Below are 54,803 nucleotides of genomic sequence, written 5' to 3'. Positions count from 1 at the left end.
TCGACAAAGCCCGCGGACTGAACTGGCCGAGGCCAAAAGAAAAGCCCCCGGCTCGCCGCGAGCCGGGGGCTGGGGTCGGGTCGCTCGTGCGACCCCGGGGCGTGGATCAACTCTTCAGATTCGCCACCGCCAGCTTCCCGCCGCCCTGCAGGTAGCCATTGGTCGTGAACGAGCAGCCTTCGGTGCAGGTCAGCGAGAAGAAACCCTTGTTCTCGCCGTTGTCGGTCACCTGGATGCGGAACTTCGCCGGCTGGTCGTTGAAGGTGCCGACGCCATCGATCTGCACCGAGTTCCTGGTCGCCGTGACCTGCGCGCCATCCGCGTCGATCGCCGAGCCGAGGCGTGTGACCGAAGTCAGCTGCACCTTGTTGCCCAGTCCGTCGATGCTCAGGCTGGCGGTCGGCCCGTCGGTGGTGCGGCCGGCCTTCAGGGCGACGGTGATGTCGCCTTGCGCCGTGGCCACCTTGCCGTTGACGTTCGCGGTGCGGCTCATGCAGGCGTTGTACTGCGGGTTGGTCAGCTCGATCGAGACCAGTCCGCCCTGGTTCCAGCCCGTGTAGTACAGGCAGTTCTCGGCGTCGTAGCGCGGATCGGGCCGCGAGAAGTCCATCTTGCTCGGCGTGTTGCGCCGGGCGATGTAGTAGGCGATTTCCTTGGGGCTCGTCGGATCGGTCCAGTCGGCAAAACGGATGCCGCCCGAGGCCGCCGCGTACACCGCCACGCGCATGTTGTTGCGGTCGTCGAAGTTCAGGTAGTGAACCATCGGGACATTGCCGCCTTCCGCCACCAGCGTCGGGCACACGCTGGCCTTGTTGGCGTCCTGCTCGAAGGTACCGACGATCTTGGGGTGCTTCTCGTCCGAGATGTCGATCATGCGGCCGAAGCTCTGCTGCTTGCACTGGTTCGGCAGGCCGTTGGTGTCGCTCGTGGTCAGGGCGTACGACTCGTCGGTCGAGACGATGTACTCCTTGCCGTTGACGTGACGCACCCATTCGGTCGCGTGGGTCGCGGCGGTAGAGGTCATCCGGGTGTAGCCACCCTGCTCGAACTCGGGGTTGGGCTGCTGGTCGCACCACGAGAGGAAGCTCACGTACTTCAGCTTCGGATCGGCCACCCGCTTGACGATGTCGCTCGAGTCCATGACCAGGAGGCCGTTGGCGCAGGTCTGGTCCCTCCAGAACGTCGTGGTGGGGGTCGGCAGGTTGCCGGCCACCTGGCCGCCGCCGCCGTACACCGCGAGATAGATGCGCGTGCCGTCCGGGTTGGTGCTGACGTCGTGCACGTTGGTCGCCGCCATGATCCGCCAGTTCTTGTTGCTCTTCACCTCGTCGGGCAGCATCGACCGGTTCCAGCTCAGGAGCAGCTTCGGGTTCTTCGGATCGTCCAGGCTGGTGATGTGCAGGTCGACGCGCTTCGTGTCGATGGTGTAGTTGGCGAAGTTCTCGTCCGTGGGGGAGGTGCCGCCCGTGATGAGCGTCGTACCACCGTCCTTGGCGGTGGTGCCGAACGGCACGCCATACCAGGTCTTGCCGTCCGGTGAGAGCCAGCCGTCGTGGTGGCCGCCGGAAGACTGGTAGCTCGCGTTCAGCGGAACGGGGTGCAGGCAATCGCTGACGTCATAGACGTCCACCATCTTGTTGTCCTTGTAGCCGGCCACCAGCAGGTCGCCGGAGAGCTCCAGACCCGAATAGGCTTCGAGCGCCGCCGGCGTGCGCAGGATCTTCCCGTTCGGGTTGACGGGCGTGGTGGCGGTGGTTTCCTCGCCCCATTTGTTGGTGCTCGTCACCTTGACGCTGGCCGAGGGCGCAGTGCCGACGACCGTGGTGTCGCCGCTCGCGGGCGCAACCTGCATCTTCGACGGCGTCTTCATGTCGAACACGATGATGCCGGTGGTGAGCGCCGCATCGCCGCCGGCCGCGCCATCGCGATTGGAGGCATAGGCGCAGCGCGTCGACCCCTTGGCCTTGATCTGCAGGTCGCCGAAGGCGCCGCGGCCGAACAGCGTGTGCTGCGCGACCTTTCTCGCGCCGCACCAGTAGCCCTGGAAGCCATCGGGGTTGGTGGTGGCGTCGTACATCGCCGATTTGGGGATGTGGCCATTGACCCCCGGTTCCCCCTGGTCGCCGGGGCCGGGCTCGCAGATGCGAGGTGGTGTCACGTAGTCCTGCGCCACCGGCCCGGTGTCGGCGGGTGGTTGCTCTGTGCCTGCGGGTGGCTGGCCAGGCGGAATGATGAGGGGCGGCGCGCCGCTGTCGTTGCTGCCGCCGCACGCGGCGAGCAGCAACGCGCTGGTCAGCGAAGCAATCAACAACAGGTTGGCTTTTGGGGGTTGTCTTCTTTTCATGGTTCTTCTTTCTTTCTCTGTCAAAAAAACACGGGACCTGGGGAGAGCGGGGGAGGGTGTTCGCGTCAATGCCCGAAGGGGGCGGGGTCCCCCGCCCAGGCCGGCTCCACGTCCGGGGCACGAGGGGGATTGACTGCGGGAGCGGGCGCGGGCGACACGGTGGTTCTGTCGGCTTCGATCACGAGGGCCTGTCCTGCGCCGGCCAGCACGACGCTGTCGGACTGGATCGCGCTGACGGTCAGGCCTTCGACGTGGGCGCCGACGCGCAACTGCATGAGCTGCGAGTCCGCCGTGCGACGCATCAACGCGAAGCTGTCGTTGCCGTCGGCCGCCACGACCGTGCCGACGAGCTTGAACGCCGAGGCGGACCGTGCGGCATCGACCGGCTTTGGGGAGGCCGGTGGCATCGGTGCCGGGGCGGCTGGCGCAGACGTGACGGGTGCAGCCGACCCGACTGACGCAATCGGCGCCGGCACTACCGCGTCATCGGACGAGGGCCACCACCACCGTGCTGCCAGGCCCACAACGAGCACCGTTGCGAGCCACAGGAGCCAGCGGGTGCGAGTCGTCACGGAAGCCGGCATGTCGGGTGAATGTGGTGTGAAGTGGCCGGAGAGATTAGTTGTGAATCCGATGCGCCAGAAGATGACCAACGGTTGACTCGTTCATCGCAGGTGAGCACGTGGATCGACGCATCGCGCCCGTCACAAGGCCCCGCGGACACTCGCGTTGCGGCACGAAAGTCGCGCGCTTTCTTCGCGCGCGAACGCTGATTGCAATGCGTTGCCGTCCCTTGCACGCGAGCGCCGCGTCGATAACATCGCCGACTTTCAATTCAGGCAAGGGACAGTGATGTTGCTCACGACATGGGTGCTGGCCGGCGCGCGCGCTTCGCTGCTGGCCGCGGTCTTGCTGACCACGCTTCACGCCGCGGCCGAGCCGATGCGGTTCGACGGGATGCAGGTCGCCGGCCACGATGCGGTCGACCCCGCGGTGCGGCGTTTCACCGCGAAGGTGACCCGCGTGGGCCAGGCCGGCAAGGCGGGCCGCATCTCCACGCTGCGCTTCGAGCCGATTGGCCCGGGCATGGTGGCGCCCAAGCGCAACGAGATGCGCGGCTGGCGGCTGACCTTCATCCGAGGAAAGATGTTCGGCAGGACCTTGTGGCTCAAGAGCAATACGCCCGACGAACTCACGGTGCGCAGCACAGATCCTTCGATGGAAGGCGTGGCCGAGGGGGACATCGTCGTCATCGAATTGATCGACCCCAAGCTGGTCGACGCCAATGCGTAACGCACCGCGCGCAGAGACGGCGATGTGCCACGGTGCGTGGGTGAAAAGGGCGCACGCGTTGCTCGCCGCCGCGAGCCTGGCCCTGGCCGGCGCGGCAGGGGCGCAGACCGTGAAGCTGCCGGCCGATGCGGTCGATGGCTTCCACGCGGCGCTCAAGCGCAAGGACACGGGCGGTGCACTGTCTTACCTGGACCGTTCGCTGGTGGTGTTCGAGTTCGGCGTGACCGACCCGACGGTCGAGGCCTATGCGTTGAGCCATCTGCCGGGCGACATCGACATGGCCGCCGTCTCCGACTGGACCTTGCAGGCACGTCGTGTCGGCGGCAGCGGCAACGAGCGCTGGGTGCTCAGCACCTACCACGTCACCGGCAAGCTGCCCGATGGCAAGCCGATCGATCAGGTGATGCAGGAGACGGCGATCGTGCGCCGCGCCGGCGACAGCTTTCGCATCGTCCACTTCCACTGGTCGAGCGACAAGGCCTGGGCCCAACCGCCGCGGGCCGCTGCGCCCTGATGCCTCTCATTCGCCGAAGGGTGGGCCGCGGCTTGCGCGCCCCGCATGCACACCGGCGGTTAACTCGTTCACCGCAGGTGGACACCCCATGGTCGCAGTGCCGCACCTCCAGCATTCGCGCGGCGTGGCAGCGTTGCGCTGCGCCCTGAGAGCGCCTGCGATTGCGCTGCGCCGAATGGGTCCTTGCCGGATAATCGTTTAGTTCAAAACGAAAATTACATACGAGACATTGTGCGAGAGGCCCATCTAAGAGATTTGATAGCAGTCATCGAAACTGGCAGTGTTCGATCCGCCGCGCGCAAGCTTGGCCTCGCGCAGGCCGCCGTCAGCAAGAACCTCACTGCGCTCGAAAAGTCGTTGGGCGTGCCACTCCTGGTGCGTTCCGCGCGCGGTGTCGAACCCACCGAGTTCGGTCGCATCGTGCTGCGCCGCGCACGCATCGTCGATGCGGAGCTGCGGCACATGCAGGAGGAAATCGAGAGCCTCAACGGCGACGCCCACAAGCTCATTACCGTGGGCCTGTCGGCCACGGCCGAAGCCATGCTGCTGCCGGTGGCCGTAGCGCGGTTTCGGGAGCACACGCCCAACGCGCTGGTCAGCGTGCTCGGCGGTCGTTCGTCGTCGACCATCGCGGCGCTGCGCGAAGCCAGGATCGATTTCGCGGTCGGCCCGCTGCCGACCGACCAGAGCGTCTCCGACCTGCACACCGAGCAGTTGTGCAGTTCCGACCTGGGCATCGTCGTGCGTGCGGACCACCCGGCCGCCGATGCACGCGACCTTGCGAGCCTGGCGCCCTATGGCTGGCTCTACAGCGTGCAGCAGACCGGCGGGCCGGCCATCGTTTCGTTGATGCGCAAGCACGGCCTGCCCGATCCGACGCTGGTGGCGCATTGCGATTCGTCGAGCGCGCTGATTTCCATGCTGCTGCAGAGCGACTACGTCACGCTGAACAGCCTGGCCGCGCTGGAGCCGCTGCGGGCGAAGGGGCTGCTGAAGGTGCTGCCCATCGAAGTCGATCTGCCGCCGGCCGTGCAGTACCTCATGACCCCGACGATGCGGCCGCTGACCGCATCGGCCGCGGCGCTCGCGGCCGAGTTCCGGCGCGCGTCGCGCAGGCTGCGGCGGTGAGCGGCGCCACGTCAGCCACGCGGCGCGCAATGCTCGCCGCCATGGCGAGCGCCGCCCTGTGCGGCCGCGATGCGCTGGCCGCCAACGGCACGACACGGGCGCTGCGCATGATCGTGCCGCAGGCGCCCGGCGGTGCGGCCGACTTCATGGCGCGCCTGCTCGCCAAGGACCTTGCGGGGGCGCTCGAGCGGCCGGTGGTGGTCGACAACCGGCCGGGCGGCGGCATGATCATCGGCACGCAGGCGGTGGCCATGGCCGCGCCCGATGGCAACACCTTCGGCATCGTGTTCTCGCCGCACGCCGTCAACCAGGCGATGCGCCAGCACATGCCGTACAACGCGCTCACCGACTTCAAGCCCGTCTGCCTGGGCGGTCATTCGATCGTCGTGCTGGTCGCGCAGGCCGGCTTCGCTGCCCACAGCGTGGCCGAGGTGATCGAGCTGGCGCGGCGCACCGATCCGCCGCTGCAGTACGCGTCGCTGGGCATCGGCTCGGTGTCGCACCTGGCGGGCGAGCTGCTTGCCATCGAAGCCGATGTCCCGCTCGCGCATGTGCCCTACAACGGCAGCTCGCAGGTCTACCGCGCGCTCATCGGCGGCGACCTGCCGCTGGCGTTCGTGACGCTGGAGTCCGCACTGCCGCACCTGCGCGCACGGCGCATCCGGGCGCTGGGCATCACGAGTGGGCGGCGGGCCACGGCGTATCCGCAGTTGCCCGCCATTGCGGAGTCGCTGCCCGGCTTCGAGCTGGTCGGCTTCTACGGCTTCGTTGCACCCGCTCGCACGCCGGACCGGTTCGTCGACACGCTGAGCACCCAGATCGCGCGCACCTTGCAGACCCCGCGCATCCGCGACCGGCTGGCCAGCGATGGGGTCGTCGTCTCGGTCGAGCCGCCCGAGGTCTTCGCCGAGTTCCTGCGCCAGCAGATCGACAAGTACGCGGCGCTGGCCAAGCGCACCGGGATCCGGCTGGACTGAGAAAGGCTTCTACTTCCTCGCGAATTTCAGATGCACCACATCCGGTGCCGCGACCGTCTTCACCATGGCCAGGCCCCGCAGGGCATCGGCGTCCTCGAACAAGCGTTCACCGCTGCCGAGCAGCGTGGGGGCCAGATGAAGCTGCACTTCATCGACCAGGCCCGCCTTCAAATACTGCCGCGCAACATGGGCACCGCCCGCGAGCGCCACGTCATTTCCACCCGCAGCACGCCGGGCCTGCTCCAGCGCACTTTCGATCCCGTCGGTGACGAACGTGAAGGTCGTGCCGCCTTCCATCACGAGCGGTTCGCGCGCGTGATGCGTCAGCACGAACACCGGATGGCGAAACGGTGGATTGCTGCCCCACCATCCGTTCCACGGATCTGCCGTGTTCCACGGACCCGGCCCGCCGCCGAACATGTTGCGGCCCATGAGGGTCGCGCCGATGTTGGCGAGTTCTTCCTCCATCACCGGCGTGCTCTCGTTCACCACGCCGCCCTCCAGGCCATGCGGGCGCCGCCAGGCCTCCAGATTGAACACCCACTCGTGCAATTGCTCGCCGCCAGTGCCCAGCGGTTCTTTCAAGCTCTGGTTCGGACCGGCGACGAAACCGTCCAGCGACATCGAGATCCTCAATCGAAGCTTTGACATGCTGCTCACTCCTTACGGGGGGGCGTTGCCGAAAAAAATGGGGAGGCCTCCTGACATGCTCAGGGCGCGCATCGAGCGGCGAGTCTAGGAGTTGCGGATGGCTGCGGCAATGACAAAGAAGCTTCGGTTTCTGCCAGCCAGCATCAGCCCATGAAACCGATGTTCAAGGCCGAACTTCGAGGGCAGGATCACGGCGCTTTCGTCTGCTCGTTCAATGGCCGGCAAACCTCGAGCACCACGCCGCGCAGCCACCGGTGCGCAGGGTCGCGGTCCAGGCGCGGATGCCACATCTGCGAGACGGTGATCTGCGCCGTCGGCATCGGCAGTGGAAACGCGCGCAGCGTGCCACGCACCCTCAGGTGTTCGAAGTACGAGGACGGGATCAGTGCCACCAGATCGGTCGCGGCCGCGATCGCCAGGGCGGTGCCGAAGCTGGGCACGACGACCGCCGCATTGCGCACCAGGCCCATCGCCGCGAGCGCAACGTCCACCGGCCCCTCGGTCCGGCCGTGGCGCGACGTGACCACGTGGTCGCAGGCTGCATAGCGCTCTGCAGTGATCGCGGGTGCGGCGAGCAGGGGATGGCCCTCGTGCACCACGGCGACGAAGTGGTCGCGAAACAGCGCCTGCACCCGCACCTCCGGGCCCGACTCGCCGAGCACGCCGATGTCCAGGTCGATCAATCCCTCGCGCAGGGGGCGAACGTCCTTGTCGGGCTTGGGTGCGAAGCGCAGGCGAACGCCGGGCGCCTCGTGCGCGGCGCGCGCCACCAGCTGGTGCGCGAAACCCTCGATGAAGCCGTCGTTGGCCCGAATGGTGAAGAGCTGCTGGAGCGCGCTAGGGTCCATGTCGGCGCCGGCGGGGTGAAGCACCGCGCGTGATTCCTGCACCAGCTCCCTCACGCGATCGCGCAGTGCCAGCGCGTGCGGCGTGAGCACCATCGCGCGGCCCGCGCGCACCAGGAGCTCGTCTCCTGTGGATTCCCGCAATCGCGCGAGCGCGCGGCTCATGGCCGACTCGCTCAGGCCCAGGCGCTCGGCGGCTTTCGCGACGCTGCCCTCGGAAAGAAGCGCGTTCAACGCAAACAGCAGATTCAGGTCGGTGTCTGTTGGCATGGCCCGCAACCTATCACGGCTGCGGCGGTTTCGACAGGCGTCGCATGCAGGAACAAGCTGCGCACCACGCGCTGGGCAAGCCGGGTGCGCGGTCCTAAGCTGACTTGACGCAATAGAGCGTGCCTTTTCCAGTTGCCCATCATGTTGTCATCTACGCTCAGACCGAACGCTTCTTCCAACCCGGCCCGCGCCGTCCAGACCCCAGAGGCGAACGCGGTGCAAGACGCCGATGGCCTGCCGCTGCCGCGACGCTTCGCAGCCGTCGCCGCGATTCTGGGCGCGGGTGTGCTGGTGGTGCTCGACGGCGCCATCGCCAACATCGCGCTGCCGAGCATCGCGCAGCAATTGCAGGCGACGCCCGCCGATGCCGTCTGGATCGTCACCGCCTACCAGCTGGCCGTGGTGATGTTTCTGTTGCCCGCTTCTGCCATCGGGGAGCGGTTCGGGTATCGGCGCGTGTTCGCCGGTGGCGTGGCGCTCTTCACCGTGGCGTCGGTGTTGTGCGCGTTGGCTCCTTCGCTGCCGTGGCTCGTGGCCGCGCGGTGCCTCCAGGGCCTGGGCAGCGCGGCCGTGATGCCGCTTGGGCTGGCGTTGCTGCGTTTCACCTATCCGCGTCGATTGCTGGCGCGCTCCATCGCCTGGAACGCGCTCGCCGTCGCGGCCGCTTCGGCGGCGGGGCCTGCCCTTGGCGCTTTCATGCTTTCGGTGGCAGGCTGGCCGTGGCTCTTTGCGGTGAACCTGCCGATCGGCCTCGTCGTGCTGGTCGCCTGCGCGGGGTTGCCGAGCCCGCCGCGCTCGGCGCGCCAGATCGACGTGTGGAGCATCGCGCTCAACGCGGTCATGTTTGCCGCCTTCGTCATGGGATGCGACCGGCTCGTGGCGCATCCGCTGCAAGGCGGCGCGTTGCTCGCGCTGTCGGCCATCTGCATGGTCTTGCTGGTGCGGCGCGAAATGCCCAAGGCGGCGCCGCTGATTCCGCTCGACCTGCTGCGCGTGCATTCCTTTCGGGTCTCGGTGATTGCCTCCGTGTGCTGCTTCACCGGCCAGATGGCGGCCCTTGTGGCTCTGCCGTTCTACATCCAGCACGAACTCGGCCAGAGCGCGGTGACCGCCGGCCTCCTGATGACCCCCTGGCCCTTGGCGGTGATGCTGGCCGCGCCGCTGTCGGCACGCCTGGCCCAGCGTGTGCCGACCGCATGGCTGTGCGCCGCGGGGAGTGCGTGTTTCGCGCTGGGCCTCGCCCTGTGCGCGCTGTGGCCGCTGCACGGCAGCTCGATGTTGCCGATCGCGGTGTTCACGAGCCTCGCCGGCCTGGGCTTCGGCTTCTTCCAGACGCCCAACAACCAGAACATGCTGCTCTCGGCACCCAAGGCGCGCAGCGGGGCCGCCGGTGGCGCCCAAGGCACGGCGCGGCTCACGGGGCTGACGCTCGGCAGCCTGTGGATGAGCCTGGCGTTTGCGCTGCTATCGGCGCACAGCGCGGTGCATTGGGGGTTGGGCATGGCGGCCCTGGCCGCGTTGGCCGGGAGCGTGGTGAGCTTGCTGCGGAGCCCCGTGCGAGCCGTGGCCGCCTGAGCGATGCAGGCAGGCGAGGTGCCGTCGCGCATGGCGTGGCGGGGTGATGCGCACGCGTTGGTCGGATAGCATTCCGTCGACTCACCTGCCACCACCTCACACCTCACAACTCAACGACTCGATGGACATGCGTACTGTCATTTACTACTCGCTGATGCTTTTGCTCGGATTTGCCTGGTACAAGTTCGGGCAAAACCTGCTTCGGAAGGGGCGGTGGAGCGAGAGCGGCGAACGCACCGAGGGAATCCTGGGGCCAGTGGGATTCCTGGTGACCGCTGGCTTGGGGTGCTACCTCTTGTTCGCCTTGTTGCGCGCACTGGTTCGAGCTGAGGTGCCATGCATCGGCAAGGCCTGCAAGATGCAGGTCTACACCCTTGCGACGCAAGCCGGGGAGTACTGGGCCAACGTGTTCTTCCTGACGTGGATCGTGCTTGCCCTTGGCTATGCGATGTATGTGACGCTCAGGATCTGGTTTCGGGCGTAGCGGCTTGCCGGACACCGAGAGAGCAATCAAGAGGCGATTCAACGCAACCGATCGACGGATGGAAATACCGATTTCTGCACGAAGACTCCGCGCTGCCGAGTCGCTCAATGCGGCGCTGCTCCAATCCTCGATGAGAAAGATCTTCCCGAAGAAGAACGACTATGGCGAGGCTTCGTTCGAAGAGCTCTTGCCTGAGCTCGCGAGATTCGGCATCAAGACCCGAGGTCGGTTTGCGGCACTCATGACTCATTATCGAAAGCGACTCATGCGAATCGACAGTGAGCCGCTTGATGCATGGCATGAACGCTACTACCGCGCAGAACTGGGTGACCAGTTTGTGAGTGATGCCCTTCGTCGGCAGTATTGGTTTGCCTATCCTGCGCTTGTTCGCATCGCGCTTGAGTTGGAGTTTGGTGACGAGGCTGTCACGTGCGACCGCTTCGAGCTATTGCTGAAGGGGACTTAGGGCCCTTCGCGGCGGAAGCCCGACCGGCTACATTCGGCTATAACCGGCCGTTGACCACAGCTGCTCGGTGGTGAGCATGCTTAACGTGGGCGAAGGAGAATAAGAGTGAATGAATACATGCTACTCATGCATGAGGACGCCCCCAATGCGGAAGCCGCCAATGATGCGAAACGCTGGGAGCAATACCTCGCTCAGCTTCGAAGCACCGGGCAATTTGATGGCGGGAGCTCGATGGGGCGTGGGGAGCGCCACTGTAAGAATCACACGAGCCAACCGACGGGCAAAGACCTCGGTGGCTTCATTCGAGTGCGCGCAGTCAGCCTCGAAAGCGCGAAGCAATTTCTTGCAGATAATCCAGTTTACGAGGCCGGCGGCACGGTGGAGATTCGGGAGTTGCCTCGAACCTAGCTGTCCGGGCAAACATTCATCAGGGACTGCTTTAGGTGCAAGGGTCTCCGAGGACGCGACCGGCTACAGTCGGCCAGAAGCTGTCAGTCGACGCCGAGGCCCAATTCGCCTTACTTAGAGCGGACGTTCAAGCAGCACCACAAGCCATTCCACCCATATGACCGAACGACTTCCTTGCAAGACCTGCGGCGAGTCCATTCACCCAGATACAGCTGAGTTAAATGGCGGTCTGTGCATGCCATGCAAGCGTGGGTACAGGCAGCAGGTTGATGACGGAAAGAGACGGCGCGAGCTTGAGCGTGAAGGTCGCTTGGAGGAAAAGCCGTTCAGTTGTCCCGAATGTGGGGGACATCGAGTCGCAGGTGACATCATGGTCGGGGTCAAATACTCGGGCGAAAATCCATGGAGCTATGTGGCCGCTCGCGAGACCTGCGGTGACTGCGGAACTGAGATTCCGCGTAGCTTGTCGCGCCGATGGAATTTGGAGACAGCAGAGGAAGCTCGCGCAATATGGATCGACAAGTTTCGGGGCGTCCTGGGTACGACCGGTTCGGCTTGAATCGGCCATTCATCATGTCCGTCCAATTCCGAATCAGTGCGTCCGAAGTCATGCCGCTGCGCGGAGGCCGTTCCTCTTTGTCGGCGATGTTGGACTCGCCGTACTTCGTCTTGGCAAACGCGGTCTCATCGTTGCCAATGCCTAGGCTGAAACCCCATTTTGAGGTGGCTCGCTTGCGCGTCGAACTGACGTTGCCGGACGGCTCAATTACCCCGCACTTCGCGTCCGTGGCCCTTGTCAGCCCAATACACGCGCCGGGCGTGATTGCATTTGCCGGACTGTCAGACACCGACGTGCCGGTGGGTACAAGGATCAAACTGTTGCGTTTCGAGGCCCAACCTCGATAGCGGCAGATTGACAGATTTCGGCCAGAACCGGCCGTTCGCCAACTCCGGGCGATTTGCTCTCAAGCGGACATTCGCAATCGGTAGCCGCCTTGAATATGAAGATGAACAGCTCTTTGTCACTGCCACGCACCTTACTGGAACGAATTCTTCCCGGTGCAACCCTTCAGCCCGAATCGATTCTTGAAGCCGCGGAGCGCAAAGGCCTTACATGCAAGTTCCTCACCATCGCAGATTGGGAGGAGACAGGAGCGCAGTATGGAAAAACCGACTTGTTCGATTTGATATTCGCCGGAAAGCCTCTCCCGCCGGGTGAGGTCATCGTGATCACCGATGAGAGTTTCATCAGCGGCGAACTGCTTTGCTGCCCGGCTCAAGAACTACGTCAAAGGGTGGACCTTTCGTCTCAGTTCATGTTCGATGGAGACGTGGTATTTATGTGGCCTCAGATTTCCGGCCTCACCGTCTTTCATCATGAGGGTGGCTTCGCCCACATTGGTTGGTGACCCCGAACCGGACGGGACCACTGGGAGGCAGAATGCGGCCAAGACCTGCCGTTCGGGGCCGACGCAGAATTCGCCCGCAACCGGACGCTCAATAGACGAGGATGTTGATGGAGACCAGGAAATCGGTGCTTGACGTGAGCGGCGCCACATCACCGCTATACGTGCGACAGGCCGTGGCGCGCTTTCTCGGCCTGTCGCTTGACCGCGAGCTCACGTGGGAATTCCTGCGTGAGAGCTTGGTGGCTGGTTCAGAACCTTCGCTTCCGGCCAAGTTCACGGTCATTGGTCTTCCTCGTTTGGCCACGCTCTATCGCGATGAGAGCTCCGAGCTGTCTGCGTGGTTACGTGGACTCGAAAAGCGGCATCCCGGCATCAGCATCCAGGTCAGCCTTCACGACTGAAGGCGCGGCCGGCAGAATCCGGCCAGGATCGGACATTCGTCACGGCCTCCCAGTTTTGTCCCTTGTAGGAAGCCCTTTTGGCTGGCTGCAATCTGGCAGCGTCCCATGCCCACCGACAGTTCCAGAATTCTCATGACCATGCGCCCCCTTCGCTTCTTGAGTCCCGTCACCGCTGAAGGCTGCTTCATCCGACAAGCAGGTGGCATGCACCGGTTTGGCCGTGTAGTTTTGAGGATAGAGCCGTCTGAGGAGCCGGGCATGGCTTACGCCTGGGAGGTCTCTGAAGCGCAGATTCCATCCATGTACCGCCAGGCCACTCTGGAAGGCATCGAGCGATGGTTCAGCCACGGCAGCGCGCTTGATGGGTATGAGCTTCAGCAGACGATGGTCCGGGTGGTCGATGGCGCACACCATGAGACAGATTCCAACGACCTCAGCTACACCTTTGCCGCCGCAGAAGCGTTCGCCCTGGCGGTGAACGCCGCTGAGCTGATCGACCGACCACTTGCCTTCAACAAAGCAGAATTGAGGTCGCATAGCGGCCAGAAGCGGACCTTCAACTCGACCTCCCAATCATGAAATTTGAGGGCCAGAACTTTGCTGCGGCGAGTGCGCCATCCGACCACGTCCTCGAAAGCAGACTTCTTGCGCTCAAGAGTTATGGTCGGCATTCGTACGCATCGCTGACCGACGCTCAAGGAAACTATCTTCAGGTGGCCGGCGGCGGCGTCACCTGCATGGTTGAAAGCTTCAACGTCTCTACCTCAAAGAGATTGCGAGCTTTTCACGACAAGCCGAGCCCAGTGTTCCCTGACGGCACCGTCCTTGCCTTCGGAGCCGGCGAACTGCGCCTCAAATCGGACGAATGGTTTCACGCGAGCGCCGTCGTGGAAATCTTCCTGTGCTTCAGGCATGGACGCGCCTATCCAGACACCGTGCATTGGCGCCCCGCGCCCAAGATTTGATGCCGTGCCGTCGCTACGGTTGCGACAGGCAGAATGCGGCCAACAGCGGACGTTTTGCTGTCCTGCCAACTGCAGTCAATTAGCTCCGTAGGGAACGATATCGTCCAGCTTGGCACCGGATGGTACATAGCCCGGATTCACGTTGCGATAAGTAAGCTTGCTGCCCGGCGCCATCGGCATGGTCTGAGCCATTCCCGTCAGCTTCCCATTCACTTCTCCAAGCGGCGATGCATTGAGCTGATAGATGCGTCCCGCTTCGGCCCTGAGTAAGAGCTTCCCATTGCCCGCCGTTCCGTATGAATCGTAACGCCATCCAAGAACATGGGAACCAGGCAAAACGTAGATCACATTCGCGCAACCACCCATCGGTCTCACTGGCTGTTCATCTACTGAACAGATCACAGTATTCCCATAGCGTCCACCCATCGTTGAAAACACAGTAGCCACTTCCTCGGGGGGCAACTGCTTGCCGGCATAACTTTGAACTCGCGACCCCGGCGAAGTGCATCCGGCCAAAGCAAGAGTGGCAATCAAGAAAGCAAGACGTCCATCCATGAAAATTTCCTTACTTAGATTTTCCATTTCACCGCCAGGATAAGCGTAGAAGACTGACCTACTTCATCGCGCATCGCCCCAGGACTTGATAGGCCCTGTAGTGCACGCTAAGGCTAAGTGTTGGACCAGCGCGCATCTTGTTCAAAGTCTGCTTTGGGTTTCAGCGAATGTCGCAAAAGGGCCAAAGCGGAAGTCGGGCTTGCTCCAGAGCAGCCAGTCGTCCCGGTCGTTTGAGTAGCCCAACCTGCTGAAGTGAGTTAGCTCTCGACCTGTCGAACCGGGATTCCTTGCCTCAACGCTTCGGCTGCCACTGCTCTACCTTCAACCTCATCTTCAATGAGCAGTGCCAACTTCGAAACTTCGTTGAACGGCAGGTAACCACTGCGGTCCAGCGCCTGCTCTTCCACACGTAGGCCGCAGTCCCAAAGCGTCTCAATCAGCCTTCGGGCTTCCCGGGACTCCATTTCGCCGAGGTCGATGCGCCGACGTCCGCGAAGCTGCAGGACAGCTTGCTGTGCAGGCAGTGCAGTGAATTCGGGCACCACACGGCGTAGTGCCTGGATTTCTAGAGGAGTCGCTCCGGGCTCATCAAACAGCACCGCGATCGTCGATGTCTGGCGATGGACCTGCAAAAGTACCCAGCCTGGCTCGGTGCCGTCCCATAAGTGACTGTAGTTCGACATCATGCAGGGCTCGAAGGACTGGTTCTGGCCGACAGTCGCCTCTACTTCGGATTGACCGACGTCGACTTTATTGAGCCGTCAGCGCCGACGACGATAGAGATCTGGCCTCCCAATTGGGACTGCCTATCACCAACATACCATTCACCAGATTTGCGGCCGATAGAAAAAGCCGGGCCCCATCGGAGGCCCTCGCGCAGGGCGTGGCTTCTTGCCGCGCGAAAGGCTGCCACTGCATCCAAACCATCGGTATCGTCAATCAGCTGGCCATCGCTCTGACGAAATCGGAACGTCACTTCAGAATCAAATGTCACATTCCATTCCCCGCCTTCAAGATTCCACCAAAGGGTCGGTAGTGTGTCGCCCCAACGGGAACGGCCTATCTCGATGGCTTTTAATAGTGCATCTACCTCATCCATTGTGACTGTCCGCTCCTTGTCCACATTGTGCCGTCGCAAATGACCGGTGTTGGCCGACAACCGTCTGTCACGCAGCTTGCGCCGCGAGCATGACAGCAGTGGTTTTGGCCAAAAACGTTGGGCTTCGTTCGTTGATGCGCTCGCACAACCACAACGAAGCTTGCTTCGTCGGCGAATCGGTCTCGCGAAGCTTTCGAACAAGCGCAGCTCGGGCAGACGCACTGTTCAGAACACGCATCAGCACTATCGAAGCCCACTTGGGAGCTCTCGCTCTCATGTCAGACAGGACCTGAAGAAGCCCTGCGACGTATTCATCGTCGGTGAACGCCTCTGCCACATGGATGAGCGAGAACATGGCTTCGTCATAGTCGGCCTCGTCATCCAGTAATAGAAGAAGCGGCCCAATATAGGCAGCAGTGGGACGGGCAACGAGGTCTGCCAGCGCTCGGTCAAGCGCTTGAACCGCGCTGGCACCGCGCATTGCAGCAGCACACCGAACCTCGCGAATCGTGGCGTCAACTTCAGCAGCGCCAGTCATTTTCATTGCGCTCGATCATGGATATGAGCCCTCGATTTTGGATGGATCCGCTGAAACCAAATGGTCGCGGTGGGGCGAATTCTGCCTCGCCGTCGACTGGCCGGTCTCGGCCGACTGTAGTCAAGGCGGAAGCGCAAGCGAGGTGCCGCTGGAGGACAACTGGAGAGGTGTGACGAACTTCCGGTATTGGCCGACTGTAGCCGGTCGCGGCGCCGTCGCGAAAGTGCCAACACCCGTCATCGTCGAGAGCGTACAGCGTTCACTCGAATCCTTGGATGACGGTCTGACCTTAGGATAGTTATCCGACTAGCGCAGCCGGAATTCGTATGCATCAGCCATTGCGTATGCGAAGCTAGATGCGTTCATCCCTTTGAGTGCGTAATGGTCAAAAAAACAACCGAACAGAAAAATGCAGAGGAGCGTCGCTACATTGCTGCCAGTGCTGCAGCTAATGCAGTTGAGCTCGAGCCTTTTTTGGCTGACCCCAATCAAGCTATACGCGCCACGGCGGCAATGAACCCGGATGCAGACGCAGAGATCTTGGATCGTTTCGCGAATGACAAATTCTGGGGCGTACGAATGGAAGTGGTGCGCAATGCCAACGTCAGCCAAGCCACCCTACGCAGGCTGCTGGAGTCTGACACGCGCAAACGCGGAGTGGTGCACCACGCAGCGCGCGCGAAGTTGGAAGAGCGCGGTGTGGAATTTGGTGTTGATGGCATGCCGGAAGATGCGGCGTAGAAAATAACGCCCCGTTTCCCGCGCTCTCTTGGTGTGAATGCGCCGCGAACGTCGGCTTCACGAATTTGGCCACCTCGGCGAATGTCTGGTTGCGCCGATAGTACCCATTCGCGCGAAGCCGAGGGATGTCAGCAATCGCTGCACAGCAGACCTAGGAGTCGGCGCGTCGTCTCAAGAAGTCGAACACCGTCTGGTTGAACTCCAGCGGCTTCTCGAAGTACGCAGAATGCGCGGCCTCCTCGACGACGACGACCTCGCTCCCTGGCAGGCGCTGGCCGAGTTCGCGCATGACCGCCGGCGGAACAATGGGGTCTTCGGCGCCAACGAGAAACATCGTCGGGCAAGCCAGCTGGTCGATCTCTGCGACGGCGAGCAGGTTCTCGGGCTGGTTCAGGCGCAGTACGGCCTCGCGCCAGGCTTCGGGCGCAATACTGTGAGCGCTCGGGTTGAAGTGGTTGATCTGCGCGTAAAGCGCTGCAAGCGCGGGCTGCGCCTTCAAGAACCAGGCGCCCAGCGAGCGCTGCTCGATGCTTACCGCGGAAACTGTCTTGAAGCGCCGCTCGATGCTGTCGACCAGCGTCGGGTGATCGATGGCCAGCGACGTGTCGCACGCGACGAACGCGGCGACGCGCTCGGGATGGCGCAGCGCGAGCCGCAACCCGATCATCCCGCCGAGCGATTGGCCGACGACCGTCGCGCGCTCGATGCCTTCGCGCGCCAGTACCGCCAAGGCATCGCCGACGAAGAGCTCCAGCGAGAACTCCTCCGGCGGCGCCACCGAACGACCGAAGCAGCGGATGTCCATCGTGAGACAGGTGTACTGCGGCGTGAAGGCCGGCAATTGCTGCCACCAGGTGGCGGCGTTCGAGCCGGCACCGTGCAGGAACAGGATCGCCGGGCCGGCGCCGTGGCGCTCGTAGTAGATGTCGCGTTTGTTCGATGTGACAAAAGGCATGAGGGATGGGCTCGGGTTTCAGTTGGCCTTGAGTTGCAGGCTGCGTGTCAGTGCACCCCAGCGCTCGGTGTCGCTCTTGACGACGCGCGTGAACTCGTCGGGCGTCATCGTCATCGGCGTGATGCCTTCGGCGTCGAGCTTCTTTTGCAGCTCCGGCCTCATCATCGCTTCGCGCACTGCTTCGTTGACCTTGCGCACGACTTCGGGCCGCGTCTTCTTCGGTGCCGACAGGCCCACCCAGGAGATCACCGTCAGCTGCTTGTAGCCCAGCTCCTCGAAGGTCGGAACCTGAGGGAGCTCGGGGGTGCGCTTCGGGCTGGACACGGCCAGCACCCTGAGCTTGCCGCTCTGGATGTACTGCATCGACCCGCTCGGCGGAATCACGGTGACAGCGACCTGGCCTCCCAGCACATCCATCAGCGCCGGCGCGCCGCCCTTGTAGGGGATGTGCACGAACGAGGTTTGTGTCGCCTTCTGCAGCAGTTCCATCAACAGATGGCCGGTGCTGCCGGCGCCCGAGCTCGCGTAGTTGATCGCGCCTGGCTCGCGTCTGGCGCGGGCGATCAGATCGGCGAAAGACTCGATGCCGGACTGGCTGTTGACCACCAGCCATTGCGCGCCGCCGCCGATCATGGCGACGTGGGTGAAGTCATTGACGATGTTGAAGGGCACGTTGTCGTACATGCCTTGGGCGATCGTGTTCACCATGCCCGTCATCGTGAGCGTGTAGCCGTCGGGTGGGGCCGCGGCGCCCGCCTGGGCGCCGATGATGTTGCCAGCACCAGGCTTGTTGTCGATCACCACCGGTTGTTTGAGCAACGACGCCAACTCCTGCGCAAGCGGTCGCATGGTGCGGTCGTAGGCGCCGCCGGGCGGGGTCGGCACGATCACCCGGATCGGCTTGGATGGCCAGACCTCGTCCTGCGCATGGGCCGGAAAGGCGCCGAGCAGGCAACAGACAACCGCGAGCAGCGGCCATGGTTTTTTCACGTTTTGTCTCCTGTGCGTGGCTTGCTGCCCGCTGTTTGTGGAGTTGCCATCATCCCTAAGCAAGCTATCGGCGACAAATTAAAAACAGCGATCTCCCATTAGACTTGCCGATACCTTGAGCCATGACGCATCCGTCCTCTTCAACCGCCTGCTCGCGCGCGGCAAGTTTCGGCATGTGCAGATCCTCTTGAAAGTGGCAGAACTGGGCAGCCTCCAGCGGGCGGCGGACTCGATCGGCATGACGCAGTCGTCGGTGACCCAGGGCCTCGCGTACCTGGAACGGCTGCTGGAGGTTCAGCTCTTCGAGCGGCATGCGCGCGGCGTGCGGCCCACGCAGGCGTGCGAAGACCTCTTGCCCGTTGCGCGTCGCATGCTGATCGGCGTCGCCGACGGCGCCGAGGTCGTCGCCGCGCGACGGCAACGCATCGGCGGCGCCATCCGCCTCGTCGCCTCGGTCGGCGCGATGAACGGGCTCCTGCTCGACGTGCTGCCTCGCTTCGCGCAACGGCATCCGGATATCACCGTTCACCTCTCGGAAGCCGAAGGGGACGATCAGCTGCTGGCCATCGCACGTGGCGAGGCAGATCTCGTGGCATGCCGACGGCCTCCCGTGATCCCGGAAGGCTGGCACTTCATGCCGGTGCGCGAAGATCGTTTCGCCGTCTTGGCGCGCGCAGACCATCCGCTGGCGCGCAAGCGTTCCCTGGGCTGGCCGCAACTCGTCGACGAGACCTGGCTACTCGCCCCCGCGGGTTCGGCCGCCCGTGAGCGATTCGACGAATTGACCGCGAACCTGCCTCACCCGATCCGCACCTATCCGGTCGTCACTCGCTCAACGGCCATGTTGTGGTGGCTCTCGCAGCAAGAAAACCTGCTGTCGTTCCTGCCGCTCAACTTCGTGCGGCCCCTCCTCGATGCCGGTTTGCTGCGCGAGTTGAAGCTACGGCCGCTTTACATGCTCGAGCCACTCGGCTTGATGTGCCCGATCGCAGGACCGTTCGGGGCGTGGCGGCAACTGGTCGACTTTATGAACCCTGAAGTACCGCATTGACAGAGTTTGCGCTGGGCTCGCGGCGCTGCTGTCGATCTGCACCATGGCGCGTGGGGCCGGCCTCGGGCGGTTCGACCTGATCCTTTCGAGCGGTCACCAGGACCGATGTCCGCTCATGGCCGACCGTAGCCTCTCACCGCGTCCAGAGCTTCCACCCCAACCCGTCATCCAGCCATTCAAGATCCTCGCTTGAACCCGCCACAACAACATGTGGCTTCACATACGCGCTTCGCCACAATTCAAACCGCCTGCCGCTTCTTCTCCGCAGACCTCGGCGCCTCGCTTCGCGCCAACCACAGCCCGCTCGCAATGATCAGCGCGCCGCCGCCCAGCGTCCATGCATCGGGCGTGGCTTGCCAGAACAACCAGTCCAGCACGAGCGCCCAGGCGAGGGCGCTGTATTCGAAAGGGGCGATGGCAGCGGCCTGTCCGTGCCGGAAGGCCTCGGCGATGGCCAGCTGGCCCAGAAATCCGCTGATGGCCAGGCCTGCAAGCACCCACGTGTGCCCGGCCTGGATCGGCACCCATTGCGGTGCCGACAGCAGACCGCCGCCGACAGCCATGCCGGCCGTGGCCCAGAAGACCAGCGCGGCGCTCGGTTCGGTGCGGCTGATGAGCCGGCCCAGCACGTTCGACAGCGCATAGCAGACGGCGGCCACCAGGATCGCCACGGCACCCGCCGAGAGAAAAGCTCCCTGCTCGGGCCGCAGTGCGATGACGACGCCGATGAAGCCCAGCCCGATGGCGATCCAGTGCCGCGGCTGGACCGACTCGCCCAGCATCGGCACCGCGATGAGCACCATCAGCAGCGGAGCGATGAAAGTGAGGGTGTAGGCCTCGGCAAGGCCCAGGGTCTTCAGGCCGTGGACGAAGAGCACGAGCATCGTCATGTTGAGCACGGTGCGCAGCAGGTGCAGGCGCCAGCGCGTTCGGCGGTTGAAAACGCCGGCTGCCTCGCGCCGCCAGGCGATGTACAGGCACACCAGGGGCAGGGCCGTGAGACCGCGCAGCGCCATCACCTGCACCGGCGGATAGTGCCCGGCCAGGTTCTTGAGCAGTGCGTCCATGCAGGCGAAGAAGGCGCAGGCCAACAGCATCGCGGCGATGCCGCGCAGGGTTCCGGTCGAGTGCATGGGCGGGGTGGTGGCCAGGGGAAGGGACCTGTTCTTGACCGCCTGGCAGAGGCGCCGCGGATGTCTGGTCCTGGCCGACGGCGCAAGTCTAGCCTCGGCCATGATCCGGCATTCACCCTCGTGGCACGATCCGGCCCTGAAGCAATCGCGGCGCGGGCCATGAAACGAATCGAGGCCAGCCACGCACATGCAGGTTGCACCCCACACAAACGAGTAATCAGTCATGCATGAAATCATCTGCCCGCACTGCGGGAAAGCATTCAAGATCGACGAGGCCGGCTACGCCGACATCCTGAAGCAGGTTCGCGACAGCGAGTTCGACAAGCAACTGCACGAGCGCCTCGAACTGGCCGCGCAGGACAAGCGCAATGCCGTCGAGCTCGCCCAGGCCAAGGCCGCCAGCGAGTTGCAGGCCGCGGCTGCAGCCAAGGACGCCGAGATCCAGCAGTTGAAGGCCAGCCTCGATGCCGGCGAGGTCGCGCGAAAGCTCGCCGTGAGCGAGGCCCTGGGCGCCATCGAAAAAGAACGCGACGCGCTCGCCAGCGAACTCGAGCAGGCCAGGCAAGACAAGCGCGCCGCCGCCGAGCTGGCCCAGGCGAAGCACGCGAGCGAGCTGGAGCGGGGCGCCGCCGCCAAGGATGCGGAGATCCAGGCCCTGAAGGCCAAGCTCGAAGCCATCGAGGTGGCGCAGCGCCTTGCGGTCACCGAGGCCGTGAGCGCGGTCGAGAAGGAGCGCGACGAACTCAGGAGCGGCCTCGGGCGGGCCGAGCTCGAGAAGCAACTCGCCGAGAAGTCGCTCAAGGACAAGTACGAGACGCAGATCAAGGACCGCGACGACGCCATCGAGCGCCTGCGCGACATGAAGGCGCGCCTGTCCACCAAGATGGTCGGCGAAACCCTCGAGCAGCACTGCGAGACCGAGTTCAACCGCATCCGGGCGATGGCGTTTCCGAGGGCGTACTTCGAGAAGGACAACGACGCGCGCTCCGGCAGCAAGGGCGACTACGTCTTTCGCGACGCGGACGAGGCGGGCACCGAGATCGTCTCGATCATGTTCGAGATGAAGAACGAGAGCGACCGCACCGCCACGAAAAACAGGAACGAGGATTTCCTGAAAGAGCTCGACAAGGACCGCACCGAAAAAGGCTGCGAATACGCGGTGCTGGTCTCCCTGCTGGAGCCCGACAGCGAGCTCTACAACACCGGCATCGTCGACGTGTTTCACCGCTACCCGAAGATGTATGTCGTGCGGCCGCAGTTCTTTCTTCCGATCATCACGCTGCTGCGCAATGCGGCGATGAACTCGCTCAAGTACAAGTCGGAGCTCGCGCTCTTCAAGGCGCAGAACATCGACGTCACGAACTTCGAGAACGAGCTGGAGACGTTCAAGAACGCCTTCGCGAAGAACTACGACCTGGCCTCCAGGCGCTTCCAGACCGCCATCGACGAGATCGACAAGTCGATCGACCACCTGCAAAAGACGAAGGAGGCGCTGCTCGGCACCGACCGCAACCTTCGCCTGGCGAACGACAAGGCGCAGGACGTCACGATCAAGAAGCTGACGCGGGGCAACCCGACGATGGCGGCCAAGTTCGCCGATCTGAAGAAGGATGCGCCGCCCGACGCCGGGTGAGCCGCGCCATCCGCGCACGGGGCGAGCGCTTGCCTGCTGCTGCTTCTGCTTTTTCTTCTACTTCTTGCGCCCCTGCTTGCTGAACCCTTCGTGGTCGGTGTGCGAGACCTTTTCGCCGGCCGAGCACTCGCTGCTGAACGTGACCTTCTGCGAGTCGCCGTAGTAGGTGGCGTACAGGTGCCACAGCTGGCCGTCCAGGCCGAAGGTGATGTGCAGCTGGAAGTTGGAGCCCCAGCGCGCGCTGCCCGTGCCGACTTTCTCGACCCACTGGTGCAGGCCCTTGATCACGATCACGTTGCGCACATCCGAATTCACATAGTCGCCCAGCCTGCTGGCGCCGACGCCGCCCGGGCAGCAGTTCTGCGCGCCGGGACGCGCGAACAGCTCCTTCATCTTGGCTTCGTTGTTGTAGTCGTCGATCAGCATCTTGTCGTAGCTGCGGCCCGGGTTCAGTCCCAGCAGGGCCGTGTTGTTCCATGCCCTGTGATTCGTGTAGTTCCGATAGAGCAAGCTCGTTCCATCGTGGAAAGTCAGGGACATCGCGACACTCCAGTGAAGCCGAAAGTACGAATTCTTATCGGGTTCTTTTTGCGGATGAAGTCGTCCAAACGGCCTATGTCCAACCGCTCGCGGGCCCGCCTTGCCGGTCGTGCGCCGACAGTGATTTCAGGTGTTCCTGGAGAAAAAGCAGCGGGCCGTTGCCATCATCCGCACGTTCTTCGTCGAATTGACCGACGGCGTGTGCAAGAGGCGCAGGTCCATCAGGAACACGTCGCCCGCGCGGCCCGACATCTCGACGATGCCGATGCCCAGTTGCTCGAGATTGCGCGCCAGGTCCCCAGGCGTCTTCAACGCCTCCCGCAGCCGCGCGGCCGAAGGCTGCCCCGGCGCGCCGGCGCGATGCGATCCGGCCAACGCCAGGGTTGCGCCGCCGCCGGGCGCCACGTCGTCGATCAGGAAGAAGGCCTGCACGCCCGGCAGCGGGTCTTGCGGCCTGGCCGCGATGTCGACATGCCAGTTCAATCCCTCGAGCGTCGAAGCGCCCTGGCTCGGCGGCGACAGCAGCAGTTGCGTGTCCTGAATCGCAGAGGGCGCGCGCCCGCCAAGTCGCGTGACGCAGTCGATGAGGCCAGGCGTTACCAGCGCCTCGTGCAGGCCCGGAGCCTTCACCAGCGCCGACAGCTTTCCGATCTGCTGGAAGAGGGGGAGCCGTTGCAGCGAACCCGGCAGGCCCTTGCCTCCGGGCACCGCCTTCAGCCGCTTGAGCTCGTCGAGCAGCTTCTGCCTGACGCCCGCCACCTGCTTCTGCGGATGGAAGCCTTCCAGCCGTAGATAACCTTTGTCGACGAACAAGGCGCCTTGGAATGATTTCATCGCTCGGACTGCAATGCATCCTGCTTGGCGGGCCAACAACGCTGCCTGCGCGCCCGCCGCTCTGTTTTTGAAGATGCCGATTCAAAGATGACCGCGTTGTGCCGCAAGATTTTGCGGCTTTCGCAAATTTAGTCACGCCTGCAAGGGAGACGGACTCACGCAAAGAGACGTTGTTCTATTTCGACCTCTTGTTCGTGACCATGAATCTACAACTTCCGTTTCTCGCGTCTGTCGATTTCACGCCGCATTCACCGCGTCGTCAGCGATTTCCAACCGAGGCCGTTGGACTTCATTGAGCGACTGGTGCAACATTTGTTGACTGGTCATTTAACTAGTGAACAACAAAAGAAGACAAATCGATGGGCAGTATTACTTTCCGCTTCGGTTTTCGGCCTGAACGCCGAGGCGCAGCGGCGCGGCGCTCTATCGAAACCGCGGAAAAAGGGCCTGACCGCGACGAAGGCGCACGGGGCGTTCCGGTAGCGGGAGGCCCTGCCGGCAACGACCGCCGAGAGGACACACGGCCCGAGGCCCGCAAAGTGCGTGCGCTGTGGCTGTTGCTGCATGCCCTGGGCCAGATCGAGAATCCGTCCGAGGCCGACCTGGCAGCCTATGTGAAGCGCATCGCATGCACCGATGACATGACCTGGGCCCGCAGCATCGCCATGCGTCGCCTCATCGAGATCATGAAGAAGCGGGCGATGCGCGCCTTGCCGGGCGTCGTCGACGGCTTGCGCTGCACGATCGACAAGGCGGCCGACAAGGGCCATCTGAACGAGTGGCAGCTGCAGCTGCGCCGAGAGGCCGACAAGGCGCTGCGCGCCAGCGATGGATTTCCAGGCTATTGGGCCGCGTGGATGGCCCTCACTGAGGCGCTGGGCATCCCGGTCGCCGCCGAGATCGCCGAATTGGGCGTCAGGAAATAAGCAGAGCAGAAGCGCGGCACCCCGTGAGGCGCCGCGCAGCGATCAATACCTGATCCGCACCGAAGCCGCACTCCGCTCGGCTTCGCCATGAAACACCGCTTCGATGTTGTTGCCGTCCGGGTCCAGCGCAAACGCCGCGTAGTAGCCGGGGTGGTAGGGGCGCTCGCCCGGCGCGCCGTTGTCCGTTCCGCCATGCGCCAATGCGGCCTTGTGGAAGGCATCCACCATCGCCCGGTCCTGCGCCTGGAAGGCGATGTGATGGCGCCCGGTCAGTTGGCCCTGCACCTCCTGGCTGCCCGGCGCCGACACGAACAGTTCATCGGCCCAGAAGTTGTGCGCGTCGGAGCCGCCCATGGGGATCTTCAGCACGTCGAACACGGCCGCGTAGAAGGCCTTGCTGGCAGCCAGATCGCGAACCACCAGCCCGATGTGATCGATCAGGCGGCCGCGGTGCAGTTCTTGTTTCGTCATGAGGGGGCTCCTGGCGGTTGAGGTCGGAGCGACGAAATTTACCAGCGCCCCACGCGCCCGGTCGGCATGAACCCGCAGTGACGACGAACGCCGGTCGAGCGGCGTCGGGCCGGCGTCCGGCGCGTTGCCGCTACCCCTCTGCGATGTCTTCGTGAATGCAGAGGAAGTTTCCCTCGGTGTCCTTGAACCACGCCGCCTTCTCCGAGCCGAGCACGCAGACGTGGTCGACGGTTTTCAGATCGGGGTAGTCGTAGTCCTCGAACACCACGCCGGCGCGCTTCAGGGCCGCGATGCTGGCGGCGATGTCCTCGACCTGGAAGCTGATCGCCGTGTGGTCGGCCTTGGTTCCCTCCGGCTTGGGGAACAGCGACAGCGTGCTGCCGCCCACCGTGTAGACGAACTTGCCGTCGGGCCGCAGGCCTCCGGGCTTCAGGCCCAGGCACCCCTCGTAGAAGGCGCGGGCGCGGTCCATGTCCTTGACGGGGAGCATGGTCGTGACAGACGAGTCGGACAACATGGGAGGTCCTTTCGTACAAGTCGGCACAGCGGTGGTTGCTCGGGCCATCACCTTGGCTGGTCGGCCGGAATTCAGCTTACGCCGACAACCGCGGCTACGCCATATGGCGAACCGCATCGGCCGCAGGATCGACCGTCGCCGATCGGTCTTCCTGCGCCGGGCCGAACCAACGAGAGAGCGAACGAGCGAGCAAACGCCTCGCCTCGCGTCGCCCCGCCTCGCCTTACTTCGCCGCGGAGGGCAGCGTGATCTCGAAGGTGATGCCGCCTTTTCCGGTGCCGCGCTGCGAGCTGAAGTACAGCCGCTTGCCGTCGGGCGACAGGGCGGGGCCGACCACCTCGCTGTCGTCGTGGCCGACCAGGCGCACGAGCGGTTGCGAGGTGCCCGATTCCATCCGCAGCACGCCGATTTCCAGGTTGCCCGCGTCTTCCGCCACCAGGATGTCGCCGAGCGCCGAGATCGTCAGGTTGTCCGGCTCGTCGATCGAATGCGTGGCGGGGTCCTTGTTCATGCCGTCGTAGATCGCCTCGAGCGTCTGGTTCTGCGTGTCGTAGGCCCAGATGTGCGAGTTGTAGGAGGTCACGAAGTACACGATGCCGTTGAAGAACCAGATGCCTTCGGCCTTCCGGAACCCGGCGCCCGGCGGCGTGAGGCCCGCGGTGCGCATGCTCGCGCGCACGCCGGCCTGCGGCTTCTCGGGGTTGACGACGTCGAGCCATTCCACCGGCAGGGGTTGGCTGAAGTCCTTCGCGTACGGCTTGGCCGGATCGGCCAGGTCGATGTCGCTCGCGATGTCCTTGATCTTGAGCACCTCCAGCCGGCCCGTCTTCATCGCCGCGCGCGGGGCGCCTTCGGGCCAGTCGCTCGCATCGCAGACGAAGCGGTAGATGCGGCCAAGGGATGCGTCTTCGGTGAGGTAGAGCGTCTTGTGAACAGGGTCCACGCACACGGCCTCGTGCGCGTAGAGGCCCAGCGCCGGCAGGCTCGGGGCGCTGCTTGCGTCCACCCAGGGCTTGGCCGGGTCGCACTCCCACACCATGCCGCTGGAATGCTCCTCGCACGACAGCCAGGTGTTCCAAGGCGTGGGGCCGCCTGCGCAATTCGACGACGTGCTCTTCAGGATCGCATACGAATCGACCACCGTGCCGTTGGCGTCGAAGCGCAACGCGCCCACGCCGCCGCCCTTGCTGCCGATTTCGGAATTGCTCACGTAGATCCAGCCGCCGTTGTCGGTCGGATAGCAGGCTCCGCCATCCGGCGAGCCATGCCATGCATAGCTGCCTGCCGCGACGGTGCCCGACTGCGCGACGATGCGCGAGGTGAAGCCCTTGGGCAGCATCACGCCATTGGCATCGGCGGGCTGCAGTTCCGAGAACTCCGCGAACGGGCTCTTCTTCACGACGGGCGGCTCGACCGGGGGCTGTGCGGCGGGCGGTGCCGGAGCGGGCGAAGGTGCGGGCGGCGCACCGGCAATCGGCGGGAAGGCAACGCCGTTGCTGCCGCCACCGCCGCAGGCAGCGAGAAAGGCCGGGAGCGTGACCACGCCCGCTGTCGCGAAGCTCTGCCGCAGGAAGGCGCGGCGTTGGGGAAGATCGAGGGGAACCGTGGGGAAGGGCGCGCTCTTTTCGTTTTTCATCGTTGGGTCAGGTTGTACTCAGGTCGTTTGAAGGCGCGATTCTTCAGTGCCGACATGAAGGGTTCGTGACGATGAAAGCTTGCGCGCGCGGCCGGGCGGCAGCGATTCCGCTTGCGAAGTCTTTCGACTCCGGCGCGAATCGCATCCTGGTTGCACTGGCTGCAGAAAGAAAAAAACAGAGGCGCCACGGCGCGCACTGGCTGCTTGCTCCGCTATCGACCGGAGCCCGCGCTCAACTCAGATCAGCCCGCGGGTCGCCGCCTTCAACGTCGCGGCCGCGCGCGTCGAACATTCGAGCTTGAGGAACACCCGCTCGACATGCGTTCGCACCGTGCGCGGGCTGATGCCCAGCGCGCGGGCGACTTCCTTGGTGTTCTCGCCCTTGCTGATGCAGCGCAGCACCTCCAGCTCGCGCTCCGACAGCGACTGCTCGCCGCGCTGCTGTTGCTGCTGCAGCTGCTGCAGCTGCTGAGCCACTGCGGATTTCGAAGGCGCACGCGACATCGCGCAGGCGAGCAGCGCATCGACAACGTTCTGATCGAAGCGGCCCGCCTCGACGTCTTCCTTCATGCAGCCCAGCGCTTGGGCTTCGGTGAACTCCGCCCGCCACGGACGCCGCGTGCGAAGAGAAACCCACCGCTCGGCCGCGGCGACGAACTGCGCCTCCGGCGGCATCGCCGTGCCCGACCGGCCGCGGAAGTAACCCGAGCCATCGCGCCGCTCGAAAGCGAAGGAGGCGATTTCCGCTTCGGCCGCGAGCCCGTCGATTTGCCCGGCCGCACGCGAGGTCCAGTACGGCACGAGCCGCAGCCGCTCCAGCGAAGAGGCCGGCAGCGGCTCCGGCGCGTTCCAGATCGCGTTGGGCACCGACGCCCGCCCGATGCCGTGGATCAGCCCGGCCTTGTACGTGCGGTGGCACTGGGCCTCGTCCAGGCCCGCGCGCGCGCTGCCGTCGCGCGCCAGCTGGGCCACGCGGCGGGAGTAACCCGTCATCCACGGCAGCTTGAGATCGATCACGTCGCCCACCAGCTCCAGCCCGACGCGCTGAAGCATCGACGCCGGCTGCTCGGCCGCGTCGGTCCACGGCGGGGTGGGCGCATCGAGCGCTTTCATCCACGTCGCGACGTGGGGCGTGCTGGCATCGACCAGCGCGCCCGGGTACACGCTGTTCGCGCGCCCGCGGGCCAGCGTGAGCGCTTCATCGAGCCCGTAGAGGCGGCTGAAGATTTCGAGATCGCTCGCCAGCGCCACCACGTACGTGGCGAGCGGCACGTCGTCGCCTTGCAGCAGCCCCGGCACGCCGCCGCCGTCGTAGGTCTCGAAGATCGCACGCAGCGCCGCTTCGGTGTCGGGGAGCAGGCCCAGCGTGTTCGCGATGTCGCCGGCGATCTCGCAATGGATGCTGGCCATGTTGAGCATCGCGCCCGGTATCGCCGCGCTGCGCGGCTGCTGATGTGGTTGTTGCTGCTGTTGCGGTGCGCGCGGCTTCTGCGAGGCAAGCATGGCTTGCCGGCCCTGCACGTCGTCGTCCAGGAAGTCCGCGAACTCCTGCGCATTGGCCGTGCAGCCCGACCAGCGCAGCAGCGCGACATGCCGGGCGGCCTCGACCTGCGAAGGGGCGCAGCGGGCCTCTGTCGCGATCATTCCCGCGAGCCACGCGGTGCGCAGCGAATGGTCGGTCGGCTGGCCCATGCTCAGGTCGCCGATGAAAGCGAGCGCGCGGATGGCGTCGAAAACGGCGATGGTGGTGGTGTTGTCTGGCATCACGGAGGGCGGGGCGGGGCGGAGGGGGGCAAAAGCACAGCATCGCACAGCCCGTTTTTTCGGGCCCCTGTCGGTCATTCGACCGATACCGCGCCGGGGGCAGCGTCAACAGAATTGGCTGCAGCCGCTCCGCTCCAGGGGCGACGAGTTTTTCTTCCTCTTTTTCTTTTTCTTCTTCTCTTTTCCCAATCTCGCGGCCTTGACCGCCATTGCCATGCCAGACACCAACCAGCCCCAACTTCAACCGCTTCAACAACGAGCCGCGTGGCTGCGCAAGCTCTACTTCACTCGCGCGGCTTTTTCCTTTGTGTGGGTCGCGCTCGCCTTCACCGTCGCCAAGGGCTCGCCCGTCGTGGCGAGCGTGCTGCTCGTCGTCTATCCCGCATGGGACGCGCTGGCCAACCTGTGGGACGCCCGGATGACCGGCGGCGCCAAGGCCAACCCCACGCAGATGCTGAACGTCTGGATGAGCGCGCTGGTCACCGTGGCCGTGGCGGTTTCGCTGGGGCTCAAGCTGCAGCTCATTCTGGCGATCTTCGGGGCGTGGGCGATCGTTGCGGGGCTGCTTCAGCTGGCGACGGCGATTCGTCGGCGCAAGAGCGAGAAAGGGCAGTGGGTGATGATGCTCAGCGGGGCGCAGTCGGCGCTGGCTGGCGGGTTTTTTGTGGCGCAACAGGGGAGTGCGGCGCCTGTGGTGCAGACGTTTGCGGGGTATGCGGCGGTGGGGGCTGTGTACTTTTTGATTTCGGGGCTTGTGATCCTGTTTCGAAGTGCCAAGGACGGGGCTGGTGGTTTCGCTTCCGAGCGGGGCTGATGTGGATATCGGCCTCAGGCAAAGCGTCGGCCCCATTCGAGAAACCGATCTCGAAATGTTGCAGCATCAAAGCCGCCAAGCTTTTCATTGTCGACAAGCACTACCGTCGACACGTAAAGCAGTGAGAAGACGTACAGCAAGATTTCATCTTTCGGAAGCCGAGCAATGAGTCGAAAGTTAGGCCTGACGCTGTAGTGGCCCACGTTGAATTTGTCAGGCAGCGACGGTAGTCCAAAACGGGAGCGGCCAGATACTCGTTTTTGCATCCGCAAGGGGTACCGGTCCGCGCCATCAGCTCGGGCGCCGTGCTTGTAAAGCTCCAAGTCAATCCAAAGGTGCTCCATTACCCCTCCATATTCGCCTTCGAGCCATTTACTGAGCTCTGCGAAGGGAGAGCTCAGGGCGATGGCTATACGAGACATATCTGGGCTACAGAGACTGGCGTGAATGCCGACTTTCATATTTGGCTTCCGGCTGACTGAAAAAATCATCACGGGTTGTCGATCTATCCAGGCGTCTCAATATTTCCTCGGCATTCAATTCTTCGGCCCGCCCATGCGGCGACGTTTCCATATAAAGCCGTCCGCCAAATAATGATGAAAATTCAAAATAAGGTGTGCAATAAGAACGGTTGGAAATCCCAGCCAAAGCAGGCTTTCACCAATTCTGTCGGCAATGACATAAAAAATAGCTCCTAAAGCCAAGCATCCCAGAAAAAATGCTGCAGGGCGCTTCAAGGTCTCGGTCAATGGCCTCGGGAATGCTAGAGCGCTCTCCAGTTCGCCGCCATTGTCAATCGTGTTGGTATTGCCGCGTTGTTGGCGGTAGACGAATATCAGATACTGAATATTGTGCCAAACATTGACTATCAGCCAGCCCAGGGTAATGTCGTTGATCAAGATGTAGCTGACCAAGGAAATTAACAAATGGGAAAATACAAAACTATTGAAGGTATTGTTCTTCTGATCTGTATTTTTGTAGCGCCATAGGCGAGCAAGCCAAAATAACGCGCTGGTAACAGCCACACCTCCTATCGCAAAGGCCAGCTCTTGCGGAACGGGAGGCAGCCAAATCGGATATCCCAGGAAGCTTTCTGGCGCCTGTGCACTGCGATGCAAGTATCCCCACAGGGGGAAAATATAAATCAAAAAATAAGGCAGCCTTTGATTGGGCGCCTGCAGTCGGCGGTCGTGGCGCCTTGCTATTCCATAACTCTGGCGAGTCACATGAAACGCCTGAAGCACAAAATAGAGAGCCAGCAGCCCGGCTGCTTCATAGGCAAGTGCGATGATTGTCAAGCCTGCCGCTATTAAAAGCGGAGCGGCAAAAATCAACACCCAATGAGTTTTGATACTCGACGAAATCTGGCGAATGCGCGTGTAGGTTGCAATAAGGTGAGGATTGGCAAACAGCCATATATCAATATAAAGAACGGCCAGCATCATGGGTGCAGACAACGATGCCAGCACTCCGGCTGATAAAGCCGTAAACATATTGATATAGACAAGCCAATGCTCTAGCCGCGGCATTGCAATGCCGGTATTGCCAAAGACGGGCTGCGCCTGAGTCGTCATGTCACGACGATCGGAGTGGGCGGAGGGGGAGGCGAGCCAAGGGGTGCCGGTTTGACTGGGACTGAAAATACGGAGCGAGGTCGCAAATAGCGCGCGAGATCAGTTCGCATATTTTCGAATGCCGTACTCCTGGCAGCTGAAAATCTGGACTCGAGGGTTGCGCGGTTTAAAATCCCGGACAAACCCGCCGGAGGAAGTCGCTGGTATGGGTTGTATTGTTCGTCAACCTCGCAGGGATAACAGTGGCCGTTTGCATCGTACTGGCTGCGGATGCTCAATTTGTAAACGGCGCCGCCGTCTTTGGCTGGATCTATGGGAAAGCTGAAAGTCAAACCGAGTTCGGGAGCCTTTGAGTCGATATCGCCGTCAATCGGAATGAAGCCGGCATTCCTGTATGCACTGAAAATGAGTTCTTTGAGATCAGGCAAACTAATTCCGGTGTACGAATTGCCAAAACGATTTAGCTCGCCTTTCCATTGAGGCTTGTAGCCGAAGCCAAACGAAGGATCCAGGTGCTCGCGCCCGCTGGATTCGAGATTTGAATACGCCTTGTCGATTGCCGGAACGAGAAGTGCGCTTAGATCGTATTGCGCCATCCACGGGAGTGCTCCGATTTCTGCAGCATTGCTGACTTGGGCAAATCTTAAAAAGCACGGGTTGCACTTTTTTCTGCCGTCAAGTAACTCATCGGTGGATACAAGGATTTTTGGCTTTGATCCTATTTTTGGATCAAGAGCAAATTCGAATTGAATAATCGTGGATTTGTTTTTTTGTTCGTCTACAGCAATGAAAGTGAAGCCCGAGGCTTGAAAAGCCTTGCGGACCATTGATCTGAATTCGGCGGCGCTGATATTTCGATAGGCGGCAGCGGGGAAAGCAGGTTGCCCGAATCTGTAATTCAAGGATAAAACGCTATCCAATGAAAAAGATTGGGCGGAGGCGGCCAATCCACCCAGCAGAAAAAATCCGCCAGTCAAAGCCTTGCCAACACCGGAAGTAATTGCCATGTGCGCTCCCTCTTGAAAAATGGACCGTCTGCGCTTGTTCTTGCCGCTTTTTTCTTTTTTGCAGCGGGCTGGCGGGTTGAGTCCGCCGCCGCATGCTGCCACAGGCGACCGTCTGTCGGAAGCGGTGCCTGCGCATGCGCCGTCAGCCGGCGCATGCGCTTATCAATCAGGCCGGCCCAGCCCGCTCGCTCAAGCACCGCTGATGCAACTCCGCCGCCTGATCCACCATATCCGCCGCGAGCCACATCACGTTCCCCAGATGCTTGGGGCCGTCGCCGCCGGACCAGTCGATGCCTTCGCCGTAGCAGCACCACAGCAGCGACTTCAATTGCTCCAGCCTGTTCTCCAGAAGGTCTGCCGCGCTGGGTCCGTCCGTGATGGTGGGGGCGGTGCCGCTGGGCGACTTGCTGCGGGGTGCCGGTGCAGGGGGGCCGGCCATAATTCGTTTAGCCATTTGTTGTGCTCGCTTTCTGAGTAGTTGCACGTCATGTGGTTAGACGGCTGGGGTGCTGACACACCTCGGCCGTCGCCTTTTGTGCCTCGCGTTTCCCACCGAGTGCGCATCGCACCGATGGCCCGCCGCGAGGCGAAGCGGTCATTCTTCAAAGCGTGTCGTGAGCGGCGCCTTCTTGCTCCCTACAGTGGGTCGCCGAACGACAGGGGCGTCCACTTTAGAGAGAGTCCGCGCGGGCGGGGAAACTGAATGCGCTAGTAAGTCGCGGATCGCGCGGGTTTCGCTTCGTCGCTGCGCGCCGTGCCGACAGGCGGTGCGATATCGCGCACCAACGGCGGTGGGCGCATGCCGGTCGACTGCCAGTCCGCCTTCTCCAAGCCGGCGCGCGGCACTGCCAAAGTACGCATGACTTTGTGCACTTGCCAGGCGAGAAGACGCCCCGACAATCCATCGCCATGTCTGCCACGCCACCTTCACCGTCCTCCATCTACCCGCGCATCAAGACGGCGGATTTCCTCCAGTGGGTCCAGCCGATGCTCGACGAGATCGAGGCGCGGGGCGGCGATCGCGAGGCGCAGACGCCCGTGGCCTATCCCTTTGCGGGCGACAGCGGCCTCTTTGTGACCTACGCGATCGACACGCCGACCCAGTTCGTCACGCTGACGCAGGAGGGCATGGATCAGCTGGGCCTCGACCCCGCGGAGATGCATCGCCAGGCCGTGAGCAACATGTTCGAGAAAGTGGCGCCGCAACTCGGCATGCAGGACCTGGTGCTCTACAAGGCGTTGGTGACCGGCAGCGACTTCGAAGCCTGCATGCTCCTGCTGCCGGAACTCTGGCACCAGTTCGCCCAGGACTTCCAGGGCGAACTGCTGGCGGTGGTTCCGAGCCGCAACGTCGTCTATTTCATGGACAGCAAGGCCAGCTTCAGCGCCTCGGGCGAAACGATCGGCGCCGAGAAAATCCTCGATCTCATGTGCGCCGCCGCCGCAGACGTCAAGGCGGAGGCGGGCGCGCACGGCCTGTCGGACAAGGTGTTGGCGCTGGGCCCGCAAGGCTGGCAGGTGCGCGGCAGCTTCGAGGATCACGCGTCGTCGTTGCAGCACGGCGGCACGCCCGGCTGACAGGGCGCGCAGGCGGCATAGGCCGTCCGTCGAATGCACAGCGGCGTGTGCTCTCTCTAGCATTCGCAGCGTTGCCGCTCTTCCCGACGCTTCAATGAAAAAGCTCGCTTTCGTCGCCGCCGCGGCCCTGCTCGGCCTGGCCGCCTCCACCGCCTCCACGGCTTTTGCCGCCGCGCCGCCCGAGAAAGACCACCCGCTCGTCGGCCGCTACGAAGGCGCGGTGCTCGACGGCACCAAGGTCACGGCCTACGACGAAGTGGGCCTCATCAAGGAGCCGTTCCAGAACTGGGGCGGGGGCAAGCCCGATCTGCTGAAGCTCGAAGGCAAGGTCTCGCTCTATCACTACAAGCTGCCGGCCGGGCGGTCGCTCCTCGAAGTGCAGCGCAACTACGAGGCGAGCCTGAAGGCCAAGGGCTTCGATGTGCTCTTCACCTGCGGCACCGCCAACGCCACCTGCTACCAGAAGCGCCCCAACAGCGTGGACACGACCACGCCCTACGACTTTGCGCTGGCCTTCGACGACCCGGAGTGGCCGCGCCTGGGCAAGAGCGGCGACTACGTGCGCAACTATTTTTCGGTGAGCGGGCGTTATCTGCTCGCGAAGAAGACCGGCCCCACCGGCACCGTGTACGCCAGCATCGCGCTCGCCGAGCACAACGCCGATGTCGGCAGCCACGCCTTCGTGCGGGTGGTGGAAGCCAAGGCGATGGAGGGCGACAAGATCGTGTTCGTCGACGCATCGGCCATGCAGAAAAGCCTGGCCGAGACGGGGCGCATCAACCTCTACGGCATCCTGTTCGACCTGGACAAGGACGTGATCCGCCCCGAGTCGCAGCCCACGCTGGACGAGATGACCAAGCTCATGCGCAACAACCCGCCGCTCAAGCTCTCGGTGGTGGGGCACACCGATGCGCAGGGCGAGGCGAAGCACAACGACGACTTGTCCAAGCGGCGCGCGCTCGCGGTGATCGGCGTGCTGGTGAAGGCGGGCGTGGACCCGCGGCGCTTCACCACGCGCGGCGCGGGCGCGGCCGAGCCGGTGGCGCCGAACGACAACGAGGCGGGGCGCGCGAAGAACCGGCGGGTGGAGCTGATCCGGCTCTAAGGCCGTCAGCCCTTCAGTACGGTGAACTTCGAGGACCAGTTGCCCGGTGCTGCATCGACCAGTGCGTTCAGGTGCGCCTGCAGGCGGCCGGCGATGTCGGGCAGCGTCGTGCCTTCGGCCAGCGGCTCGTTGCCGCTGATGACGTCGATCCATTCGTCGGCATCTTCGTCGCCGGCTTCTTCCGGCACTTCCCATCCGCCCGCGGCGCCGAGCAGATAGCGCAGGTGGTATTCGATGGCGAAGCCGGGCTCGACCGTGCCTTCGCGGCGCACGCGCGCCAGGCTGGCGATGGAAGCGGCCAGCGACGCGGTGCTGAAGGTGCGGCTTTCTTCTTCGGTCGCCAGCTCGGAGCCTTCGACGGCATAGCCCGCGAGCTCGCGCCAGTAGGCCTCGTCGTGCGCGCCGTCGCGCTGCGTCATGTGCTGGCTCGCGAAGCGCGCGGCGAGGTCGATGTCATCGATGAGGGGCGAGAGCACGAGGTCGCTGCTGAAGTCGAAGCCGAAGAAGTACATGGTGCCGTCGAGCGTGACGGCCTCGATGGCGCCGACGTGCCCCTTGCGTCCGGCAAGGGGCAGAGGAACGGCGGGGCCGGTCTCGCTGGGGGCGGCGGCCGGGGCCGGCGGCTTTTTCTTCTTGAAGAAATCGAACATCCGAAGATCCTGTGGGGGAGTTCAGGTCAACGCGATGCCCGCACCGTCAGATGACGGGCACGCTGGTTTCCTTCAGCACCCGCAGCACGAAGTGCGATTTGCTGTGGCGGATGCCGGGGATCTTGTAGAGCTTTTCGCGCAGCAGTCGCTCGTAGTCGCGCGTGTCGCGCACGGCGATGCGGATGTAGTAGTCGTAGTCGCCGGAGACGAGGTAGGCCTCCTGGATCTCGGGAATGGTCGCGAGCACGCGGCCGAAGTCGTAGAGGGTTTCGTCGGTGTGGCTCTCCAGCGTGACCTGCACGATCACCGAATCGTGATAGCCGAGCTTGGCCGGATCGACGTCGACGGTGTAGCGCTTGATGACGCCCTGCGCCTCTAGCTTCTTGATGCGCGTCCAGCAACTGGTGGGCGAGAGGCCGACCTCGTTGCCGATTTCCTGCAGGGTCTTGCGGGAGTCGAGCAGCAGCACGCGGAGGATGGCCATGTCGATCTTGTCGAAAGATCCTTCTTCAGATGGTGCTGTTTTCCGATTGGTTTTCATAAATGGGGCCAAAAGAGCCAAAAGAATGAAGCAAATTCTGCATCAATAACGGAAGAATTGACGGCATGAGATTGCTCGACCTACCCCTCACGTCTTCCCTGTCCCTTCACCCTGAAGCGCCGCCCCGCGTGCGCAACGGCGCGGAGGCCCTGCTCGATACGCTGGTGGAGTGCGGCGTCGACACCATCTTCGGCTACCCCGGCGGCGCGGCGCTGCCGCTGTACGACGCGCTGCACGGCGAGCCGCGCCTTCGCCATGTGCTGGTGCGCCACGAGCAGGCCGCGGTGCATGCGGCCGAGGGCTATGCGCGCAGCACGGGGCGGGTGGGCGTGGTGCTGGTCACCTCGGGGCCGGGCGTGGGCAACACCATCACGGGGCTGCTCGATGCGATGAGCGATTCGGTGCCGGTGCTGTGCATCAGCGGGCAGGTGGCCACGGCGGTGATCGGCACGCAGGCCTTTCAGGAGAGCGATGCGCTGGGCATGTCGCGCTCGGTGACCAAGTGGAACCAGCAGGTGCGCGCGGCCGACGACGTGCCGGCGCTGGTGCGTCGCGCGCTAGACATCGCATCGACGGGCCGGCCGGGGCCGGTGCTGCTCGATGTGCCGAAGGACATCCAGTTGATGCGCCTGGGGCAGGGTGGCACCTCGACGCCATTGCGCCCGCTGCGCACGAGCCGGGCGGCGTTGCCGCCCAAGGCGATGCTGCAGCGCGCGGCCGATTTGCTTTCGACGGCGCGGCGCCCGGTGCTCTATGGCGGCGGCGGGCTCATCAACTCGGGGCCTGCAGCCTGCGAGGCCTTCACGCAACTGGTGAACCGCCTGCACGCGCCCTGCACGCTGACGCTGATGGGGCTGGGTGCCTTCCCGGCATCGGATGCAAAGTTCATCGGCATGCTCGGCATGCACGGCAACCTGGAAGCGAACCTCGCGATGCACGAGGCCGACCTGGTGGTGTGCGTCGGCGCGCGCTTCGACGACCGCGTGACCGGCAAGCTCGACGAGTTCTGCCCGCATGCGCGAAAGATCCACATCGACATCGACCCGGCGAGCATCAACAAGATCGTGCAGGTCGATGTGCCGATGGTGGGCGACTGCGCGACGATCCTCGATGCGGTGCTGGCGTTGCTGCCCGAAGAGGGCTTCGCGCCCGAGCGCCTCGCGCCGTGGTGGGAGCGCATCGAGCGCTGGCGCGCGGAAGAGTGCCTGAAGTTCGAGCCGCGCGCGGATGCAATTCTGCCGCAGCAGCTGGTGTCGTCGCTGCAGCAGGCCATCGGCCGCAGCGGGCGCGATGCGATCGTCTCGACCGACGTGGGCCAGCACCAGATGTGGGCCGCGCAGTACCTGCGCTTCGACAGCCCGCGCCACTGGCTCACCTCGGGCGGCGCGGGGACGATGGGCTATGGGTTGCCAGCAGCCATCGGCGCGCAGATCGGCCACCCCGACGCGCTGTGCGTGTGCGTGAGCGGCGATGCGTCGGTGCTCATGAACATCCAGGAGTTGTCGACGGCGGTGCAGCACCGCACGCCGGTGAAGCTGGTGCTGTGCAACAACGGCTACATGGGCATGGTGCGGCAGTGGCAGGAGCTGAACCACGGCAACCGCCTGAGCCACAGCTGGAACGAGGCGCTGCCGGATTTCGTGGCGCTGGCGAAGGCCTTCGGATGGGGGGCGCGGCGGGTGACGGAGCCGGCCGAGCTTGAAGATGCGCTGGCCGAGTGCCTGGCGAGCGAGGGGCCGTTCTTTCTCGACGTGCAGGTCGCGGCGCAGGAGAACTGCTTTCCGATGATGCCGTCGGGGCACGGGCACCACCGGGTGATGCTGGCGAAGGACCGGTGGTACGAGGAGGGCTGAAGTGTTGTTCCCTCTCCCCAAGGGGATAGGGAGCAAGAGGGCACTACACGCTCTGTAGCCGCACGTCGTTTGCAGGAATGGCATTGAGCTCAGCCCAATCCATCTCCTCTTCGAGCCGGTGGTAGGTGTCGTCCTCGATCTGCCCGCTCTCGCGCAGCGCCTCCAACGCCTGCCGCTGCGCACGAATGGCCGTGGCGCGCAGGCGGTCGTGTGCTGTCCTGGCCTGCGGCTGGCTCTCATCGGCGGCGATGGTCCGCGCGGCACGGTATTCGTCGCGCACCGCATTGGCTTCGTCGCCGCGCTCTGATTCCAATGCAGAGAGCGCCGCATCCATCATCGCGATGCGCGCGAGCGAGACTTCCTGATCCTGTGAGGCGTCCGGCTCGATCTTCAGCGCCTTGATCAGCGGACCGATGGTGAAGCCCTGGATCACCAGCGTGCCGAGCACCACCGCGAACGCGCTCAGCACGATGAGGTCGCGCCCCGGAAAATCCGCTGGCAGCGCAAAGGCCGTGGCCATGGTGACCAGCCCGCGCATGCCCGACCAGCCGACCAGGAAGCCGATGCGCTTCGAAGGGATCGAGATGCCCTTGGGTTTGAGGCCCAGCCGGTGCTTCACCGTGCGCATCACCGCCCCGTAGAACAGCACCCACACGACCCGCACCGCAATGACCAGCGCGAGCACGAGGCCCGCGAACTGCAGCGCGTGCGTGAGCGCGGGGCCGGAGAGCCGGTCGAGAATGCCGCGCGCCTGCAGTCCCATCAAAAAGAATGCGAGCACGTTGAGCGTGAACACCACCGCGCCCCACACCGCATACGACTGCACGCGGTCCCGCGGTGCGCTGCGGCTCGGTGCGTACTGGCCCAGCTTCATGCCGAACGCGACCACCGAGATGATCGGCGACAGGTGCAGCCGCTCGGCCACGATCCACGCGGCAAAGGTCATCACGAACTGGAAGATGATGGCCGAGCGCGTGCCCGCGAAGAGCGGGCTCACGAAGTGCAGGTAGATCTTGCCGAGCAGGATGCCGACCACGGCGCCGCCCGGCACCGCCACCAGCAGCATCGGCAGCGAGCTTGCAATGGGCTGGTGCGCAGCGCCCGCGGCCGACACCGCCACGCCGAACACCAGCAGCGCGACGGCATCGTTGAGCAGGCTCTCGCCGTTGATGAGCGACAGCGTGCGCCGCGGAATGCGGAACTGCTGCATCACCGCCGCTGCGGCCACCGCATCGGGCGGCGCGACGATGGCGCCGAGGGTGATGGCGGCGGCAATCGGCAGCCCCGCGAAGGCCCAGCCGGCCCATGCCACCACGGCGGTGGTCAGCAGCACGGCCACCAGCACCAGCGAGACCAGCGGCATCCAGTTGCGTCGCAGTTCGCGCGGCGAGGTGTCGAAAGCCGAGTCGAGGAGGGCTGGTGCGATGAAGAGGGCGAGCGCCAGGTGCGGGTCGAAGTGGATGTGCGGCACCCACGGCATCGCGCCGAGCCCGACGCCGGCCAGCGCCAGCAGCGATGGGTAGGGCAGCGCGAGGCGGCGCGAGAGCTGCAAGAGCAGGCACGCCGCGACCAGCATGAGAAGGACGTTTTCGAAGATGTCCACCGGGGCCTCTCAGTTCTTCATGTTGTGCACGGAATACTAAAAGAGGCCCGGCCGATCGCCGAGCGCGCGCCGAGTCGGCGATCAGGACTTGATGAACGCCAGCAGGTCGGCGTTGAACTTGTCCTTGTGGGTGTCGGTCAGGCCGTGCGGCGCGCCGGGGTAGACGATGAGCTTGTTGTTCTTCACCAGCTTGGCCGAGGCCAGACCCGCGGCGCCGATGGGCACGATCTGGTCGTCGTCGCCGTGGATGATGAGCGTGGGTACGTCGAACTTCTTCAGGTCTTCGGTGAAGTCGGTTTCCGAGAACGCCTTGATCGAGTCGTAGGTGTTCTTGTGGCCGCCGAGCATGCCCTGTGCCCACCATGCATCGATGAGGCCCTGTGAGGACTTCGCGCCCGGACGGTTGAAGCCGTAGAAGGGGCCCGAGGGCACGTCCTTGTAGAACTGCGAGCGGTTGGCCAGTTGCGCGGCGCGCAGGCCGTCGAACACTTCGATGGGCAGGCCGCCGGGGTTGGCCGCGGTCTTGAGCATGAGCGGCGGCACGGCCGAGATGAGCGCCGCCTTGGCGACGCGCTTGGTGCCGTGGCGGCCGATGTAGCGCGCCACTTCGCCGCCGCCGGTCGAGAAGCCGACGAGCACGGCGTTCTTCAGGTCCAGCGTGTCGATGACGGTGGCGAGGTCGTCGGCGTAGGTGTCCATGTCGTTGCCGTTCCAGGGCTGGCTCGAGCGGCCGTGGCCGCGGCGGTCGTGCGCAACGGTGCGGTAGCCCTGCGAGGCGAGGAAGAGCATCTGCGATTCCCAGCTGTCCGAGTCGAGCGGCCAGCCGTGGCTGAACACGATGGGCTGGCCGGAGGCGGGGCCCCAGTCCTTGAAGTACAGCTGGGTGCCGTCTTTGGTCGTGATGATGTTGCTCATGGTCTGCTTTCCTTTGAGTGGAGAGGTGGTAACCGCGCCGGGCTTCGGCGCGGCGGTGGACGCGGCGGATGCCGCGGAGGAGAAGCCGGTGCCAACGAGGGCGCCGGCTGCGACGGAGGCGCCGCCGAGCAGCAGGCTGCGACGGGTGGCGGTGGAGTTCAGGCTGTTGGCGGACATGGTGCGTTCTTTCGATGACGTGGTGGGTATGGAGGGCAAATTTCTGATCGCATGTATTAATATCGCATGCGATATAAATGGCATGAAAAAACAGGAAGGCGGATGCGGCGAGCCATCACGCGTTCCTGTCGAGGTTCGAGCGCAGTGCGAGCAACTGGTCGCGCAGGTTGCCGATGTCCTGGGGCTCCAGCGCCATTGCTTCCGCCACGCAGGCCGGCAACGCGCGGGCCTTCTTGTGCATGGCGCGGCCTTCGGTGGTGAGCGACACGATGACCTGGCGCTCGTCCGATGCCGAGCGCACGCGCTGGATGAGCCCGCGCGCCTCGAGGCGCTTGAGCAGCGGTGTGAGGGTGGTGGTTTCGAGCGCGAGGCGCTTGCAGATCTCGGAGACGTTGACCGAGTCTTTCTCCCACAGCACGAGCATGACGAGGTACTGCAGGTAGGTCAGGTCCAGGTCGCGCAGCAGGCCGCGGTACACCTTGTTGAGGCTCAACATCGTGGAATACACGGCGAAGCAGAGCTGCTCGTCGAGCGCCAGCGGATTGGTCGCGGGGGCTTCGACAGGTGGGGCGGCAGGGCGCTTGGAAGGCATGGGGGCGGATATTAGATCGCATGCGATCTAATGGCAAGCGATGTTTCATGCCCACCTGAGCCTCGCGGTTTTCAGGAGTGGCCGTCGACCCGCATCTGGAAGAGAAAGTAAGGCGGAATGCAGGCGCCGCGCCCTTCGGGCTGGCCCTCGGCCTGCGCGCAGATGTAGTCGTCACGGCAGGGCTGCTGCGCCGAGCAGCTGCGCAGGTTGCCGGGGCGCGTGTGTTTGGCGAGGCATTCGCCGAAGGGCTTGTTCGCGGCCAGGCACTGGTTGAAGTCGCTGAGGATGGCGATGCCGCCGCAGGTGCCGTTCTTGTCGAGCGGATCGCACGGCCCCGAGCACATGCCGCCGGGGAAGCCGACCGAGGTTTTCTCGCACACGGAAAGCATGCCTTCGCAGGCGACGCGCGGCTGCTTTTCGGCGCGGTCGAGCCACGGGTTGGCAGACTGCGTGATGCGCGTGGGTTCGCAGCTTGCGCCGACCGTGGCTCTTTCGGGCGCGGCGCTCGTGCTGTCAGGTTCGGCGAGCGGGCGGAACGGGTCGGGCTTCGGTGTCGATAACGAGGCGTTCACGTAGGTGCCGCGCCGCGTCAGTTCGTCCTGCAGGTGTGGCGAGTGCGGCAGGGCGAGCGCGTTGCCCGTCGTGAAGGTGCGCGATGCGCCGCGCCGGTCGATGCCCAGCAGATGAAAGCCCGCGACCGCGCGGCTCTGGTGGCAACCCGCGCAGCTGAGATCGTCGAGCCGGCGCAGCATGGCCTGCGGCGATTGCAGCGTGCGGCTGCCGGGAACAGCCTGCCACTCGCCGGGTGGGAAGACCTGCGCGAACGGCCGGTTCGCCAGACGCGCGAGGCCGCGCGGTGCGACCGAGATCGACTCGGTCGCGAGAAACTTCTCCGGAATCTGTACGGTCGCTTCGTCCAGCGCGCGCAGGTTGGCGGGCTGCTGCAGCCATTGCTGAAGTTCCTTGCGCAGCGGCGCGTTGGCCTTGAGCCGCGCGACGTCGGGCGTGTTCTCGAGCGGCGCCACGTCGAAGCGCTTCGCACCGGCATTCCATCGGAAGGCGCGCAGCATGTACTCGGCATGACCGCCCAGATCGGGCCGCACCGCGGAGGGCCAGCGCACGCTCTGCAGGTTGGTGGTGACCTGCGCGATGCGCGCGGGTGCGAGGCGCTCTGGCGCGAGCGGACCACCGGGCGACACCAGCCAGCGGCCGAGCGCCTCGTCCTTCATCGAAGCCTGCGGCGGCTGCCAGAGTCGCGCGGCGCTGGCGCAGCTGCCGTTCGCATCAGGTGCATCGCCGCGCAGTTCCACATTGATGGTCATCGGCAGGCGCGACTGCATCGCAGCGGTGCGATACGCGAGCCGGTACACGAGCCGCGTCTCGCCGCATGCGCCACTCTGGAAAGGCCGGCGGTCCATGCGGTTGGCCACGCCGACCAGTTCGAAGAAAGCATCGGGGCTCGCGAGCCAGCGTGCATCGAACAGCCGGTGCGGATAGCGCGAGATGCCGACGCCGGCCTGCTTGTCCGTGCGCTGGATGCGCGCGAGGCTTTCGCCGAGCGGCGTGGCGATGGATTGCCAGGCCGCAGAGCGCATCAAGGACTGGTTGGTGGCGATGCCGTCGGGCAATGCGGGCGCATCGCCGATCCAGTGGGCGAAGCCGGCGCCCGATTTTTCGGCGGCTTGCAGGGCGGCGGGCGAAGTGACGAGGAGCACAGGGTCTGCCGCCCGCACAAGCGGAGCCGCAAGGATCAGTGCGAGCGCAAGGCCAAGAGGCAGGCAGTATTTTTGGAAGAACGGCACGCGGCCGATTGTGTCAGCGCCGGGGCGTGATGTTCAGTGCTGCGCAGAAGGTGTAGAACGCCTCGAGCTGCAGCGACTTGTCGAACACCGCGTCGACGCCCGCCGACAGCGCGCCTTCGCGCACTTCCGAGGTCGCGTAGTTCATGAGCACCACGGTGCGCTGCTCGGGCAGCTTGTTGTCCTTCAGGTACTGCGCCACGGTGAGCCCGTTGCCCTTGGCGAGAAACACATCGATCACCGCCGCATCCCATTCGCCGGGGTTGGCCTTGAGCCAGTCGATCGCTTCATCGGAGGTGGTTGCGGTGCCGATGACATCGCATTCGGAAAATTCTTGCAGCCCGTCGGTCAGCGTCGTCGCGATCAGAGGGTTGTCTTCTATGAGGTAGATACGGGTCATTGTTGTTGCGAAAGCGAGGTGCGGTCCATCGGCTTGTCTCGGCCGAGGAGGTCATTGTCGGGACGGACGCCCGGCGCCGAGTAAGACAACGCCGCCATCTGTCGTACATCCCTGTAGGGTGGTGGGCCGCGGTGGCTGCAGCCCCCCGTGTTGTCTGGAAAAATGTCACGCAATGACCAATGCCCCGCAACCCAAGCTTCGCGTACTGCTCGTGGAGGACGATGCCGACACGCTCGCCACCACCCTGAAACTGCTCGAGGCCCTGGGGCACTGGGCCACGGGCGTCAAGAGCGCCGAGGCCGCGATCTCTCGCTTCTTCGAGGGCGCCTTCGATGTGGTGATGGTGGACATCGGCCTGCCCGCGCTGTCGGGGTACGACCTGGCCGAGCGGCTGCTGCGCGACTACCGCGTTCCTGTGATCTTCGTGACCGGCCAGGCGCAACCCGCGAAGACGCTGGCGGGGACCACCTGGCTGCGCAAGCCCTACACGGTCGAGCAGCTGACCGAGGCGCTCGCGCTGGCCGCGTGAGAAAATCGCCGCCTTCTCTGCCCGATGTCCGGGCCGATGTCGACACCACAGGATCACGCGTTTTGGAAGAGAAGGTCATCTCCGTTGCACCCATGATGGATTGGACGGACCGTCATTGCAGGTACTTCCACCGCCTGATGTCGCGCCACGCGCTGCTCTACACAGAGATGGTGACGACCGGTGCCTTGGTGCATGGCGACGTGCCGCGGCACCTTCGCTTCAACGCCGAAGAACATCCCGTGGCGCTGCAGCTCGGTGGCAGCGAGCCTGCCGACCTCGCGCATTGCGCGAAGCTCGGCGAGGAATGGGGCTACGACGAGATCAACCTCAACTGCGGCTGCCCGAGCGAGCGCGTGCAGCGCGGCGCGTTCGGCGCCTGCCTCATGAACGAGCCGCAGCTGGTGGCCGATTGCGTGAAGGCAATGGTCGATGTGGTGCGCGTGCCCGTCACGGTCAAGCATCGCATCGGCATCGACAAGATCGAGAGCTACGAGTTCGTGCGCGACTTCGTCGGCAAGGTGAGCGAAGCGGGGTGCGAGACCTTCATCGTTCATGCGCGCAATGCGTGGCTGCAGGGCCTCAGCCCCAAGCAGAACCGCGAGATCCCGCCGCTGCGCTACGCGCTGGTCCATCGGCTGAAGCACGACTTTCCAGGTCTGAAGTTCTCCATCAACGGCGGCATTTCCGTCAACGAACAAGTGCATGAACACCTGCGCCTGCTCGATGGCGTGATGGTCGGGCGCGAGGCGTATCACAACCCCTGGTGGCTCGCCGAGTGGGATGCCGAGTTCTTCGGTGCCGCGCCGCAGCCGCTCACGCGCGAAGAGGTGGAGTCGCTGATGTGCGACTACATGGTTCGCGAGGCGGCCGAGCATGGCACGCAGTGGTCGTCGATCGCGCGCCACATGCTGGGTCTGCGCAATGGCCTGCCCGGCGCGCGCCGCTGGCGGCAGGTCTGGAGCGACCATCGCCTGAAGACGCGCCCGCCGCACGAGGTGATGGCGCTGGCGCACGAACCGGTCGCGCAGGCCGCCTGAACGGGTGACCGGGCCCCGGCCGCCGAGGCCGGTTTTCTGCTTCTGCAGTTCACTCAGGCCAATTCCAAAACTCGGAGATTCCGTGTTTTTGTTTGCTCGAAAACGCCCTTTTTAGCTCCTGAATCGGGGCATTTCACCGCTTTTTAACGGAACATGGTTCCGAAACAATGCAACAACAAGTGTGGCCTGTGCACCTGTTTTTGCTCAAGAATAAAGAGGTCAGGGAAACAAAAAAGGTTCTTCATGAGTGAAGCTGTTGGCAGCAAAGAGGAAGTGAGCGCGCTCGCACGCGGCTTGTCACTGCTCAAGACCATCGGTATGGCTGCCGCACCGATGGGCAACCGGGATCTGGCCGACACGACGGGCATTCCCAAGGCCACTGTCTCGCGGCTGACCGCGACGCTGGTAGGCGCCGGCTACCTGCGCCAGTCGCGCGACAGCGAGCGCTTCAGCCTGGGGCCGGCGCTGCTCGACATGAGCAGCCGGTACCTGCGGCATTTCGACCTGCGAACGGTGGCGCGGCCGCATCTGACGGAGCTGTCCGAATTCGCGGGCGCCAGCATCCACATGGGGGTGCGCGACGATCTCGATCTGCTCGTCATCGATTCGCTGCGACCGCGTTCTGCGTTGATCAGTTCGCGCATCGAGGTCGGCTCGCGCCTGTCGATCACCACCTCGGCCGCCGGCCGGGCTTACCTGGCGGCACTGCCGCAGCCCGAACGGGACGCGCTGCTGGAGCAGATCCGCATCGAGACGGGCGAGAACTGGTTCACCTTGGCGCCTCGGCTCATGGCGGGCATCGAGGAATACGACCGGCTGGGCTATTGCAGTTCCTTCGGCGAGTGGCATCCCCACATCCACGCCCTCGGCTTTGCGCTGCAGGGGCCGCGCGGCGAACGCTACGGCGTGAGCTGCGGCGGTCCGGCCTACCTGCTGCCCAAGGATGTCATGCTGGAGCGGGTGGCGCCCCGGCTGCTGGAAGTGGCGCGGCGGATCGCGGCCGAAGCCGGTACAACCATCCGCGACTGATCCCAAACAAGGCGTGCCTTTTCGCGGGATGCCGCGGAACCGGTTCTGCCGGGCCGCAGGTATCGCCCCTGGAAGGGGGGAGGCGAAGCGACACGAAGTGCGCGAAGCCTGGGGTGAGCCTAGGTGGCCGCTTCGAGGCCGCTCTTGAAGTGCTCACGCATGCGGGCCATGGCGGCCGTGGCGTCGCGCGCCTCGATGGCGGCCATCACCGACCGGTGCTCCGCCAGCGATTCGGCGATGCGCCCGGCCTTCAGCAGCGAGTTGTGCCGGTTGAGCTTCATCACCTTGCGCAGGTCGGCCACCATCTGGTCGCGCCACTTGTTGTTGGCGATGGCCAGCAGCCGCATGTGAAAGCGCTCGTTGAGCGCGAAGAAGTGCTCGCGGTCTTCCTTGCCCGGCGCGGCGGCGGCTTCGAGTTCGGTGTGCAGCTTCTTGAGCTCGGCGCGCTCGGCATCGGTGGCACGTTCGGCGACCACCCCGGCCGCATCGCTCTCCAGCAGGGAGAGCAGGTGATAGACATCCGCCAGGTCCTGCTCGGACACCTCGGTGACGTAGGCGCCGCGGCGCACCTTCATCGTCACCAGCCCTTCGGCGGCCAGCACCTTCAGCGCCTCGCGCAGCGGGGTGCGGCTGATGCCGTATTCCTCGGCGAGCTTGAGTTCGTCGATCCAGCTGCCGGGTTCCAGTTCGCGGCGGAAGATCCGCTGGCGCAGCAGCTCGGCCACCTCTTCATAGAGGGCGCGCGGGGTAAGGGTGACGGCGGACATGGGCAGGAATGTACTGCAAAAAATGGGTTTGAATTAATAATTATGGATCGGTTAGACTCGCTGCCGGCCTGCAAATCCCTGCGGGCGAATCGCGAATTCCTGCAAGACAACTGCAAAGCGGCGCCTTCCATGAGCAGCAAACCCGAACCCACTTTCAAGCCCGCCGACCTCGATGCCTGGGCGAAGTCCGCCGCGAAGTCCGCGCCCGGTGGCGACCTGAAAGCGCTGAACTGGATCACGCCCGACGGCATCACCGTCAAGCCGCTCTACACCGCGGCCGACCTGCAGGGCCTGAAGTACACCGACACGCTGCCCGGCTTCGAGCCGTACCTGCGCGGCCCGCAGGCCACCATGTACGCGGTGCGCCCCTGGACCATCCGCCAATACGCCGGCTTCTCGACCGCCGAAGAGTCGAACGCCTTCTATCGCAAGGCACTCGCCGCGGGCGGCCAGGGCGTGAGCGTGGCCTTCGACCTCGCCACCCACCGCGGCTACGACAGCGACCACCCGCGCGTGACCGGCGACGTCGGCAAGGCTGGCGTGGCGATCGATTCGGTGGAGGACATGAAGATCCTGTTCGACCAGATCCCGCTGGACAAGGTCTCCGTGTCGATGACGATGAACGGCGCGGTGCTGCCGGTGCTCGCGGGCTACGTGGTCGCGGCCGAAGAGCAGGGCGTGGCGCAGGACCAGCTGAGCGGAACCATCCAGAACGACATCCTCAAGGAGTTCATGGTCCGCAACACCTACATCTTTCCGCCCGCGCCGAGCATGCGGATCATCGGCGACATCATCGAGTACACGGCAGAGAACATGCCCAAGTTCAACTCGATTTCGATCAGCGGCTATCACATGCAGGAGGCCGGCGCGAACCAGGCGCTGGAGCTCGCGTTCACGCTGGCCGACGGCAAGGAATACGTGAAGACCGCGCTGGCCAAGGGCCTCGATGTCGACGGCTTCGCCGGGCGCCTGAGCTTCTTCTGGGCGATCGGCATGAACTTCTATCTGGAAGTGGCCAAGATGCGCGCGGCGCGCCTCCTGTGGTGCCGCATCATGAAGGAGTTCGAACCCAAGAACCCCAAGAGCCTGATGCTGCGCACGCACTGCCAGACCTCGGGTTGGAGCCTCACCGAGCAGGACCCCTACAACAACATCGTGCGCACCACCATCGAGGCGATGGCCGCGGTGTTCGGCGGCACGCAGTCGCTGCACACCAACGCGCTGGACGAAGCGATTGCGCTGCCCACCGAGTTCAGTTCGCGCATCGCGCGCAACACGCAGCTCATCATCCAGGAAGAGACGCACATCACCAACGTGGTCGACCCCTGGGCCGGCAGCTACATGATGGAGAAGCTCACGCAGGACATGGCCGATGCGGCCTGGGCCATCATCGAAGAGGTCGAGGCCATGGGCGGCATGACCAAGGCGGTCGACAGCGGCTGGGCCAAGCTCAAGATCGAAGCGGCCGCCGCCGAGAAGCAGGCGCGCATCGACTCGGGCAAGGACGTGATCGTGGGCGTCAACAAGTACAAGTTGAAGAACGAGGACGCGATCGACAGCCTCTCCATCGACAACGTGATGGTGCGCGACCAGCAGGTGGCGCGGCTGCAGAAGATCCGCGCCTCGCGCGACACCGCCAAGGTGCAGGCCGCGCTCGACGCGCTCACCGAAGCGGCCGAGAACGGCACGGGCAACCTGCTCGCGTTGAGCATCGATGCGGTGCGCCTGCGCGCCACGGTGGGCGAGATTTCGGACGCGCTCGAAAAATCATTCGGCCGCCATCGGGCCGACACGCAAAAGGTGACCGGTGTGTACGCAGCTGCCTATGACTCGGCCGAAGGCTGGGAAACCCTCAAGACCGAAATCAACGCCTTCGCCGAAGCGCAGGGGCGCCGTCCGCGCGTGATGATCTCCAAGCTCGGGCAAGACGGGCACGACCGCGGTGCCAAGGTGGTGGCCACGGCCTTTGCCGACCTGGGCTTCGACGTGGACATGGGACCGCTCTTCCAGACGCCCGAAGAATGCGCGCGGCAAGCCATCGAGAACGACGTGCATGCCGTCGGCGTGAGCACCCTCGCAGCCGGCCACAAGACGCTCGTGCCGGCCATCATCAACGAGCTCAAGAAGCAGGGCGCGGACGACATCATCGTGTTCGTCGGCGGCGTGATTCCGCGGCAGGACTACGACTTTCTCTACGAGGCCGGCGTCAAGGGCATCTATGGACCGGGCACCCCGATCCCTGCCAGCGCCAAGGACGTGCTGGAGCAGATCCGCGCGGCGGTCGCGGCCTGAGCGGAAAGCCATACGTGGGCGATCTCCTGTCGCGGCTGTCGCTGCAGCCCGTGGATTCCAGCGATTTCGAGGACATGCTGGCCGTGCGCATCGATGCGATGCGCCCGAGCCTGGAGCGCGTCGGGCGCTTCGACCTCACGCGTTCGCGCGAACGGCTGAGTGCCGGTTTTGCCGTGCCGTACATGCATCACATCGTGCTCGACGGCGACCAGCGCGTGGGCTTCGTCACGCTCAAGCCCGAGGGCGCGGATGCGCTGCGGCTCGACCACCTGTACCTGCGCACCGGCTTCCAGGGCCGGGGCATCGGCGAATGGGTGATGCGCTGGGCCAAGGCCCAGGCGCGCGAGAAGAACCTCGACATCAAGCTCACCGCCCTCGTGCAGAGCGATGCCAACCGCTTCTACCTGCGGCACGGCTTCGTGCTCGAAGGCGAGGAGGGCGTCGACCTGCACTACCGCTGGCGCGTGGCGGCCGCGGAGGCCGCGTGCTGAACACGGTGCAGGCGCTGCAAAGCGCTGTAACCGATTCGCCGGGCATGGCGCAGCGCCGCGCGATCGCCAAGGCGATCACGCTGCTCGAATCGACCCGGGCCGACCACCGCGCGCAAGCCGACGAGTTGCTCACCGCGCTCCTGCCGCGCACGGGCAATTCGTTTCGCCTCGGTATCTCGGGCGTGCCCGGCGTCGGCAAGTCGACCTTCATCGAAACGCTCGGCCTGCTGCTGATCGACAAGGGCCATCGCGTCGCGGTGCTCACCATCGACCCGTCGTCCACCGTTTCGGGCGGCTCCATCCTCGGCGACAAGACGCGCATGGAGCGACTGTCGGTGCACGAGCGCGCCTACATCCGCCCGAGCCCGTCGAGCGGCACGCTCGGCGGCGTCGCCGAAAAAACGCGCGAGGCAATGCTGGTGTGCGAGGCCGCCGGCTACGACATCGTGATCGTCGAGACCGTGGGCGTGGGCCAGTCTGAGACGGCGGTGTCCGGCATGACCGACATGTTCGTGCTGATGCAGCTGCCCAACGCCGGCGATGACCTGCAGGCGATCAAGAAGGGCGTGATGGAGCTCGCGGACCTTGTCGTCATCAACAAGGCCGACATCGACAAGGATGCCGCCACGCGCGCGCAGGCGCAGATCACCTCCGCGCTGCGCCTTTTTGGCCACCAGGGCAACCCTGACCATGCGCACGCGGTGCACGACGCGCACAGCGGCGCCGAGGTGCGCTTCTGGCTGCCCAGGGTGCTGCAGCTGAGCGCGCTGGCGGGCACGGGCGTCGATGCGTTCTGGGATGCCGTCACTGAATTCAGGCAACTGCAGACCGCCAACGGCAAGCTCGCCAAGCGCCGCGAAAAGCAGGCCACCGCATGGATGTGGGAGCGCATCGACGCGGGGCTGAAGCAAGCCTTCAGGCAGCACCCGCAGGTGCGCGAACTGCTGCCGCAACTCACCCAGCAGGTGGCGCAGGGCGCGCTGCCCGCATCGACCGCGGCGCGCAGCCTGCTCGCCGCAGCAGCCATCACGGCCAGGCCCTGAGCCATCTCATTCAAGACCACAGCTTCGGAAGCACACCATGCAAGAACTGATCGAACAACTCGAAAAGCGCCGCGCCCAGGCGCGTCTGGGCGGCGGGCAAAAGCGCATCGATGCGCAGCACGCCAAGGGCAAGCTCACGGCGCGCGAGCGCATCGAACTCCTGCTCGACGACAACACCTTCGAAGAGTGGGACATGTTCGTCGAGCACCGCTCGGTCGACTTCGGCATGGCCGAGCAGAAGATCCCCGGCGACGGCGTGGTCACCGGCTACGGAATGATCAACGGGCGCCTGGTCTTCGTGTACAGCCAGGACTTCACCGTCTTCGGCGGCGCGCTCAGCGAAGCGCATGCCGAAAAAATCTGCAAGGTGATGGACCAGGCGATGAAGGTCGGCGCACCGGTCATCGGCCTGAACGATTCGGGCGGCGCGCGCATCCAGGAAGGCGTGGCCTCGCTCGGCGGCTATGCCGACGTGTTCCAGCGCAACGTGATGGCCTCGGGCGTGGTGCCGCAGATCAGCATGATCATGGGGCCGTGCGCCGGCGGCGCGGTGTATTCGCCGGCCATGACCGACTTCATCTTCATGGTGAAGGACTCCAGCTACATGTTCGTCACCGGCCCCGAGGTGGTGAAGACCGTGACGCACGAAACCGTGACGGCCGAGGAGCTGGGCGGCGCCGTCACCCACACCACCCGCAGCGGCGTGGCCGACATGGCGTTCGAGAACGACGTCGAGGCGCTGATGATGCTGCGGCGCCTCTACAACTACCTGCCGCTCAACAACCGCGAGAAGCCGCCGGTGCGCATGGGCAACAACGGCCAGGGCGATCCGGCCGACCGTCCCGACTACTCGCTGGACACGCTGGTGCCCGACAACCCGAACAAGCCCTATGACATCAAGGAGCTGATCCTCAAGGTGGTGGACGACGGCGACTTCTTCGAGCTGCAGCCCGACTACGCGAAGAACATCGTGATCGGCTTCGCGCGCATGGAAGGCCAGACGGTCGGTATCGTGGCGAACCAGCCGCTGGTGCTGGCGGGGTGCCTGGACATCAAGAGCAGCATCAAGGCGGCGCGCTTCGTGCGCTTTTGCGATGCGTTCAACATTCCGGTCGTCACCTTCGTCGACGTGCCCGGCTTCATGCCCGGCACCGGGCAGGAGTACGGCGGCATCATCAAGCACGGCGCCAAGCTGCTCTACGCGTATGCGGAATGCACGGTGCCGAAGATCACCGTCATCACGCGCAAGGCCTACGGCGGTGCGTACGACGTGATGGCGTCCAAGCACCTGCGCGGCGACGTGAACCTTGCGTGGCCACGCGCCGAGATCGCGGTGATGGGCGCCAAGGGCGCGGTGGAAATCATCTTCCGCGAAGACAAGAACGACCCCGAGAAACTCGCCGCCCGCGAAGCCGAGTACAAGGCCCGCTTTGCCAACCCCTACGTGGCCGGCGCACGCGGCTACATCGACGACGTGATCCTGCCGCACGAGACGCGCAAGCGCATCTGCCGTTCGCTGGTGATGCTGCGCGAGAAGAAGCTCGAGAACCCGTGGCGCAAGCACGGGAACATTCCGCTCTGAGCCAGTTTTTATGCGTAGCTACTACCCTCAGTTCCGCGAGGGCGCGGAGCCCGGACTGGTGCCCAAGCTCGGTGGTCTTCCCTGGGGACTGCCCGCGCGTCTATGGCCTGTTTGCAGCGAGTGCAACCGCGCCATGAGCCACCTCGCACAGTTGCCGGCCGATGGCGACGCGCTGCCGCTCGCAAGCGGCGAGGTGCTGTTCCTGTTCAAGTGCGAGTGGGACAGCATTTGCAGCTTCTGGGAACACGATGCGGGTGCGAATGCCGCATTCGTCGTGCAACGCACCGCGCTGGCCGATAGCCCGGCTTCGCCGCCTTCCGACGCCGCCGATGGACCGCCCGAATTGCTGCGCGAGATCGCGATCACGGGATGGCGTGCCGATGACGATGGCGCGCCTGCGGAATTGGAAGAGGCCTTCTACGACTATCAGGCCCATTCCGAGTTGCCCGAAGAGGTGGCCTATCCCCACGACTGGGCGAGCGCGTGGCGCACGAAGAGTGGCGGCGTGCCGTACTGGACGGCCAATGGCGCGCAGCAGATGCCAGCGGGTCGCCTGTTCCTGCAGATCGACAACTGGGTCGACCTGGCCGATGGCGGCACTGCCGAAGTGGCGAACTTCTGCTCCGACGGCACGGCGTACGTGTTCGTCGATCGCTCGCAACCGCAGCCGGTGTACTCGATGTTCATCAACCGCTAGGGCGGCTAACAAGAAAACGGATTCAGCATGTTCAAGAAAATCCTGATCGCCAACCGCGGCGAAATCGCCTGCCGCGTGATCCAGACCGCGAAAAAAATGGGCATCCTCACCGTCGCCGTCTATTCCGACGCCGACAAGGAGGCCCGCCACGTCGAGCTGGCCGACGAGGCCGTGCACATCGGCGCCGCGCCCAGCCGCGAGAGCTACCTGCAGGCCGACCGCATCATCGCGGCCTGCAAGCAGACCGGTGCCGAGGCGGTGCACCCGGGTTACGGCTTCCTCTCGGAGAACGAAGCCTTTGCGCGCAAGGTCGAGGAAGAGGGCATCGCCTTTATCGGCCCGAAACACTATTCGATCGCGGCGATGGGCGACAAGATCGCCTCGAAGAAGCTCGCGAACGAAGCCAAGGTCAACACCATTCCGGGCTGGAACGACGCCATCGAGACGGCAGAGCGTGCGGTAGAGATCGCCAAGGACATTGGCTACCCCGTGATGATCAAGGCCTCGGCCGGCGGCGGCGGCAAGGGCCTGCGCGTGGCCTTCAACGACAAGGAAGCCTTCGAGGGCTTCACTTCGTGCCGCAACGAGGCGCGCAACAGCTTCGGTGACGACCGCGTGTTCATCGAGAAGTTCGTCGAGGAGCCGCGCCACATCGAGATCCAGGTGCTGGGCGATTCGCACGGCAACGTGATCTACCTGAACGAGCGCGAATGCTCGATCCAGCGGCGGCACCAGAAGGTGATCGAAGAGGCGCCTTCCCCATTCATCAGCGACGAGACGCGCAAGGCCATGGGCGCGCAGGCGGTGCAACTGGCCAAGGCCGTGAACTACCAGAGTGCGGGCACGGTGGAGTTCGTGGTCGGCAAGGACCAGAGCTTCTATTTCCTGGAGATGAACACGCGGCTGCAGGTGGAGCACCCGGTGACGGAGTGCATCACGGGGCTGGACCTCGTCGAGCTGATGATTCGCGTTGCGGCCGGCGAGAAGCTGCCGCTTACGCAAGAAGAGGTCAAGCGCGACGGTTGGGCCATCGAGTGCCGCATCAACGCCGAAGACCCGTTCCGCAACTTCCTGCCCTCGACCGGCCGCCTCGTGAAGTTCCAGCCGCCCGCCGAGACCATGTTCGCGAGCGACACCGGGCACCTGCAAGGCGTGCGCGTGGACACCGGCGTGTACGACGGCGGAGAGATCCCGATGTACTACGACTCGATGATCGCCAAGCTCATCGTGCACGGCAAGGACCGCCAGCATGCGATCGCCCGCATGCGCGAGGCGCTCAACGGCTTCGTGATCCGAGGCATCAGCAGCAACATCCCGTTCCAGGCGGCGCTGCTCGCGCATCCCAAGTTCGTGGCGGGCGATTTCAATACCGGCTTCATCGCCGAGCACTACGGCAAGGGCTTCCATGCGGAAGACGTGCCGCACACCGATCCGTCGTTCCTCGTCGCGCTCGCGGCCTATGTGCACCGCCGCTATCGCGCGCGTGCCTCGGGCATCAGCGGCCAACTCGAAGGCCACGGCGTGAAGGTGGGCGAGCAGTTCGTGGTGGTGGAGCTGGGTCCGGAGGGCAAGCATGTGCAGCACCCGGTGTCGGTGACCGACTTCCACGGCAAGA

The 54,803-nt window shown here is 64.4% G+C and carries 58 protein-coding genes (1 of these 58 only partly in view); 29 read left to right on the top strand and 29 right to left on the bottom strand.

Annotated features, from left to right (window positions below):
- Window positions 1–106: 106 nt before the first annotated feature.
- Window positions 107–2,344 carry a hypothetical protein gene (locus J2W23_RS07530; protein WP_307648260.1) on the bottom strand — a complete coding sequence of 746 codons (2,238 nt, stop codon included), beginning with the start codon at window positions 2,342–2,344 and terminating at the stop codon, window positions 107–109.
- A gap of 65 nt (window positions 2,345–2,409) precedes the next feature.
- Window positions 2,410–2,751 carry a type II secretion system protein N gene (locus J2W23_RS07525; RefSeq protein ID WP_307648259.1) on the bottom strand — a complete coding sequence of 114 codons (342 nt, stop codon included), beginning with the start codon at window positions 2,749–2,751 and terminating at the stop codon, window positions 2,410–2,412.
- A 445-nt stretch (window positions 2,752–3,196) separates the two neighbouring features.
- Here J2W23_RS07525 and J2W23_RS07520 point away from each other — a divergent pair, with 445 nt between their 5' ends.
- From J2W23_RS07520 to J2W23_RS07505, 4 genes are all read left to right on the top strand, one after another.
- Entirely contained in the window at window positions 3,197–3,637 is a 441-nt protein-coding gene (locus tag J2W23_RS07520; RefSeq protein ID WP_307648258.1) for a hypothetical protein, read from the top strand.
- Entirely contained in the window at window positions 3,630–4,151 is a 522-nt protein-coding gene (locus tag J2W23_RS07515; RefSeq protein ID WP_307648257.1) for a YybH family protein, read from the top strand. Before J2W23_RS07520 ends, J2W23_RS07515 begins: the two co-directional genes overlap by 8 nt.
- A 255-nt stretch (window positions 4,152–4,406) precedes the next feature.
- A complete protein-coding gene (locus J2W23_RS07510; RefSeq protein WP_307648256.1) occupies window positions 4,407–5,279 on the top strand; it encodes a LysR family transcriptional regulator in 873 nt (290 codons plus the stop codon).
- A 29-nt stretch (window positions 5,280–5,308) separates the two neighbouring features.
- The gene (locus J2W23_RS07505; protein WP_307648255.1) at window positions 5,309–6,256 is read left to right on the top strand and encodes a tripartite tricarboxylate transporter substrate-binding protein; all 948 of its coding nucleotides are present in this window, start codon (window positions 5,309–5,311) and stop codon (window positions 6,254–6,256) included.
- Between the two features lie 9 nt (window positions 6,257–6,265).
- Here J2W23_RS07505 and J2W23_RS07500 read toward each other — a convergent pair whose 3' ends face one another.
- Both J2W23_RS07500 and J2W23_RS07495 read right to left on the bottom strand, forming a co-directional pair.
- Window positions 6,266–6,907, bottom strand: coding sequence for a dihydrofolate reductase family protein (locus J2W23_RS07500; RefSeq protein WP_307648254.1), 642 nt, complete (start codon window positions 6,905–6,907; stop codon window positions 6,266–6,268).
- 188 nt (window positions 6,908–7,095) lie between these two features.
- The gene (locus J2W23_RS07495; RefSeq protein WP_307648253.1) at window positions 7,096–8,022 is read right to left on the bottom strand and encodes a LysR family transcriptional regulator; all 927 of its coding nucleotides are present in this window, start codon (window positions 8,020–8,022) and stop codon (window positions 7,096–7,098) included.
- A 141-nt stretch (window positions 8,023–8,163) separates the two neighbouring features.
- On the opposite strand from J2W23_RS07495, the gene J2W23_RS07490 reads away from it, so the two are divergent.
- The 8 genes from J2W23_RS07490 to J2W23_RS07455 all read left to right on the top strand — a co-directional run bounded on the left by J2W23_RS07490 (window position 8,164) and on the right by J2W23_RS07455 (window position 13,730).
- On the top strand, window positions 8,164–9,597 hold the full coding sequence (locus J2W23_RS07490; protein ID WP_307648252.1) for an MFS transporter: 1,434 nt from the start codon (window positions 8,164–8,166) through the stop codon (window positions 9,595–9,597).
- Window positions 9,598–9,718: 121 nt separating this feature from the next.
- Window positions 9,719–10,081 carry a hypothetical protein gene (locus J2W23_RS07485; protein ID WP_307648251.1) on the top strand — a complete coding sequence of 121 codons (363 nt, stop codon included), beginning with the start codon at window positions 9,719–9,721 and terminating at the stop codon, window positions 10,079–10,081.
- Between the two features lie 58 nt (window positions 10,082–10,139).
- Window positions 10,140–10,547, top strand: a complete 408-nt coding sequence (locus J2W23_RS07480) for a hypothetical protein (RefSeq protein WP_307648250.1) — start codon at window positions 10,140–10,142, stop codon at window positions 10,545–10,547.
- A gap of 105 nt (window positions 10,548–10,652) precedes the next feature.
- On the top strand, window positions 10,653–10,955 hold the full coding sequence (locus tag J2W23_RS07475; protein WP_307648249.1) for a YciI family protein: 303 nt from the start codon (window positions 10,653–10,655) through the stop codon (window positions 10,953–10,955).
- Window positions 10,956–11,962: 1,007 nt separating this feature from the next.
- Window positions 11,963–12,364, top strand: a complete 402-nt coding sequence (locus J2W23_RS07470; RefSeq protein ID WP_307648248.1) for a hypothetical protein — start codon at window positions 11,963–11,965, stop codon at window positions 12,362–12,364.
- A 107-nt stretch (window positions 12,365–12,471) separates the two neighbouring features.
- On the top strand, window positions 12,472–12,765 hold the full coding sequence (locus tag J2W23_RS07465) for a hypothetical protein (RefSeq protein ID WP_307648247.1): 294 nt from the start codon (window positions 12,472–12,474) through the stop codon (window positions 12,763–12,765).
- A 105-nt stretch (window positions 12,766–12,870) separates the two neighbouring features.
- The gene (locus J2W23_RS07460) at window positions 12,871–13,344 is read left to right on the top strand and encodes a hypothetical protein (protein ID WP_307648246.1); all 474 of its coding nucleotides are present in this window, start codon (window positions 12,871–12,873) and stop codon (window positions 13,342–13,344) included.
- Window positions 13,341–13,730, top strand: coding sequence for a hypothetical protein (locus tag J2W23_RS07455; RefSeq protein ID WP_307648245.1), 390 nt, complete (start codon window positions 13,341–13,343; stop codon window positions 13,728–13,730). Before J2W23_RS07460 ends, J2W23_RS07455 begins: the two co-directional genes overlap by 4 nt.
- A gap of 75 nt (window positions 13,731–13,805) precedes the next feature.
- Here the strand turns inward: J2W23_RS07455 and J2W23_RS07450 are convergent, their stop codons facing one another.
- The 4 genes from J2W23_RS07450 to J2W23_RS07435 form a co-directional block, all read right to left on the bottom strand.
- The gene (locus tag J2W23_RS07450) at window positions 13,806–14,285 is read right to left on the bottom strand and encodes a hypothetical protein (protein ID WP_206175401.1); all 480 of its coding nucleotides are present in this window, start codon (window positions 14,283–14,285) and stop codon (window positions 13,806–13,808) included.
- Window positions 14,286–14,542: 257 nt separating this feature from the next.
- Window positions 14,543–14,971 (bottom strand): hypothetical protein, encoded by a 429-nt coding sequence (locus J2W23_RS07445; RefSeq protein ID WP_307648244.1) that lies wholly within the window; start codon window positions 14,969–14,971, stop codon window positions 14,543–14,545.
- A 38-nt stretch (window positions 14,972–15,009) separates the two neighbouring features.
- The gene (locus J2W23_RS07440) at window positions 15,010–15,384 is read right to left on the bottom strand and encodes a hypothetical protein (protein WP_307648243.1); all 375 of its coding nucleotides are present in this window, start codon (window positions 15,382–15,384) and stop codon (window positions 15,010–15,012) included.
- A 67-nt stretch (window positions 15,385–15,451) separates the two neighbouring features.
- Window positions 15,452–15,928: an Imm30 family immunity protein gene (locus J2W23_RS07435; protein ID WP_307648242.1), complete on the bottom strand. Its 477-nt coding sequence runs from the start codon at window positions 15,926–15,928 to the stop codon at window positions 15,452–15,454.
- Window positions 15,929–16,303: 375 nt separating this feature from the next.
- Between J2W23_RS07435 and J2W23_RS07430 the strand changes: the two genes are divergently transcribed.
- Window positions 16,304–16,663, top strand: coding sequence for a hypothetical protein (locus tag J2W23_RS07430; protein WP_176658103.1), 360 nt, complete (start codon window positions 16,304–16,306; stop codon window positions 16,661–16,663).
- A 151-nt stretch (window positions 16,664–16,814) separates the two neighbouring features.
- Here the strand turns inward: J2W23_RS07430 and J2W23_RS07425 are convergent, their stop codons facing one another.
- Both J2W23_RS07425 and J2W23_RS07420 read right to left on the bottom strand, forming a co-directional pair.
- Complete coding sequence (locus J2W23_RS07425) at window positions 16,815–17,618, bottom strand: alpha/beta fold hydrolase (RefSeq protein WP_307648241.1); 804 nt, start codon at window positions 17,616–17,618, stop codon at window positions 16,815–16,817.
- 18 nt (window positions 17,619–17,636) lie between these two features.
- Window positions 17,637–18,608, bottom strand: coding sequence for a Bug family tripartite tricarboxylate transporter substrate binding protein (locus J2W23_RS07420; protein ID WP_307648240.1), 972 nt, complete (start codon window positions 18,606–18,608; stop codon window positions 17,637–17,639).
- A 115-nt stretch (window positions 18,609–18,723) separates the two neighbouring features.
- Between J2W23_RS07420 and J2W23_RS07415 the strand changes: the two genes are divergently transcribed.
- The gene (locus tag J2W23_RS07415; RefSeq protein ID WP_307648239.1) at window positions 18,724–19,659 is read left to right on the top strand and encodes a LysR family transcriptional regulator; all 936 of its coding nucleotides are present in this window, start codon (window positions 18,724–18,726) and stop codon (window positions 19,657–19,659) included.
- Window positions 19,660–19,898: 239 nt separating this feature from the next.
- On the opposite strand, the gene J2W23_RS07410 is transcribed toward J2W23_RS07415, so the two are convergent.
- On the bottom strand, window positions 19,899–20,792 hold the full coding sequence (locus J2W23_RS07410) for a DMT family transporter (RefSeq protein ID WP_307648238.1): 894 nt from the start codon (window positions 20,790–20,792) through the stop codon (window positions 19,899–19,901).
- A gap of 223 nt (window positions 20,793–21,015) precedes the next feature.
- On the opposite strand from J2W23_RS07410, the gene J2W23_RS07405 reads away from it, so the two are divergent.
- Complete coding sequence (locus tag J2W23_RS07405; RefSeq protein ID WP_307648237.1) at window positions 21,016–22,425, top strand: DUF2130 domain-containing protein; 1,410 nt, start codon at window positions 21,016–21,018, stop codon at window positions 22,423–22,425.
- 57 nt (window positions 22,426–22,482) lie between these two features.
- Here J2W23_RS07405 and J2W23_RS07400 read toward each other — a convergent pair whose 3' ends face one another.
- A complete protein-coding gene (locus J2W23_RS07400; RefSeq protein ID WP_176656712.1) occupies window positions 22,483–22,965 on the bottom strand; it encodes a hypothetical protein in 483 nt (160 codons plus the stop codon).
- Window positions 22,966–23,091: 126 nt separating this feature from the next.
- Window positions 23,092–23,799, bottom strand: coding sequence for a phytanoyl-CoA dioxygenase family protein (locus J2W23_RS07395; RefSeq protein WP_307648236.1), 708 nt, complete (start codon window positions 23,797–23,799; stop codon window positions 23,092–23,094).
- Between the two features lie 359 nt (window positions 23,800–24,158).
- On the opposite strand from J2W23_RS07395, the gene J2W23_RS07390 reads away from it, so the two are divergent.
- The gene (locus J2W23_RS07390) at window positions 24,159–24,725 is read left to right on the top strand and encodes a phage protein GemA/Gp16 family protein (protein ID WP_307648235.1); all 567 of its coding nucleotides are present in this window, start codon (window positions 24,159–24,161) and stop codon (window positions 24,723–24,725) included.
- A gap of 42 nt (window positions 24,726–24,767) precedes the next feature.
- Here the strand turns inward: J2W23_RS07390 and J2W23_RS07385 are convergent, their stop codons facing one another.
- From J2W23_RS07385 to J2W23_RS07370, 4 genes are all read right to left on the bottom strand, one after another.
- Window positions 24,768–25,196, bottom strand: a complete 429-nt coding sequence (locus tag J2W23_RS07385) for a VOC family protein (RefSeq protein WP_176656715.1) — start codon at window positions 25,194–25,196, stop codon at window positions 24,768–24,770.
- A 130-nt stretch (window positions 25,197–25,326) separates the two neighbouring features.
- Window positions 25,327–25,713, bottom strand: coding sequence for a VOC family protein (locus tag J2W23_RS07380; protein ID WP_307648234.1), 387 nt, complete (start codon window positions 25,711–25,713; stop codon window positions 25,327–25,329).
- Window positions 25,714–25,936: 223 nt separating this feature from the next.
- On the bottom strand, window positions 25,937–27,349 hold the full coding sequence (locus tag J2W23_RS07375) for an alkaline phosphatase PhoX (RefSeq protein ID WP_307648233.1): 1,413 nt from the start codon (window positions 27,347–27,349) through the stop codon (window positions 25,937–25,939).
- 237 nt (window positions 27,350–27,586) lie between these two features.
- Window positions 27,587–29,113: an HD domain-containing phosphohydrolase gene (locus J2W23_RS07370; RefSeq protein WP_307648232.1), complete on the bottom strand. Its 1,527-nt coding sequence runs from the start codon at window positions 29,111–29,113 to the stop codon at window positions 27,587–27,589.
- Here J2W23_RS07370 and J2W23_RS07365 point away from each other — a divergent pair.
- On the top strand, window positions 29,073–29,927 hold the full coding sequence (locus J2W23_RS07365; RefSeq protein WP_307648231.1) for a DUF308 domain-containing protein: 855 nt from the start codon (window positions 29,073–29,075) through the stop codon (window positions 29,925–29,927). The two genes, J2W23_RS07370 and J2W23_RS07365, sit on opposite strands and share 41 nt — an antisense overlap.
- Window positions 29,928–29,941: 14 nt before the next feature.
- On the opposite strand, the gene J2W23_RS07360 is transcribed toward J2W23_RS07365, so the two are convergent.
- The 4 genes from J2W23_RS07360 to J2W23_RS07345 all read right to left on the bottom strand — a co-directional run bounded on the left by J2W23_RS07360 (window position 29,942) and on the right by J2W23_RS07345 (window position 32,962).
- On the bottom strand, window positions 29,942–30,388 hold the full coding sequence (locus tag J2W23_RS07360; protein WP_307648230.1) for a hypothetical protein: 447 nt from the start codon (window positions 30,386–30,388) through the stop codon (window positions 29,942–29,944).
- A 75-nt stretch (window positions 30,389–30,463) separates the two neighbouring features.
- A complete protein-coding gene (locus J2W23_RS07355) occupies window positions 30,464–31,501 on the bottom strand; it encodes a hypothetical protein (RefSeq protein ID WP_307648229.1) in 1,038 nt (345 codons plus the stop codon).
- Window positions 31,498–32,508, bottom strand: a complete 1,011-nt coding sequence (locus tag J2W23_RS07350) for a hypothetical protein (RefSeq protein WP_307648228.1) — start codon at window positions 32,506–32,508, stop codon at window positions 31,498–31,500. Before J2W23_RS07350 ends, J2W23_RS07355 begins: the two co-directional genes overlap by 4 nt.
- A gap of 166 nt (window positions 32,509–32,674) precedes the next feature.
- Window positions 32,675–32,962, bottom strand: coding sequence for a hypothetical protein (locus tag J2W23_RS07345; RefSeq protein ID WP_307648227.1), 288 nt, complete (start codon window positions 32,960–32,962; stop codon window positions 32,675–32,677).
- Between the two features lie 455 nt (window positions 32,963–33,417).
- Here J2W23_RS07345 and J2W23_RS07340 point away from each other — a divergent pair, with 455 nt between their 5' ends.
- A complete protein-coding gene (locus tag J2W23_RS07340; RefSeq protein ID WP_176656720.1) occupies window positions 33,418–34,086 on the top strand; it encodes a hypothetical protein in 669 nt (222 codons plus the stop codon).
- 94 nt (window positions 34,087–34,180) lie between these two features.
- Window positions 34,181–35,191, top strand: coding sequence for an OmpA family protein (locus J2W23_RS07335; protein ID WP_307648226.1), 1,011 nt, complete (start codon window positions 34,181–34,183; stop codon window positions 35,189–35,191).
- A gap of 5 nt (window positions 35,192–35,196) precedes the next feature.
- Here the strand turns inward: J2W23_RS07335 and J2W23_RS07330 are convergent, their stop codons facing one another.
- Together J2W23_RS07330 and J2W23_RS07325 are read right to left on the bottom strand one after the other, a co-directional pair.
- The gene (locus tag J2W23_RS07330; protein WP_307648225.1) at window positions 35,197–35,841 is read right to left on the bottom strand and encodes a hypothetical protein; all 645 of its coding nucleotides are present in this window, start codon (window positions 35,839–35,841) and stop codon (window positions 35,197–35,199) included.
- A gap of 46 nt (window positions 35,842–35,887) precedes the next feature.
- Complete coding sequence (locus J2W23_RS07325) at window positions 35,888–36,382, bottom strand: Lrp/AsnC family transcriptional regulator (protein WP_307648223.1); 495 nt, start codon at window positions 36,380–36,382, stop codon at window positions 35,888–35,890.
- Between the two features lie 65 nt (window positions 36,383–36,447).
- Between J2W23_RS07325 and ilvB the strand changes: the two genes are divergently transcribed.
- Entirely contained in the window at window positions 36,448–38,235 is a 1,788-nt protein-coding gene (gene ilvB, locus J2W23_RS07320) for a biosynthetic-type acetolactate synthase large subunit (RefSeq protein WP_307648222.1), read from the top strand.
- A 43-nt stretch (window positions 38,236–38,278) separates the two neighbouring features.
- Here ilvB and J2W23_RS07315 read toward each other — a convergent pair whose 3' ends face one another.
- The 5 genes from J2W23_RS07315 to J2W23_RS07295 form a co-directional block, all read right to left on the bottom strand.
- The gene (locus tag J2W23_RS07315; RefSeq protein WP_307648221.1) at window positions 38,279–39,838 is read right to left on the bottom strand and encodes a cation:proton antiporter; all 1,560 of its coding nucleotides are present in this window, start codon (window positions 39,836–39,838) and stop codon (window positions 38,279–38,281) included.
- A gap of 81 nt (window positions 39,839–39,919) precedes the next feature.
- On the bottom strand, window positions 39,920–40,930 hold the full coding sequence (locus tag J2W23_RS07310) for an alpha/beta fold hydrolase (protein WP_307648220.1): 1,011 nt from the start codon (window positions 40,928–40,930) through the stop codon (window positions 39,920–39,922).
- Between the two features lie 115 nt (window positions 40,931–41,045).
- Window positions 41,046–41,522: a MarR family winged helix-turn-helix transcriptional regulator gene (locus J2W23_RS07305; RefSeq protein ID WP_307648219.1), complete on the bottom strand. Its 477-nt coding sequence runs from the start codon at window positions 41,520–41,522 to the stop codon at window positions 41,046–41,048.
- A 71-nt stretch (window positions 41,523–41,593) separates the two neighbouring features.
- Window positions 41,594–43,237, bottom strand: a complete 1,644-nt coding sequence (locus J2W23_RS07300; protein WP_307648218.1) for a hypothetical protein — start codon at window positions 43,235–43,237, stop codon at window positions 41,594–41,596.
- Window positions 43,238–43,337: 100 nt separating this feature from the next.
- Entirely contained in the window at window positions 43,338–43,721 is a 384-nt protein-coding gene (locus J2W23_RS07295; protein WP_307648217.1) for a response regulator, read from the bottom strand.
- A gap of 172 nt (window positions 43,722–43,893) precedes the next feature.
- Between J2W23_RS07295 and J2W23_RS07290 the strand changes: the two genes are divergently transcribed.
- The 3 genes from J2W23_RS07290 (at window position 43,894) to J2W23_RS07280 (ending at window position 46,316) form a co-directional block, all read left to right on the top strand.
- Entirely contained in the window at window positions 43,894–44,250 is a 357-nt protein-coding gene (locus tag J2W23_RS07290; protein WP_176656729.1) for a response regulator, read from the top strand.
- 62 nt (window positions 44,251–44,312) lie between these two features.
- Window positions 44,313–45,287, top strand: a complete 975-nt coding sequence (gene dusA / locus J2W23_RS07285) for a tRNA dihydrouridine(20/20a) synthase DusA (RefSeq protein WP_373423895.1) — start codon at window positions 44,313–44,315, stop codon at window positions 45,285–45,287.
- A 243-nt stretch (window positions 45,288–45,530) separates the two neighbouring features.
- Complete coding sequence (locus tag J2W23_RS07280) at window positions 45,531–46,316, top strand: IclR family transcriptional regulator (RefSeq protein ID WP_176656731.1); 786 nt, start codon at window positions 45,531–45,533, stop codon at window positions 46,314–46,316.
- 119 nt (window positions 46,317–46,435) lie between these two features.
- Here J2W23_RS07280 and J2W23_RS07275 read toward each other — a convergent pair whose 3' ends face one another.
- Window positions 46,436–47,083 carry a GntR family transcriptional regulator gene (locus J2W23_RS07275; RefSeq protein ID WP_176656732.1) on the bottom strand — a complete coding sequence of 216 codons (648 nt, stop codon included), beginning with the start codon at window positions 47,081–47,083 and terminating at the stop codon, window positions 46,436–46,438.
- A gap of 129 nt (window positions 47,084–47,212) precedes the next feature.
- Between J2W23_RS07275 and scpA the strand changes: the two genes are divergently transcribed.
- The 6 genes from scpA to accC all read left to right on the top strand — a co-directional run.
- Window positions 47,213–49,375, top strand: coding sequence for a methylmalonyl-CoA mutase (scpA, locus tag J2W23_RS07270; protein ID WP_307648215.1), 2,163 nt, complete (start codon window positions 47,213–47,215; stop codon window positions 49,373–49,375).
- Between the two features lie 14 nt (window positions 49,376–49,389).
- Complete coding sequence (locus J2W23_RS07265; RefSeq protein WP_176656734.1) at window positions 49,390–49,866, top strand: GNAT family N-acetyltransferase; 477 nt, start codon at window positions 49,390–49,392, stop codon at window positions 49,864–49,866.
- Window positions 49,860–50,909 carry a methylmalonyl Co-A mutase-associated GTPase MeaB gene (meaB, locus tag J2W23_RS07260; protein WP_307648214.1) on the top strand — a complete coding sequence of 350 codons (1,050 nt, stop codon included), beginning with the start codon at window positions 49,860–49,862 and terminating at the stop codon, window positions 50,907–50,909. The genes J2W23_RS07265 and meaB overlap by 7 nt, the downstream gene beginning before the upstream one ends.
- A 37-nt stretch (window positions 50,910–50,946) precedes the next feature.
- The gene (locus tag J2W23_RS07255) at window positions 50,947–52,491 is read left to right on the top strand and encodes an acyl-CoA carboxylase subunit beta (protein WP_176656736.1); all 1,545 of its coding nucleotides are present in this window, start codon (window positions 50,947–50,949) and stop codon (window positions 52,489–52,491) included.
- Between the two features lie 133 nt (window positions 52,492–52,624).
- The gene (locus tag J2W23_RS07250; protein ID WP_307648213.1) at window positions 52,625–53,188 is read left to right on the top strand and encodes a hypothetical protein; all 564 of its coding nucleotides are present in this window, start codon (window positions 52,625–52,627) and stop codon (window positions 53,186–53,188) included.
- Between the two features lie 27 nt (window positions 53,189–53,215).
- Window positions 53,216–54,803: the 5' portion of an acetyl-CoA carboxylase biotin carboxylase subunit gene (gene accC, locus J2W23_RS07245; RefSeq protein ID WP_307648212.1), read on the top strand. Its footprint extends 461 nt past the window's final position; the window shows 1,588 of its 2,049 coding nt (coding positions 1–1,588); its start codon is at window positions 53,216–53,218; its stop codon lies beyond the right edge, outside the window.

This window comes from Variovorax boronicumulans, from assembly GCF_030812215.1.
GTDB classification, from domain to species: domain Bacteria; phylum Pseudomonadota; class Gammaproteobacteria; order Burkholderiales; family Burkholderiaceae_C; genus Variovorax; species Variovorax boronicumulans_C.
The sequence above is the reverse complement of the archived record's forward strand: the minus strand, read 5'-3'. Positions and strand labels throughout refer to the sequence as shown.

Excerpts from the sequence above, each read along its gene's own strand:
- J2W23_RS07445 (WP_307648244.1), bottom strand. The coding sequence starts at position 14,971 with ATGATGTCGAACTACAGTCACTTATGGGACGGCACCGAGCCAGGCTGG.
- J2W23_RS07350 (WP_307648228.1), bottom strand. The coding sequence starts at position 32,508 with ATGGCAATTACTTCCGGTGTTGGCAAGGCTTTGACTGGCGGATTTTTT.
- J2W23_RS07425 (WP_307648241.1), bottom strand. The coding sequence starts at position 17,618 with ATGCCTTTTGTCACATCGAACAAACGCGACATCTACTACGAGCGCCAC.
- J2W23_RS07250 (WP_307648213.1), top strand. The coding sequence starts at position 52,625 with ATGAGCCACCTCGCACAGTTGCCGGCCGATGGCGACGCGCTGCCGCTC.
- J2W23_RS07345 (WP_307648227.1), bottom strand. The coding sequence starts at position 32,962 with ATGGCTAAACGAATTATGGCCGGCCCCCCTGCACCGGCACCCCGCAGC.
- J2W23_RS07430 (WP_176658103.1), top strand. The coding sequence starts at position 16,304 with ATGGTCAAAAAAACAACCGAACAGAAAAATGCAGAGGAGCGTCGCTAC.
- ilvB (WP_307648222.1), top strand. The coding sequence starts at position 36,448 with ATGAGATTGCTCGACCTACCCCTCACGTCTTCCCTGTCCCTTCACCCT.
- J2W23_RS07355 (WP_307648229.1), bottom strand. The coding sequence starts at position 31,501 with ATGACGACTCAGGCGCAGCCCGTCTTTGGCAATACCGGCATTGCAATG.
- J2W23_RS07385 (WP_176656715.1), bottom strand. The coding sequence starts at position 25,196 with ATGACGAAACAAGAACTGCACCGCGGCCGCCTGATCGATCACATCGGG.
- J2W23_RS07340 (WP_176656720.1), top strand. The coding sequence starts at position 33,418 with ATGTCTGCCACGCCACCTTCACCGTCCTCCATCTACCCGCGCATCAAG.
- J2W23_RS07325 (WP_307648223.1), bottom strand. The coding sequence starts at position 36,382 with ATGAAAACCAATCGGAAAACAGCACCATCTGAAGAAGGATCTTTCGAC.
- J2W23_RS07455 (WP_307648245.1), top strand. The coding sequence starts at position 13,341 with ATGAAATTTGAGGGCCAGAACTTTGCTGCGGCGAGTGCGCCATCCGAC.
- J2W23_RS07520 (WP_307648258.1), top strand. The coding sequence starts at position 3,197 with ATGTTGCTCACGACATGGGTGCTGGCCGGCGCGCGCGCTTCGCTGCTG.
- J2W23_RS07500 (WP_307648254.1), bottom strand. The coding sequence starts at position 6,907 with ATGTCAAAGCTTCGATTGAGGATCTCGATGTCGCTGGACGGTTTCGTC.
- J2W23_RS07310 (WP_307648220.1), bottom strand. The coding sequence starts at position 40,930 with ATGTCCGCCAACAGCCTGAACTCCACCGCCACCCGTCGCAGCCTGCTG.
- J2W23_RS07405 (WP_307648237.1), top strand. The coding sequence starts at position 21,016 with ATGCATGAAATCATCTGCCCGCACTGCGGGAAAGCATTCAAGATCGAC.
- J2W23_RS07395 (WP_307648236.1), bottom strand. The coding sequence starts at position 23,799 with ATGAAATCATTCCAAGGCGCCTTGTTCGTCGACAAAGGTTATCTACGG.
- J2W23_RS07515 (WP_307648257.1), top strand. The coding sequence starts at position 3,630 with ATGCGTAACGCACCGCGCGCAGAGACGGCGATGTGCCACGGTGCGTGG.
- J2W23_RS07440 (WP_307648243.1), bottom strand. The coding sequence starts at position 15,384 with ATGGATGAGGTAGATGCACTATTAAAAGCCATCGAGATAGGCCGTTCC.
- J2W23_RS07400 (WP_176656712.1), bottom strand. The coding sequence starts at position 22,965 with ATGTCCCTGACTTTCCACGATGGAACGAGCTTGCTCTATCGGAACTAC.
- J2W23_RS07410 (WP_307648238.1), bottom strand. The coding sequence starts at position 20,792 with ATGCACTCGACCGGAACCCTGCGCGGCATCGCCGCGATGCTGTTGGCC.
- J2W23_RS07465 (WP_307648247.1), top strand. The coding sequence starts at position 12,472 with ATGGAGACCAGGAAATCGGTGCTTGACGTGAGCGGCGCCACATCACCG.
- J2W23_RS07525 (WP_307648259.1), bottom strand. The coding sequence starts at position 2,751 with ATGCCACCGGCCTCCCCAAAGCCGGTCGATGCCGCACGGTCCGCCTCG.
- J2W23_RS07370 (WP_307648232.1), bottom strand. The coding sequence starts at position 29,113 with ATGCCAGACAACACCACCACCATCGCCGTTTTCGACGCCATCCGCGCG.
- J2W23_RS07485 (WP_307648251.1), top strand. The coding sequence starts at position 9,719 with ATGGACATGCGTACTGTCATTTACTACTCGCTGATGCTTTTGCTCGGA.
- J2W23_RS07490 (WP_307648252.1), top strand. The coding sequence starts at position 8,164 with ATGTTGTCATCTACGCTCAGACCGAACGCTTCTTCCAACCCGGCCCGC.
- J2W23_RS07295 (WP_307648217.1), bottom strand. The coding sequence starts at position 43,721 with ATGACCCGTATCTACCTCATAGAAGACAACCCTCTGATCGCGACGACG.
- J2W23_RS07375 (WP_307648233.1), bottom strand. The coding sequence starts at position 27,349 with ATGAAAAACGAAAAGAGCGCGCCCTTCCCCACGGTTCCCCTCGATCTT.
- J2W23_RS07255 (WP_176656736.1), top strand. The coding sequence starts at position 50,947 with ATGCAAGAACTGATCGAACAACTCGAAAAGCGCCGCGCCCAGGCGCGT.
- scpA (WP_307648215.1), top strand. The coding sequence starts at position 47,213 with ATGAGCAGCAAACCCGAACCCACTTTCAAGCCCGCCGACCTCGATGCC.
- J2W23_RS07335 (WP_307648226.1), top strand. The coding sequence starts at position 34,181 with ATGAAAAAGCTCGCTTTCGTCGCCGCCGCGGCCCTGCTCGGCCTGGCC.
- J2W23_RS07365 (WP_307648231.1), top strand. The coding sequence starts at position 29,073 with ATGGCGTCGAAAACGGCGATGGTGGTGGTGTTGTCTGGCATCACGGAG.
- J2W23_RS07275 (WP_176656732.1), bottom strand. The coding sequence starts at position 47,083 with ATGTCCGCCGTCACCCTTACCCCGCGCGCCCTCTATGAAGAGGTGGCC.
- J2W23_RS07450 (WP_206175401.1), bottom strand. The coding sequence starts at position 14,285 with ATGGATGGACGTCTTGCTTTCTTGATTGCCACTCTTGCTTTGGCCGGA.
- J2W23_RS07330 (WP_307648225.1), bottom strand. The coding sequence starts at position 35,841 with ATGTTCGATTTCTTCAAGAAGAAAAAGCCGCCGGCCCCGGCCGCCGCC.
- J2W23_RS07460 (WP_307648246.1), top strand. The coding sequence starts at position 12,871 with ATGCCCACCGACAGTTCCAGAATTCTCATGACCATGCGCCCCCTTCGC.
- J2W23_RS07435 (WP_307648242.1), bottom strand. The coding sequence starts at position 15,928 with ATGAAAATGACTGGCGCTGCTGAAGTTGACGCCACGATTCGCGAGGTT.
- J2W23_RS07305 (WP_307648219.1), bottom strand. The coding sequence starts at position 41,522 with ATGCCTTCCAAGCGCCCTGCCGCCCCACCTGTCGAAGCCCCCGCGACC.
- J2W23_RS07530 (WP_307648260.1), bottom strand. The coding sequence starts at position 2,344 with ATGAAAAGAAGACAACCCCCAAAAGCCAACCTGTTGTTGATTGCTTCG.
- J2W23_RS07495 (WP_307648253.1), bottom strand. The coding sequence starts at position 8,022 with ATGCCAACAGACACCGACCTGAATCTGCTGTTTGCGTTGAACGCGCTT.
- J2W23_RS07290 (WP_176656729.1), top strand. The coding sequence starts at position 43,894 with ATGACCAATGCCCCGCAACCCAAGCTTCGCGTACTGCTCGTGGAGGAC.
- J2W23_RS07280 (WP_176656731.1), top strand. The coding sequence starts at position 45,531 with ATGAGTGAAGCTGTTGGCAGCAAAGAGGAAGTGAGCGCGCTCGCACGC.
- J2W23_RS07360 (WP_307648230.1), bottom strand. The coding sequence starts at position 30,388 with ATGAAAGTCGGCATTCACGCCAGTCTCTGTAGCCCAGATATGTCTCGT.
- J2W23_RS07380 (WP_307648234.1), bottom strand. The coding sequence starts at position 25,713 with ATGTTGTCCGACTCGTCTGTCACGACCATGCTCCCCGTCAAGGACATG.
- J2W23_RS07390 (WP_307648235.1), top strand. The coding sequence starts at position 24,159 with ATGGGCAGTATTACTTTCCGCTTCGGTTTTCGGCCTGAACGCCGAGGC.
- J2W23_RS07470 (WP_307648248.1), top strand. The coding sequence starts at position 11,963 with ATGAACAGCTCTTTGTCACTGCCACGCACCTTACTGGAACGAATTCTT.
- J2W23_RS07480 (WP_307648250.1), top strand. The coding sequence starts at position 10,140 with ATGGAAATACCGATTTCTGCACGAAGACTCCGCGCTGCCGAGTCGCTC.
- J2W23_RS07505 (WP_307648255.1), top strand. The coding sequence starts at position 5,309 with ATGCTCGCCGCCATGGCGAGCGCCGCCCTGTGCGGCCGCGATGCGCTG.